The sequence below is a fragment of the Alteromonas halophila genome, from assembly GCF_014651815.1.
Taxonomy (GTDB): Bacteria; Pseudomonadota; Gammaproteobacteria; order Enterobacterales; family Alteromonadaceae; genus Alteromonas; species Alteromonas halophila.
Map to the genome: position 1 here is coordinate 57,672 of NZ_BMXP01000004.1, position 57,671 is coordinate 115,342.

At 51.1% G+C, this 57,671-nt stretch carries 54 protein-coding genes and 5 tRNA genes (2 of these 59 cut by a window edge); 22 read left to right on the forward strand and 37 right to left on the reverse strand.

Annotated elements, in window-relative coordinates; genetic code table 11:
- The 3 genes from IE054_RS09850 to rpoE all read right to left on the reverse strand — a co-directional run.
- On the reverse strand, positions 1–870 hold the 5' portion of the coding sequence (locus tag IE054_RS09850; protein ID WP_229805073.1) for a MucB/RseB C-terminal domain-containing protein. The gene continues 264 nt to the left of window position 1, outside the view; 870 of the gene's 1,134 nt are visible here — the first part of the coding sequence; its start codon is at positions 868–870; its stop codon lies off the left edge, out of view.
- Positions 871–877: 7 nt separating this feature from the next.
- Entirely contained in the window at positions 878–1,474 is a 597-nt protein-coding gene (locus tag IE054_RS09855; RefSeq protein WP_189405949.1) for a sigma-E factor negative regulatory protein, read from the reverse strand.
- 74 nt (positions 1,475–1,548) lie between these two features.
- The gene (rpoE, locus tag IE054_RS09860) at positions 1,549–2,127 is read right to left on the reverse strand and encodes an RNA polymerase sigma factor RpoE (RefSeq protein WP_189405951.1); all 579 of its coding nucleotides are present in this window, start codon (positions 2,125–2,127) and stop codon (positions 1,549–1,551) included.
- Between the two features lie 198 nt (positions 2,128–2,325).
- Between rpoE and nadB the strand changes: the two genes are divergently transcribed.
- Entirely contained in the window at positions 2,326–3,987 is a 1,662-nt protein-coding gene (gene nadB, locus IE054_RS09865) for an L-aspartate oxidase (protein WP_189406345.1), read from the forward strand.
- Positions 3,988–4,002: 15 nt separating this feature from the next.
- On the opposite strand, the gene IE054_RS09870 is transcribed toward nadB, so the two are convergent.
- The 3 genes from IE054_RS09870 to IE054_RS09880 are packed head-to-tail and all read right to left on the reverse strand — an operon-like array spanning position 4,003 to position 5,560.
- The gene (locus tag IE054_RS09870; RefSeq protein ID WP_189405953.1) at positions 4,003–4,860 is read right to left on the reverse strand and encodes a MaoC/PaaZ C-terminal domain-containing protein; all 858 of its coding nucleotides are present in this window, start codon (positions 4,858–4,860) and stop codon (positions 4,003–4,005) included.
- A gap of 21 nt (positions 4,861–4,881) precedes the next feature.
- Positions 4,882–5,322: a protein YgfX gene (locus IE054_RS09875; RefSeq protein ID WP_189405955.1), complete on the reverse strand. Its 441-nt coding sequence runs from the start codon at positions 5,320–5,322 to the stop codon at positions 4,882–4,884.
- On the reverse strand, positions 5,309–5,560 hold the full coding sequence (locus IE054_RS09880; RefSeq protein WP_189405957.1) for an FAD assembly factor SdhE: 252 nt from the start codon (positions 5,558–5,560) through the stop codon (positions 5,309–5,311). Before IE054_RS09880 ends, IE054_RS09875 begins: the two co-directional genes overlap by 14 nt.
- A 171-nt stretch (positions 5,561–5,731) precedes the next feature.
- Here IE054_RS09880 and ygfZ point away from each other — a divergent pair, with 171 nt between their 5' ends.
- Both ygfZ and IE054_RS09890 read left to right on the forward strand, forming a co-directional pair.
- Positions 5,732–6,739, forward strand: a complete 1,008-nt coding sequence (gene ygfZ, locus IE054_RS09885; RefSeq protein WP_189405959.1) for a CAF17-like 4Fe-4S cluster assembly/insertion protein YgfZ — start codon at positions 5,732–5,734, stop codon at positions 6,737–6,739.
- Between the two features lie 50 nt (positions 6,740–6,789).
- A complete protein-coding gene (locus tag IE054_RS09890; protein WP_189405961.1) occupies positions 6,790–7,278 on the forward strand; it encodes an FKBP-type peptidyl-prolyl cis-trans isomerase in 489 nt (162 codons plus the stop codon).
- A gap of 54 nt (positions 7,279–7,332) precedes the next feature.
- Here the strand turns inward: IE054_RS09890 and IE054_RS09895 are convergent, their stop codons facing one another.
- Positions 7,333–7,671 carry a P-II family nitrogen regulator gene (locus tag IE054_RS09895; RefSeq protein WP_189405963.1) on the reverse strand — a complete coding sequence of 113 codons (339 nt, stop codon included), beginning with the start codon at positions 7,669–7,671 and terminating at the stop codon, positions 7,333–7,335.
- Positions 7,668–8,510, reverse strand: coding sequence for an NAD(+) synthase (gene nadE, locus IE054_RS09900; protein WP_189405966.1), 843 nt, complete (start codon positions 8,508–8,510; stop codon positions 7,668–7,670). The genes IE054_RS09895 and nadE overlap by 4 nt, the downstream gene beginning before the upstream one ends.
- A 203-nt stretch (positions 8,511–8,713) precedes the next feature.
- Between nadE and IE054_RS09905 the strand changes: the two genes are divergently transcribed.
- From IE054_RS09905 to IE054_RS09925, 5 genes are all read left to right on the forward strand, one after another.
- On the forward strand, positions 8,714–9,262 hold the full coding sequence (locus IE054_RS09905; RefSeq protein WP_189405969.1) for a GspH/FimT family pseudopilin: 549 nt from the start codon (positions 8,714–8,716) through the stop codon (positions 9,260–9,262).
- Between the two features lie 106 nt (positions 9,263–9,368).
- Positions 9,369–9,899 (forward strand): GspH/FimT family pseudopilin, encoded by a 531-nt coding sequence (locus IE054_RS09910; protein WP_189405971.1) that lies wholly within the window; start codon positions 9,369–9,371, stop codon positions 9,897–9,899.
- A complete protein-coding gene (locus tag IE054_RS09915; protein ID WP_189405973.1) occupies positions 9,893–10,498 on the forward strand; it encodes a hypothetical protein in 606 nt (201 codons plus the stop codon). Before IE054_RS09910 ends, IE054_RS09915 begins: the two co-directional genes overlap by 7 nt.
- The gene (locus IE054_RS09920; RefSeq protein ID WP_189405975.1) at positions 10,491–11,525 is read left to right on the forward strand and encodes a hypothetical protein; all 1,035 of its coding nucleotides are present in this window, start codon (positions 10,491–10,493) and stop codon (positions 11,523–11,525) included. Before IE054_RS09915 ends, IE054_RS09920 begins: the two co-directional genes overlap by 8 nt.
- Positions 11,515–11,910, forward strand: a complete 396-nt coding sequence (locus IE054_RS09925) for a hypothetical protein (RefSeq protein ID WP_189405977.1) — start codon at positions 11,515–11,517, stop codon at positions 11,908–11,910. The genes IE054_RS09920 and IE054_RS09925 overlap by 11 nt, the downstream gene beginning before the upstream one ends.
- A gap of 88 nt (positions 11,911–11,998) precedes the next feature.
- Here the strand turns inward: IE054_RS09925 and IE054_RS09930 are convergent, their stop codons facing one another.
- The 11 genes from IE054_RS09930 to murJ all read right to left on the reverse strand — a co-directional run bounded on the left by IE054_RS09930 (position 11,999) and on the right by murJ (position 26,267).
- Complete coding sequence (locus IE054_RS09930) at positions 11,999–12,451, reverse strand: type IV pilin protein (protein WP_308428279.1); 453 nt, start codon at positions 12,449–12,451, stop codon at positions 11,999–12,001.
- 23 nt (positions 12,452–12,474) lie between these two features.
- Positions 12,475–16,551 (reverse strand): PilC/PilY family type IV pilus protein, encoded by a 4,077-nt coding sequence (locus IE054_RS09935; RefSeq protein ID WP_189405980.1) that lies wholly within the window; start codon positions 16,549–16,551, stop codon positions 12,475–12,477.
- A gap of 10 nt (positions 16,552–16,561) precedes the next feature.
- Complete coding sequence (locus tag IE054_RS09940; RefSeq protein ID WP_189405983.1) at positions 16,562–17,125, reverse strand: PilX N-terminal domain-containing pilus assembly protein; 564 nt, start codon at positions 17,123–17,125, stop codon at positions 16,562–16,564.
- Entirely contained in the window at positions 17,122–17,967 is an 846-nt protein-coding gene (locus tag IE054_RS09945; protein WP_189405985.1) for a PilW family protein, read from the reverse strand. Before IE054_RS09945 ends, IE054_RS09940 begins: the two co-directional genes overlap by 4 nt.
- Positions 17,964–18,608 carry a type IV pilus modification protein PilV gene (pilV, locus tag IE054_RS09950; RefSeq protein ID WP_229805075.1) on the reverse strand — a complete coding sequence of 215 codons (645 nt, stop codon included), beginning with the start codon at positions 18,606–18,608 and terminating at the stop codon, positions 17,964–17,966. Before pilV ends, IE054_RS09945 begins: the two co-directional genes overlap by 4 nt.
- A gap of 250 nt (positions 18,609–18,858) precedes the next feature.
- Entirely contained in the window at positions 18,859–19,806 is a 948-nt protein-coding gene (gene ispH / locus IE054_RS09955) for a 4-hydroxy-3-methylbut-2-enyl diphosphate reductase (RefSeq protein ID WP_189405989.1), read from the reverse strand.
- 1 nt (position 19,807) lies between these two features.
- Positions 19,808–20,272: an FKBP-type peptidyl-prolyl cis-trans isomerase gene (fkpB, locus tag IE054_RS09960; RefSeq protein ID WP_189405991.1), complete on the reverse strand. Its 465-nt coding sequence runs from the start codon at positions 20,270–20,272 to the stop codon at positions 19,808–19,810.
- Positions 20,273–20,285: 13 nt separating this feature from the next.
- Positions 20,286–20,798 (reverse strand): signal peptidase II, encoded by a 513-nt coding sequence (gene lspA, locus IE054_RS09965; RefSeq protein WP_189405993.1) that lies wholly within the window; start codon positions 20,796–20,798, stop codon positions 20,286–20,288.
- Positions 20,791–23,610 (reverse strand): isoleucine--tRNA ligase, encoded by a 2,820-nt coding sequence (gene ileS, locus IE054_RS09970; RefSeq protein WP_189405995.1) that lies wholly within the window; start codon positions 23,608–23,610, stop codon positions 20,791–20,793. The genes lspA and ileS overlap by 8 nt, the downstream gene beginning before the upstream one ends.
- A gap of 57 nt (positions 23,611–23,667) precedes the next feature.
- Complete coding sequence (gene ribF / locus IE054_RS09975) at positions 23,668–24,591, reverse strand: bifunctional riboflavin kinase/FAD synthetase (protein WP_189405997.1); 924 nt, start codon at positions 24,589–24,591, stop codon at positions 23,668–23,670.
- 92 nt (positions 24,592–24,683) lie between these two features.
- Positions 24,684–26,267 (reverse strand): murein biosynthesis integral membrane protein MurJ, encoded by a 1,584-nt coding sequence (gene murJ, locus IE054_RS09980; protein ID WP_189405999.1) that lies wholly within the window; start codon positions 26,265–26,267, stop codon positions 24,684–24,686.
- A gap of 210 nt (positions 26,268–26,477) precedes the next feature.
- On the opposite strand from murJ, the gene rpsT reads away from it, so the two are divergent.
- The 4 genes from rpsT to IE054_RS10000 all read left to right on the forward strand — a co-directional run bounded on the left by rpsT (position 26,478) and on the right by IE054_RS10000 (position 30,316).
- Positions 26,478–26,738: a 30S ribosomal protein S20 gene (gene rpsT, locus IE054_RS09985; RefSeq protein ID WP_189406001.1), complete on the forward strand. Its 261-nt coding sequence runs from the start codon at positions 26,478–26,480 to the stop codon at positions 26,736–26,738.
- A gap of 149 nt (positions 26,739–26,887) precedes the next feature.
- Positions 26,888–27,685 carry a UDP-2,3-diacylglucosamine diphosphatase gene (locus IE054_RS09990; protein WP_189406002.1) on the forward strand — a complete coding sequence of 266 codons (798 nt, stop codon included), beginning with the start codon at positions 26,888–26,890 and terminating at the stop codon, positions 27,683–27,685.
- Positions 27,686–27,776: 91 nt separating this feature from the next.
- Positions 27,777–29,501, forward strand: a complete 1,725-nt coding sequence (gene olsF, locus IE054_RS09995) for a bifunctional ornithine lipid synthase OlsF (protein WP_189406004.1) — start codon at positions 27,777–27,779, stop codon at positions 29,499–29,501.
- 137 nt (positions 29,502–29,638) lie between these two features.
- The gene (locus IE054_RS10000) at positions 29,639–30,316 is read left to right on the forward strand and encodes a phosphatase PAP2 family protein (RefSeq protein WP_189406006.1); all 678 of its coding nucleotides are present in this window, start codon (positions 29,639–29,641) and stop codon (positions 30,314–30,316) included.
- Between the two features lie 36 nt (positions 30,317–30,352).
- Here the strand turns inward: IE054_RS10000 and dapE are convergent, their stop codons facing one another.
- Positions 30,353–31,531, reverse strand: a complete 1,179-nt coding sequence (gene dapE / locus IE054_RS10005; protein WP_189406008.1) for a succinyl-diaminopimelate desuccinylase — start codon at positions 31,529–31,531, stop codon at positions 30,353–30,355.
- Positions 31,532–32,128: 597 nt separating this feature from the next.
- On the opposite strand from dapE, the gene IE054_RS10015 reads away from it, so the two are divergent.
- The 3 genes from IE054_RS10015 (at position 32,129) to IE054_RS10025 (ending at position 36,346) form a co-directional block, all read left to right on the forward strand.
- Complete coding sequence (locus tag IE054_RS10015; RefSeq protein WP_189406013.1) at positions 32,129–35,314, forward strand: S8 family serine peptidase; 3,186 nt, start codon at positions 32,129–32,131, stop codon at positions 35,312–35,314.
- Between the two features lie 66 nt (positions 35,315–35,380).
- The gene (locus IE054_RS10020) at positions 35,381–35,932 is read left to right on the forward strand and encodes an MYXO-CTERM sorting domain-containing protein (RefSeq protein ID WP_189406015.1); all 552 of its coding nucleotides are present in this window, start codon (positions 35,381–35,383) and stop codon (positions 35,930–35,932) included.
- A gap of 159 nt (positions 35,933–36,091) precedes the next feature.
- The gene (locus tag IE054_RS10025) at positions 36,092–36,346 is read left to right on the forward strand and encodes a hypothetical protein (protein ID WP_189406017.1); all 255 of its coding nucleotides are present in this window, start codon (positions 36,092–36,094) and stop codon (positions 36,344–36,346) included.
- Between the two features lie 61 nt (positions 36,347–36,407).
- Here the strand turns inward: IE054_RS10025 and IE054_RS10030 are convergent, their stop codons facing one another.
- A complete protein-coding gene (locus IE054_RS10030; protein ID WP_189406019.1) occupies positions 36,408–36,716 on the reverse strand; it encodes a hypothetical protein in 309 nt (102 codons plus the stop codon).
- Positions 36,717–36,954: 238 nt separating this feature from the next.
- On the opposite strand from IE054_RS10030, the gene IE054_RS10035 reads away from it, so the two are divergent.
- Positions 36,955–37,125 carry a hypothetical protein gene (locus tag IE054_RS10035; RefSeq protein WP_189406021.1) on the forward strand — a complete coding sequence of 57 codons (171 nt, stop codon included), beginning with the start codon at positions 36,955–36,957 and terminating at the stop codon, positions 37,123–37,125.
- A 114-nt stretch (positions 37,126–37,239) separates the two neighbouring features.
- On the opposite strand, the gene IE054_RS10040 is transcribed toward IE054_RS10035, so the two are convergent.
- From IE054_RS10040 to IE054_RS10090, 11 genes are all read right to left on the reverse strand, one after another.
- A complete protein-coding gene (locus IE054_RS10040; RefSeq protein WP_189406024.1) occupies positions 37,240–39,132 on the reverse strand; it encodes a SurA N-terminal domain-containing protein in 1,893 nt (630 codons plus the stop codon).
- Between the two features lie 271 nt (positions 39,133–39,403).
- Positions 39,404–39,676 (reverse strand): nucleoid-associated protein HU-beta, encoded by a 273-nt coding sequence (gene hupB / locus IE054_RS10045; RefSeq protein WP_189406026.1) that lies wholly within the window; start codon positions 39,674–39,676, stop codon positions 39,404–39,406.
- 315 nt (positions 39,677–39,991) lie between these two features.
- Positions 39,992–42,346 carry an endopeptidase La gene (gene lon / locus IE054_RS10050; protein ID WP_189406028.1) on the reverse strand — a complete coding sequence of 785 codons (2,355 nt, stop codon included), beginning with the start codon at positions 42,344–42,346 and terminating at the stop codon, positions 39,992–39,994.
- Between the two features lie 180 nt (positions 42,347–42,526).
- Positions 42,527–43,801: an ATP-dependent protease ATP-binding subunit ClpX gene (gene clpX, locus IE054_RS10055; RefSeq protein ID WP_189406031.1), complete on the reverse strand. Its 1,275-nt coding sequence runs from the start codon at positions 43,799–43,801 to the stop codon at positions 42,527–42,529.
- 80 nt (positions 43,802–43,881) lie between these two features.
- The gene (gene clpP / locus IE054_RS10060; protein WP_189406033.1) at positions 43,882–44,511 is read right to left on the reverse strand and encodes an ATP-dependent Clp endopeptidase proteolytic subunit ClpP; all 630 of its coding nucleotides are present in this window, start codon (positions 44,509–44,511) and stop codon (positions 43,882–43,884) included.
- A gap of 98 nt (positions 44,512–44,609) precedes the next feature.
- The gene (gene tig, locus IE054_RS10065) at positions 44,610–45,914 is read right to left on the reverse strand and encodes a trigger factor (protein WP_189406035.1); all 1,305 of its coding nucleotides are present in this window, start codon (positions 45,912–45,914) and stop codon (positions 44,610–44,612) included.
- Between the two features lie 323 nt (positions 45,915–46,237).
- Positions 46,238–46,314 (reverse strand) — tRNA-Pro (locus tag IE054_RS10070).
- Between the two features lie 24 nt (positions 46,315–46,338).
- A tRNA-Leu gene (locus IE054_RS10075) sits at positions 46,339–46,423 on the reverse strand.
- Between the two features lie 6 nt (positions 46,424–46,429).
- Positions 46,430–46,505, reverse strand: a tRNA-His gene (locus IE054_RS10080).
- Between the two features lie 95 nt (positions 46,506–46,600).
- A tRNA-Arg gene (locus IE054_RS10085) sits at positions 46,601–46,677 on the reverse strand.
- 25 nt (positions 46,678–46,702) lie between these two features.
- A tRNA-Pro gene (locus IE054_RS10090) sits at positions 46,703–46,779 on the reverse strand.
- 364 nt (positions 46,780–47,143) lie between these two features.
- On the opposite strand from IE054_RS10090, the gene folD reads away from it, so the two are divergent.
- Together folD and IE054_RS10100 are read left to right on the forward strand one after the other, a co-directional pair.
- A complete protein-coding gene (gene folD / locus IE054_RS10095; RefSeq protein ID WP_189406037.1) occupies positions 47,144–47,998 on the forward strand; it encodes a bifunctional methylenetetrahydrofolate dehydrogenase/methenyltetrahydrofolate cyclohydrolase FolD in 855 nt (284 codons plus the stop codon).
- Positions 47,995–48,543, forward strand: coding sequence for a DUF1415 domain-containing protein (locus tag IE054_RS10100; protein ID WP_189406039.1), 549 nt, complete (start codon positions 47,995–47,997; stop codon positions 48,541–48,543). Before folD ends, IE054_RS10100 begins: the two co-directional genes overlap by 4 nt.
- A gap of 33 nt (positions 48,544–48,576) precedes the next feature.
- Here IE054_RS10100 and IE054_RS10105 read toward each other — a convergent pair whose 3' ends face one another.
- The 5 genes from IE054_RS10105 to IE054_RS10125 all read right to left on the reverse strand — a co-directional run bounded on the left by IE054_RS10105 (position 48,577) and on the right by IE054_RS10125 (position 53,482).
- Complete coding sequence (locus tag IE054_RS10105; protein WP_189406041.1) at positions 48,577–48,834, reverse strand: hypothetical protein; 258 nt, start codon at positions 48,832–48,834, stop codon at positions 48,577–48,579.
- 143 nt (positions 48,835–48,977) lie between these two features.
- Entirely contained in the window at positions 48,978–49,979 is a 1,002-nt protein-coding gene (locus IE054_RS10110) for a DUF4340 domain-containing protein (RefSeq protein WP_189406043.1), read from the reverse strand.
- Positions 49,976–51,811 (reverse strand): GldG family protein, encoded by a 1,836-nt coding sequence (locus IE054_RS10115; RefSeq protein WP_189406045.1) that lies wholly within the window; start codon positions 51,809–51,811, stop codon positions 49,976–49,978. The genes IE054_RS10110 and IE054_RS10115 overlap by 4 nt, the downstream gene beginning before the upstream one ends.
- Before the next feature lies 1 nt (position 51,812).
- Positions 51,813–52,544, reverse strand: coding sequence for an ABC transporter permease subunit (locus tag IE054_RS10120; RefSeq protein ID WP_189406048.1), 732 nt, complete (start codon positions 52,542–52,544; stop codon positions 51,813–51,815).
- Complete coding sequence (locus tag IE054_RS10125; RefSeq protein WP_189406049.1) at positions 52,544–53,482, reverse strand: ABC transporter ATP-binding protein; 939 nt, start codon at positions 53,480–53,482, stop codon at positions 52,544–52,546. Before IE054_RS10125 ends, IE054_RS10120 begins: the two co-directional genes overlap by 1 nt.
- A 333-nt stretch (positions 53,483–53,815) precedes the next feature.
- Here IE054_RS10125 and tsaA point away from each other — a divergent pair, with 333 nt between their 5' ends.
- From tsaA to IE054_RS10145, 4 genes are all read left to right on the forward strand, one after another.
- A complete protein-coding gene (tsaA, locus tag IE054_RS10130; RefSeq protein ID WP_189406051.1) occupies positions 53,816–54,535 on the forward strand; it encodes a tRNA (N6-threonylcarbamoyladenosine(37)-N6)-methyltransferase TrmO in 720 nt (239 codons plus the stop codon).
- Between the two features lie 80 nt (positions 54,536–54,615).
- Entirely contained in the window at positions 54,616–56,310 is a 1,695-nt protein-coding gene (locus IE054_RS10135) for a proline--tRNA ligase (protein ID WP_189406053.1), read from the forward strand.
- Between the two features lie 53 nt (positions 56,311–56,363).
- Entirely contained in the window at positions 56,364–57,203 is an 840-nt protein-coding gene (locus IE054_RS10140; protein WP_189406055.1) for an MBL fold metallo-hydrolase, read from the forward strand.
- 24 nt (positions 57,204–57,227) lie between these two features.
- Positions 57,228–57,671: the 5' portion of a phospholipase A gene (locus tag IE054_RS10145; protein ID WP_189406057.1), read on the forward strand. The gene runs 477 nt beyond the window's last position; only the first 444 of its 921 coding nucleotides appear in the window; the start codon lies at positions 57,228–57,230; its stop codon lies beyond the right edge, outside the window.

Sequence of the window (57,671 nt, forward strand, 5' to 3'; positions counted from 1 at the left end):
ATCCATGCCATTTGGCAGGTAACTCACTTCCCAGCCATGCGCGCGCGGCTGCCTGGGTGACATAGCCATAGGTTTAGGTAGTGACGATGGGTTTATACGCGAAAAATACTCATGGGGCTTATCCATGATGGTCAGTGAAGTGACCTGAATTTGCTCAAGTAATTTGCCCTGCAAATCAAGCATATTGAGTTTGAGCAACATGCCTGTCTGCTCATCGAGCCACAACTGATAGCTAAACCGGCTGTTGTCGCGGCTGACAATACGGATTTGCTGGGCCGATCGCCCTGCCACCCTTGCTCTGCCGACGCTGACAAACTCGTACGCATCTTTAAGCTGCAGCGGCTGATAAAGAAGTTCACTGGGGATGGGCCCGCTGATATGACCCGCACGGAGACTGTAAGGCGGCACATCGGGTTCAAACACACTGACCACGTCACCGACCCGGATCAATTCGCGCCCGGGCCCGTTCTGCAAATTCAGTTGTTCCATCGTACTGCCATCGGCAAGGTGCGCATGACGCCACAGATAAGGAATTGCTTCTCCACTGGGTCGGCTTTGTACAAAGGAAACCTGAAAATTACGGGTCTGACTAACCGTCGCCAGCCGCGCCAGCCACTGCTGTGTACTTAGTGACTCGCGTGTGTCAGTTGTCTGTGAAGACGCCTCCGGTATGGCAGCCGGTTGATCATCAGTTGCAGTGTCACTGAAGGCTCGGTCAGGTTCTGCAGTCTGAGGTTGTTGCTCTGGTGTATCGCCTGTTACCACTTGCTGGGCAAACGCTGACGAACTCATCAATATGGCGCAACTAACAATCATTGCACGCCAGTTACTTCTCAGTACTGACGTACATACTTCTACATGTTTTACCATGAATTACTCAACGATTAGGTTTGCTACCCACTGGTTCCTGCACGTCGCTGTCGTCGCCACGTACATTTTCCTGCTTGAGTTTTACCTGCTGTTCATGGTCGGCAATAATCGCGTTGATTTTACGCTTCTTCTCTAACGCCTGACTCATATCATTGCGGGGCAGCGTACGTGATTTTTCAAGGCTAACAGGCGCCAGACCACCTTGCGGACCAACAACGGCCGGTGCGGTTACAAATGGCTCGGTAGGAGCAGGCTGATTAAACTGCTGCACCCCAAGGATCACTGCCACTGCGACGGATGCTGCAACGGCAAACTGACCGGACTGCTTCGCAAACGGTACAACATTGCCAAGTACCGGAATTGACTTCCAGCGAGATTTCTTAGGCGCAACAATCGCGGGCTCATCCTCGAGTGCAGCCGCAACCTGCGCAGTGATATCAAGATGCGCACCTACTGACGCCTCTTTTCGCAGACCGCTTCGGATCACATGATAGCGCCGCCACTTGTTCTGCAATTCCTCATTCGCGGAAATGTCATCAACTATGCTGCCACCATCAATTTCACCATCCATGAAAGCGGATAACTTTTCTTGCTGTTGCGTCATATTCTTATTTCCTGATCATATTCGATCATTAACTACCCTAACACAGGTGTTAGTCAGCTTCATTCTCGGAAAGTTCAATTTTCTAACAATGGCTGAATAACTTTATCAATTGCTTCGCGGGCACGGAAGATTCGGGAGCGCACTGTCCCTACCGGACAGTCCATCACGCCTGCGATCTCCTCGTAGCTCAACCCTTCTATTTCACGCAGTGTAATTGCCATACGAAGATCATCGGGAAGCTTTTCCACCGCTTTAAACAGCATCTCTTCGATTTCATCAGAGAGCAGGCTTCGCTCCGGGGTTGACTGCTCTTTGAGGGCATCACTGCCTTCGTAGTAGTCAGCTTCCTGAGCATCAACATCGTTCGCCGGGGGTTTTCGCCCCTGCGCGACCAGATAATTCTTCGCACTGTTAACCGCAATACGGTACAGCCAGGTATAAAACGCACTGTCACCGCGAAAGTTCGGTAACGCCCGGTATGCTTTAATAAACGCATCCTGAGTCACATCTGCAACATCGCCGGTATTCTTGACATACCGGGAGACCAGATGCATGACCTTGTGCTGATACCGGGTAACTAACAAATTGAAGGCGTTCTTATCCCCTCTTTGTACCCGTTCGACCAGTTGCTGGTCGCTAATTTGCTCGCTCATTCGAGCCATTACTCCTTTACTGCCACTACCCAATAGCTCTAAACAAGCACTGGTGTAGACGGTGCTGATCCAGAAAAGTTCGGTCAGCGAAGATAAAAAATTAAAAAAAATGCCGGATTGAGACACCCATCATTGAGTTTTATGGCTTATCCATTAGACTTGCCGGACTCATGCGCATTATCCTACGTTAAAAAATACATGAAATCAGTGTCGTCTTCACTATCTTCAACCGCTAATGCTATCGAGCACCAGTGTGATGTTCTTATCATCGGCAGTGGTGCTGCCGGTCTCAGCCTGGCATTAAAGCTTGCCGAGCACTGTCAGGTTATGGTGCTAAGTAAGAGTGACCGCAATGAAGGCTCGACCCGCTATGCGCAGGGTGGCATCGCCGCCGTATTCGATGAGCAGGATTCCGTAGAGGCACACGTCAGGGATACGCTGAAAGCCGGTGCTGGTCTTTGCGATGAGGCGGCAGTCCGGTTTACTGCCGAGCGCGCCAAAGAGGCGTTAAGCTGGCTCATCGGTTCAGGCGTTCCCTTCGATACAGAAACCAATGATAAAGGCGAGCAGCGCTTTCACCTGACCCGCGAAGGCGGGCACAGTCACCGCCGCATTTTGCATGCCGCTGACGCCACTGGTGAAGCGTTGCAAACAACGCTTAATGATGCGGTAACGGCTCATAGTAATATCAGGGTTATGGAACGCTATAACGCTATCGACTTAATTCCCTCGAAAGCCCATAAAGGCTATTGTAGCGGCGCGTATGTATGGAACCGACAGCGCGAGCACGTTGAAGTAATCCGCAGCCAGTTTGTTGCACTTGCTACTGGCGGCGGCAGTAAGGTATATCAATATACGTCCAACCCCGATGTCTCAAGTGGCGATGGCATTGCGATGGCCTGGCGCGCAGGCTGCCGTGTTGCCAACATGGAATTTAATCAGTTTCATCCAACCTGCCTGTTTCACCCACAGGCGGGCAACTTTCTGATCAGTGAAGCGCTGCGCGGCGAAGGCGCCAGGCTTTGTCATGCTGATGGTACAGCATTCATGCATAAGTTTGATGAACGCGGCGATCTGGCACCGCGGGATGTGGTTGCGCGGGCCATCGACTTTGAGATGAAGCGCCTTGGCGCAGACTGTATGTATCTGAATATCAGTCACAAACCGGCAGACTTTATCAACAAGCATTTCCCGAATATTTACCGAAAGTGCCGCTCACTGGGAATTGATATTACCCGCGAGCCAATCCCGGTTGTGCCTGCCGCGCATTATAGCTGTGGCGGCGTCATTACTGATTTTAATGCGAAAACAGACCTGGAAAATGTATATGCGATTGGCGAGGTTGCCTACACTGGCCTGCATGGTGCCAACCGCATGGCCTCGAATTCGTTGCTTGAATGTGTTGTTTTTGCCGCAGCGGCCGCCAGCGACATTATTCGCCGGTTACCGGTAGTGAAACTGGATGAAGCAATTCTGCCGTGGGATGAGAGTCAGGTCAGTAATTCTGACGAAGAGGTTATAATTCAGCATAACTGGCATGAACTGCGGCTGTTTATGTGGGACTACGTCGGTATTGTCCGCACGGATAAACGACTTGAGCGGGCACTACGGCGCATTAACCTGCTGGAGCAGGAAATTCAGGAATACTACGCACACTTTCGGGTCAGCAATAACCTGTTAGAGCTGCGCAACTTAGTCACCGTGGCCGAGCTTATTGTGCGCTGCGCCATGGACAGAAAAGAAAGTCGCGGCCTGCACTACAATATTGATCATCCACAGCAGGACGCCAATCCGGCCCCCACCATTCTGACGCCGGCTAAATCCAGACCACAGCCCGAACCCGGCACGCTGACCACATAGAATATGCGAATAAGCCTAGTCAGTCAGGCCGATTTTTCCTGAAATAAACAAGGTGTCGTCACGGGCAACCGTAAACCCATATGGGGTGGTTGCCTTGTCCATGCGCACCTCAGCGCTGCCGGGCAAAAGCAGTGGTTTATGGAAACTGCAGGATAGTGCCTCAATGACCCCTTTCGCACTGTGGTTATGCTGTTCATCGACAATATTTGAAGCCGCAGCGGCCAGCGACCACATGCCATGGGCCAGCGCCGACTTGAAACCGAACAGTCTGGCACTGACAGCGCTTAGATGGATTGGGTTGATATCACCCGCGACGCGCGCGTAGCGCCTGCCTATCCCCGCGTCGGCGTCCAGCTCTCCTGCCACATCCCCGGCGGGCAACGGGTGCTGCCCCCCGTTCTCAGGTTGTCGCAGACCTACATGAGCTGCGTGTACTCTGGCCAGATAGCCGCTGGTCGCTTCATGAATACATTTTTCATCCTGAAAAGCCTGCACCTCAAGGGTTAGCAACCAGCCGTGGCGGTGTTGTTTCACCGATTTAAAACGCACCCGTAAATCAATCGGCTGCGCCAGATCAGGCGTACGGTGAACTTCAATCGCATTCTCGATGTGGATCAGCCCCATAGCCGCAAACGGGCTTTTTTTGTCCAGCAGACATTTAAGCTGTAACCGCAACGCCAGGACCTGCAGGTAGCAGGGGTGCACCTGATCGCTGTCGTGCCAGCCCACGACATCACAATAGCGCCGGTAGTGCTCTTGCCTGGGCGCTACAGACTGACTATAGATCCGCTGAGGCAAAGAGGGAGGCCTGAACTGTGTAAGGGCGGGAAGATTAGCGCGCTTAAACAGCGCCTGACTATAAAGTGACAACATAGACAAGTTCCTTTTCAGGCGTCAATACTTTGCATTACTGCGATTGAGTACGCGGCACAAGCGCCGGTAGTTTTGCTCACTGACTTCCCCTTTTAACAACCAGCGACGATGTGCAGGTTTCGCATGCTGGTGGAGTACCAGATACAGACCCCACCAGGTAACACGTGAGTCTTCTGAGACACGCCAGACTGGGGGCGGTTGTTCATGCCGTGGCGAGAGTTGAAATTCGCCGTCTTCCGAAACATGCCAGTGACCAGGTGTGGTGTTTATGCCCTGACGCAACAGATATAACGCCAGGCCTGTTGCAACGCCTACCCACACTGCCAGCAAACTATACTCAGGCAGATAGCTGGTTGCTGCTTCAGGCATACAGGCGAAGCTCAGTCCCAGTGCGGCAAGGGGAATGACTGGCTGAAAGTGTCGCCAATGCGATGGTGTAATGACAACGCTATACTTTGACACGATTAACGATATGACTCACCATCGCAGCCAGCTGTGGATCCTCACACTTCTGATGCCCCATAAACCAGGCATACAAATCAGGATCGTCGCAGGTCAGCAACCGCTCAAAGGTTTCTTTTTGCTGTTCATCCAGGTTATTGAATGCCTCTTCAACAAAAGGCAACAGCAACACATCCAGCTCCAGCATGCCACGGCGGCACGCCCATTTTAGTCGTGCGTAACGTTTTTCTGAAAACATAAGTACTTCTGTAACATGATAATGCGCTTATCATAGCATGCACAATTACGAGTGATCACTGCCCTTTTTGGCAGATTCAGCGCATTTGCACAACGATAATCAGGAGCCGTATGGTTGTATTCAGTGTTTTTCCCCCCATGTTGAAACCGTAGCTTTGTAACAGGAGAATCCATGACGTCTCTCACATCATTATCGGCACTGCCAGACGACTTTGTTATGCAGCCAGACAACATCGGCTGTATTAAGGTAACCGGTGAAGACCGGGACAGTTATCTGCATGGTCAGCTTACTGTCAATATCAACGCCCTGACGAGCGACCAGGCGCGGTTTGCCGCCCATTGCGATAACAAGGGTAAGGTCTGGGCGGTACTGGAAGTGGTCCGCCATGAGGATGGTGTGTTGTTGTATGGTAACAGGGACGCTGTCGATGCCAGTTTTGCTCAGCTACAGAAGTATGGCGTGTTCTCGAAAGTAGAAATGACCGAGCAACATACCGCTTACAGACATATCGTGATAAGCCAGAATGTAGGTCGGGCCGCAGCCAAAACACTATTCTCTGATGTCCCTGACGCGAGCATGGCGGCACTTAGCAATGACTATGGCGTAGTCATCCAAACCCGTCTTGAAGGTTCGCCGCTACACTTTATTGTTACCGCAGAAGGCGAAGCTCAGCTCAATAAGTATTTATCCGAAAACCACGATGATATTGCGTCTTTCGGGGCGCCTGAATATGAGGCGCTGTGTGTAGTTTCTGGTATTCCTGCTGTGTCTGGCGACATGATTGGTCAGTATATTCCGCAAATGCTGAATGTGCAGGCCATTGATGGCATTGATTTCGATAAAGGCTGTTATATGGGTCAGGAAGTGGTCGCCAGAACCCGCTTTTTAGGACGCAACAAGCGTGCAGCCTTCAGTTTTTCTCTCCCCGTACCAACGTCAATGAACGCAGGTGATACGGTGGAGAAGCAATTAGGGGAGAACTGGCGCCGTGGCGGTAACGTCGTCCGGTATGCTACCCTAGCGGACGAGTCGTATTTCATGGCCGTACTGGCTAATGACACTGGCTCGGACGATGCACACCGCCTCGCTGAATTACCGGCGCATGAGGTTACGCCTCTTGCATTGCCGTACAGCATCGCACAGGAAAATCGCGATAAGCCCGGAAGGACCGGCGCATAAGTGGTGTTACATTCACTGCGGCATCAGGCCGCCAAACCATAGGATTTATTATGACAATTACCGCCGACAGTGTCGTCACGCTTCACTATAAAGTGAGTGCCGAAGACGGAACACAACTCGATTCATCTGAAGGCAAGGATCCGTTGACAGTGATGCACGGACGTCGCTTTCTGATCGAGGGACTTGAAGAGGCGTTGGAAGGCCGTGATACAGGCGACTCGTTCTCTGTGACTGTCGAACCTGAGAAAGCCTATGGACACCGTGCAGACGCCCTGGTTCAGACCGTACCTAAAACCATGTTTGAAGGCATGGACGTAGAGGTTGGCATGTCGTTCAGAGCAACGACACCACAGGGCGAGCAGTCTGTTATTGTCGTTGAAACGTCTGAAGAAGAAGTGGTGGTTGACGGCAATCACCCGCTTGCAGGTGTACCACTTACGTTTGAGGTAGACGTTGTCAATGTACGGGAAGCCACAGCCGAAGAGTTAGAGCATGGTCATGCTCACGGTGCGGACGGCAAAACGCCCGATCACGACTAACCATTATGGTCAGGGTAAAAAGCGGAGGCCTCGCCTCCGCTTTTTTTTGCCCGATTAAATTGCCTCGTCGTCCTGCTCGCCGGTACGGATCCGAATTGCCCGTTCGACCGGGTAAACAAAGATCTTTCCATCACCAATTTTGCCGGTTTTCGCCGATGACTCAATCGCCTCAACAGCCTGTTCAGCCCGTTCATCGTCAAGTACCAGCTCAAGCTTTATTTTAGGCAGGAAGTCCACCTGATATTCAGCCCCCCGATATAGCTCGGTATGGCCTTTCTGCCGACCAAAGCCCTTTACTTCGGTAACTGTCATGCCTGCTACCCCTACTTCAGCCAGGGCTTCTCTGACATCATCCATTTTAAAGGGTTTTACAATCGCTTCTATTTTTTTCATGCATCGTTCTCGTCATAGATGGTCGGAATAGGCACCCGTTTATGCTGAGTGCGGCTATAAATGTACATTAACTTTTCTTCGACTTCAGCGGATACCGTCTTGCCCTCGAGAAAGTCATCGATGTTGTCGTAACTTAAACCCAGCGCCTGCTCGTCGGCTTTCTGCGGCGTTAACGACTCCAGATCTGCCGTCGGTGGTTTGGTGATAATGTGCTTCGGCGCACCAAGGTGTTCAGCCAGTTTACGTACCTGGCGTTTATTTAGCCCGAACAGCGGGGCTAAATCGCAGGCACCATCACCGTACTTGGTATAAAAACCTGTAATATTTTCCGCCGAATGGTCAGTCCCCAGCACCAGACCATCTACCATACCGGCAATTTCATACTGAATGACCATGCGGGTACGGGCCTTTACATTACCTTTAACAAAATCCTGTTTACCGGCATCAAGGGGAAGTAAGCCTTCCTTGCTCAGCGCTTCACTGGTCTGCTGATCGATGGCATCTGCGCCGGGTTTTACATTCACCGTAACTGACTTATCTGGCTGAATAAAATTCACAGACTGCTGAGCATCCTCTTCGTCAGCCTGGGTGTCATACGGCAACCGCACAGCAATAAACTGGTAGCGCTCGTGATGTTCATCATTAAGTTCGTCAACCGCAAGCTGAGCAAGACGGCCCAGCGTACAGGAGTCAATCCCGCCGCTGATCCCCAGCACCAGTGCATTCAGTCCGGACTGTTTCAACTGCTTTTTTATAAAGGCGACGCGGCGAGCCACTTCAAAGTCCACGTCAATCTCAGGCAGCACCTTCATTTCGTCTATAACTGCTTGTTTATGCATCACTTAATCCACTTTCTTTAAATGGGGTGTCCTGAATAGTGAGTTTACGCTAATCTCATCACAGATGTCATTATTGCCTCAACACAGATCGCTTTTATCTTTTTGATGCCTGTGTATCTTACTTTATGCGTACTACCTGATTCATATACCCATCTGTGACAATTTTAGTTTATCCTGAAGAGTGTGTAATTGGGAGCGGAAACATGATTCATCACACGCGCGGACTAACCTTGCTGGAGATGCTTATCACCCTGGCAATCAGCGCTATTTTACTGACCGTAGTGGCGCCTAATGTCCAGTCGATCCTGGCCGCCAATCGTGTTACCTCCGACATCAATAACATTAGCGCGCTAACGCAACAGGCCAGGTTCAGTGCCATTAATGAACAACAGACAATTCTTCTTTGCCCGACTACGAATTACAGTAATTGCACGTCGAGCTGGGCGAATGCCAAAATGATTTTTGCCGACAGTAATGGCAATGGGTCCCGTGACAACAGCGAGCCTCTTATTGCGACCACCGATCCACTCAGTAAAACCAACCGTCTGAGCGGCATTTCCGGTTCATTGACGTTTGAAGAGAATGGCGGGATCAGCCGTGCCGCAACCATCACAATTTGTCCGAGTGGTGGTGAAGCAAAAGATGCCTCTGCCCTGTTGCTGTCATTGTATGGCCGGGTTGTAGTGGCCAATGACAGTAACAATGACGGTATAAAAGAAGACAGTGACGGTGACGACCTGAGTTGCAGTTAACAGGGAGCGCCCCGCTCCCCTAATGTAAACCCGGCTTGTGTACAGCTGTTTTTTTACAATTTGGCCACTACCCTATCACTAACATCTCAGGGATAGGAGAAAGGTTGTGATATGTGTCAGGACCCGTCATCAGGCTGGAGTGAGCCTGCCAGAAACGCTTATGGCTGTGGCACTTATTGTACTGCTGGGCAGCCAGGCCGCGCCGGCGTTTCACCATTATCTTGAGCGACTGACCATCACTGCGACCACCAAGAAAGTTGTGGCGCTGCTGCGTCACGCCCAGCAACTTGCCGCCGTACATCAGGTGCCTGTTAGTATCAATATCGTACCCGGCGACAACTGGTGTCTGGCCCTTTCTGACCAGGCTGTGTGTGACTGCGCATCAGAAGGTGACTGCACGGTCGCAGGTGGCAGCTATGTCCTGTCCCCCCCTTCGCTGCCTCTGGTTTTCTCGTCTAACCGATTTAGTGCGTCGCGACCTGCCGTGTTTGATAATCTTTCGGGGAGCGCCTTTAATTCAGCTGGCAGCTTTTATTTTGCAGGCTCATCGGCGACCGCCAGCGTTATTGTGAGTCCGCTTGGACGTATTCGGGCCTGCGCCCGATATGGTGCGCTCACCGGTTTACCAGCATGTTAGCGCGCGGTTACTCGCTCACTGAATTGCTCATTGCGCTGGGCGCTGGCGCAATGCTCATCAGTGCCTGCGCAACAGTGGGTGGCCGGTTTATCGGAAAAAACGTAGCGCTGGATCAAAAGCTTATTGTAGCCGAAGAAAGCCAGCTGTTGCGCCGTCATATCCAGCAACAGTTGCGCCGGGCAGGATACCAGCATGTTCCCGTCGCTGACCGTCTGACACACAGCAACCAGTCGTTTCAGGCAGCCTGGGCAATTGGCCAGCATGCTGACGAAACAAGCAACAGCTGTGTGTTGTTTGCGTATGATTTAAACAAAAATGGCATCCTGGACGAGCAGACGCCCAACGAACGGTTCGGTTTTCGCTGGCATGACCATGCACTTGAAGCACGTATCGACGGTCGCGGCTGCAATGAAAATGGCTGGCAGGATTTGACATCACCGGACATCAGGGTCAGCCTTTTTCAGCTCAGTTATGATCCCCTAACGCCTGCTATTATTGATGTCACGCTCGCCCTGCAATACCACCAGCAGGCAGACAGTATAAAAGTAAGTCGCTTTTCAGTGGCATTACCCAATTACCTGGGGCTGTGGCATGAATAGCTGTACCACTCAACGCGGCATGGTGATCCTGCTGCCTATCATACTTTTGCTTACTGCTGGTGCTATATTCAGCCACGCCAATGCGGAGCGCTTTATTCGCTTGTCACAGCATCATATGGCACTGCGTGCTGGCAGCCTGACGCATACCCGGGCGCTGGGTACCTTACAGTCAGTGCTGGCTGTTATACGAACCGCCTCTGCAGCGACGGCACTGACACAATTTTCAAATCAGTCACTACAGGTCGTGACGCATCCCGGCACAAACTCCCAGGATACGGCTTATGAACTCTACAGCATTCAATTTGAGGAGCCTGTACTGACAGGAGCCCGGCCTTTGCGCATCGCTTTTCAGGCGGCCCGCTACTCTGCTCTAGCTCAGCTGCCAGCGACGGCGTTTTGGTCGGTCGCTCCGTTACCTGCCGGAGTAAGCCTGTCTGTATGGCAGGACAGTGACGAGCAATTAATACAGGCAACCTTGTCTCAGCCTTCATCCTCGACCCGCATTTATCATTGTCAGGACACACATCAGTCACCTTGTGTACCGGTATTGTCCGATGCGTTGATGGTACCCGCACCGCACCCCATGCAAATATTATTTAACCGGCGTCAGCTCAAAATGAGTGATACGCCATTTGTTGACCCACTGGTAGCCGGACAGTGCGATACGCTCGAGCCTGAGCAAAGTCGGGTTATCTGGCGGCGCGGCGACTGTGTAATGCGCGTCGGTCAGCAACTCGGCAGTGCAGAGCATCCGGTACTGCTTATCATTGAGAACGGGGATCTTCGCATGGCGCAGGATGCCTATGTTACCGGTCTGGTTATTTTGCTGCGCGAGGACTCTGCCCTGAGTTCGGATATCGACATGGCAGGCGGTGCCCGGGTCACCGGCGCGCTGGTCGCTGACGCCCCCCTCGGTGGCAATAGTATTATTCAGCTACATTCACATTATCAGGTACTAAGAACGTTACAGCGCAGTCCGGCGCTGGCAAAAATCACACTAATCCCGGGGAGCTGGCATGACTTTTAAGCGGCAAGGCGGCTATGCATTTACTGAGCTTCTTATCGCCAGCGCACTTTTTTGCGCCGGACTACTCACTCAGGTAACGCTGAACCGTGCATCTGTGCGAAGCCTGTCTGATCTCACAGTAGCAGACCAGCGTGACAATCATATGCAATCGGTGATGCGGTTCGCAGCAATAGCACCGACGACACCACAGCAGGTACGCGACAACGCGCGAGCGTTGCAAGGCGTCAGCGTTACGGTTCGTTCAAGTAGCCTGCCCGCGCCGCTTACTCAGGCGGAGATTACGGCAGGCAGTGCCTCCGCTCAGGCGGGCGTATCTTATCCGATGGTAATGACCGGCCAGCATGCCGGACACTGGCAAGATGTCACCGCCCTGGTGAGTCTTTAAAACAGAACACCGTGTACGGCCATTGATCATGTTCACAACTGCGCACTTCTGAACTCGCTGCGTAGCGATTGGTGTTCTCGCAAATTTGTTAGCAGGTCCAGCAGTATTCACCTGAACTCAGGCTGCCGTCATCATTGCTGTCCCAGGCTTTTCGCCCGTCGCTGAAATAGTAAAGGGCACCGGTCCCTGCTTGTCCGGTGCCGGTCACAGGTGTCGCCTTAAGCTCATAGGCGGTCGCATTGGCCGATTCAATCGTTAAATCATAGCGCTTATTGCCCGCTGGCTCTGCCGAGGGTGAATAGGCGGCAAATACCGCTGGCGTCCCTGTGTCAGCTCCACTTTCAGCCGCACCTTCGTAGGTAAAGGAGCCACTGTGGTGGCGTTCCATGGCGGACGCCAGTGCCAGCAGGTCAGCCTGACCGTTGCCCCGGTAGCCATCGGCAATCACATTCTGGTACGACGGATATGCAATCGCAGAAATAATCCCGATGATCGCGACCACGATCATCAGTTCAATCAGTGAAAAACCCGTGTGTTTCATAGGGGTCCGCATTGTTTATTCTCCTACTGTCCTTCGCGCTCAGTTTCCGTTTCCCAGCTACCGCGCTGGACCCGTTCGAACTTACCATAAATATCTTCGGCAAGGCAGGCAAAGTCAGAGCCACAGTCCTCTTCATTGCCATCCTCATCAGTTTTGATGACAGCAGACACACACTCTGTTCCCAGACAGACCACCGGTGACACAATTTCCTCGATCAGGATTTTAGTTTCGGGAGCAATACCGGTCTGTTTAAGTTCAGCGTATCTGTCCTCACTGTCCAGTCTGTCATTATTGTTGTTGTCATCCACGCTGTTGCCATTGAACATATTGACTAAATAGGCACGGCTGTTGCCGGTTGGTGGTGCGCAGGCACTGGTACTGCTGGATGCCGGTATATAACTGGTAAAGAATATTTTGTAATCGATGATGAGCGGTGACGACAGGATCTTTTCGCCATCGGTCTCCATTTTCACAAGCCAGCCCTCTTTATTGGCCAGTGCGGCAGCCTCGACACCCCGCTCGGTTTCTGTGCCCTGCGTTAGCAGATGATTAGTAGCATCATACATGTCGCTTTCTGTAGTGCCCGTATTAAACGTGTAGTGGCCATTTTCATCTATGTTAAACACGCCTTTGTCTTTGAGCATGTAAAAGCGGTCATCCACCACAGTATCAAGCGGCGAAGCTCGCCAGCCACTACCAATAGCCACGCCGTAAAATACCTGATCTCCCAGCGCGACCTCAGTCACGTCCGCACCATAAAAGAAGCGGCGGTTTGATTCAGGTGTATCACCGCCAAAATCAGCCAGCCGCGCACCTTTAACAAAATCATCGCCTGACTCACCGTTGTAGATATCAAGACGGAACAACTGGCCACCCATATCCGCCACATACATGTGATCGGCGAAGCCATCATTGTTGCGATCTATAACTGAAATACGACCTGGGATACTGTACTGCATCTGGCTAAGGTTAAGATCCGCATCAGCATTACTGGCTTTCCACAGCAGCTCGCCGTTGTCAGCATCAAACATAAACACCGCATTGCCGACACTGTCCGGACTACGCTCAGTCTTAGTGTCCTGGTCGTCATCGTAGCCACCGCCAACAATCATGACATTTTTCACCGTGCCACCAATGCGCACTTTAGTCAGCGTTGGCCGCGACCAGGTCTGCCCCATTTCTTCCAGCCCGGTAGTTCCGCCATCGATGGTATACACCAGCTTTGGCGATGTCTTAGCGGTTACATCAAAAACGTAGTAGTTGTCACCCCCACGGCGCATTCCCAGATACAGGTAGATCTTGCCGTCAAACTGACGCAGCACCATGTCGCCATCCAGACCATAAATATGGTCAAAGCTGGAAATATCCTGATAAAAGTCGTGCAGGTTGCCCAACAGCGAGCGAGGCATTACTGCAAAGTTCTCTTCTCCGGTTTCGGCATCAAACGAATGCAACATGCCATGATTCGTAGCGACGAAAATTGCAGAGTCAGTATTGCTGTAGTTAACAATGACAGGCTGAGAATGGATTGGATCGCCCATCTGATAACGCACATCGTCAATATTGCCATCGCCATCCGCATCTTTGATGTCTACGCCCCGGGTCCACTTCAGCACGGCATCGCGGATCGCATCCGCATCCGGGTTTCCTTCCAGACCAAGATCGCCTGTGGTAATGGATGAATTACTCTCATGTAACTGATTCGAACTGGACGCAATGGTGCCGGGTGAGTCAAACACATAAAGGTTTCGGTTGGCATCCAGCTGACTTGCGGCGCCACCGTCACGAACCTGATTTCCGTCCGCAAGGACCGACCAGTAGCTGTGCGCGCCTTCGGCAAAGAAGCCGGTAATGTTATCCACTGCATCCAGGCCGTTCTGATCGCGCACCACATCACCATCAAGTTTGTACTTCTTGAGGTTTCCTGGCCAGATAGCGCCCTCAGCAGGCTTGAATAACGCAAAGTAAAGATCATCTTTATGCGTCAGCCGGTTAAGCTGGTTAACCGCAACCCCCGGTGATACAAACGTGGCATTGATATCCTTTACAGAGCGTAAAATAGTCTGGAAGGCTTCCAGCAGGTCGGTGCTGTTATCGGCCTGATAAAAACCACCTCCGCTTTGCACTGCCAGCTGATTAAGGAAATTATTAGCTGTGCTGTTGGCTGCAAACCCAATGGTATGGGTAATGAGCCGGCGATCGATCACGGACGTTTCTTTTTTACTCAGGTTTTTCACCAAATCCAGGCCACATTTTTCACCACCATTGCCCGTGCACTGTTTAGACAGCATACTTTCAATCTCATCGACACTGTGATTGTTGTTGGCCTCTCCATCAGACAGCAACACGATATGGTTATTGGTCTGACACTGCAGATCCGTAATCGGCGAAATATACCTTGCCCCTTCCGGAATATATTCATCGGTACAGTCACGGCTGGACAGATTATCTTCGGTACAGCCATAGGGGCGTACCGCATCGCTACCCGTATACGACGCGCGATGACTCACCCGCGTATTCCGTCTGACAGTATCAGATACATAGTAGTTACCCCGGGTCAGCCCGTAGTCCACCTCCAGTCCACCATAGTAATTCGTTGCCTCATACAGGGTATCAACAATCGGTGTGAGACCACTGGCATTAAGTTCATCGACTTTACTGATCAGGTGTTCGCGCACGGTCGCGGAGACGCCGGGCGTGGCATTACCCTGGAATTTTACCACCAGACGTGGCGCGCTTGACGGACGCCCGTTGTAGGAGTATGCGCCGCGCACACCGTCAAAATCACTGAGCACAAACGCCAGTGAATTGCCAGGCGACCAGCCCGGACGGTTAATGATCTGGCTGAGAATACTCGTCACATCCGGCGACTGGACATCATAATTGCGGTAAAACGCCGGCATGTTCCAGGTAAACCCGGACGTTTTGGGTAAGTTTCTGACGTCATAACGTCGGTGTGGATGGAAATCATCGGCATCATCGGTGGCCACGCCACGTATACGCATCGATGCGCTCCGCCAGCGATCGGTATCATAGGCTGTAAATTCCAGATAAGCCTCACTGATCACGGCGCCCTGCGGGATATTCACGTCATTAAAACGAAAGCCAATATAATCGTTGTAGTCGTCATTCAACGTTAGCTCAGAGCCGGTTGAATCATAGCCATTACCGCGCTCTTCTACGTTATCTTTGCTCGAGCCCACCTGATACACGGCTTCACCACTGATACAGCCGGTAGCGGTGGTCTCATCGTAGGTTACCACCAGTTGCGGCGAGCCACTGCGTCCGCGGTCATAACTTCTTGCCTCGCGGCCACTGGCACTGTCGCTGCTGTTCCCTTCCATCAGGATATTCAGATCCTGACCACCGCACCAGCCATCCTGATCAACCAGTTCCTGAACCACCGCGGAGATATCAGGCGTGGTCACCACCTCATCGGTACCAGGGAAACTGTTGTCACTGTCCCAGCGGACTTCATTCACGGTTGTATCACGCGACGACAAATCATTGCTGCCAGAAGAAAATGCTGAGGCGTCAGGGGTTAGTTCTCCTTTAATCGTGAGTTCAGTATTGGCAATGTTATAACGGCTTGCCGTTAACCGAATATACGCACTGGTGATGGTTGCGCCCTGAGGAATATTCATCTCGGTGAAGCGCATCCCGGATACCACCGTGCTGGTACCGCTACTTAATACCAGGTTATCAGAGCTGGTATTTACACTGCCATTAATCTCATAGGCATCGTCATCGCCGTCGGATGTCGAGGTAATTAACTCTGGGCTGATGGACTCATCAATCCCCCGCACCGGAAACAGCACAGGCCCGCCGTAATCAGAGAAGCGCATTAAGCCGGCATTGATATTGGTCGCAGAGCCTAATGCTTCTTTTAGGGCATTTTTTACCCGTAGCATCCGTGATTCGTCGGTACCGTCAGTACTGCCCATACTGCCGGATGTATCCATAATGAATAACACGTTGGGGTTATAGGTAACGGCCTGTGACGAGGTCCCCAGATAGATATCCAGATCATCACCAAAAGCGGACCAGCCAATACAGGAAAACAGCATAGTTGAAAAGAACCAGGCGGTGAGACGTTTCATTACTTCCCCCTTACTGCGATGCGGGTGCAAGCACGGCAGCCGAGAGTGTGTTTGCGACGACTGTTGGACTACTTTCGACACTGCCACACCCTCGAATAATAAATACATGGCAGTTTACGTTACTGCCGCCAATCACATTGCTTGAACCCCGACAGGCCTGCTCCCGGACAAATGCGGTCCGTGACCAGCTGTTTGTCGCGGGCTCACTTTGGTATTGCCCTGTACTGACGTGCCGGCTACCGGTTTCCAAAACATCACTGGTCATCTGACGATTGGTCCAGTTGGCATCTTCAAAACAACTCAGGGTGTCCGCTGCAGGATCGAACACGTTACCCTGCCTGGCTTCTGACAGCGGATCGGTTAACGTATCATCGGCCAGCAAGACTTCATCTTCAGACTCGAAAAACACCCCCGCTATTGCTGATTCAGCGGCGTCAAATGCCATGCCTGACTGCTGCATCGACACGGCCATTTTTGACTGTGACAAACTACTTGAAACCGCACTCACGCCTAAGATTGTGAGTGACAGTAAAATCAGTAGTGCCAGTACCATGACCAGACCTTGTTGTTTCATCGTGAACTCCTGACAAAATTCTTCATATTGCGAAGCGCCAGTGTTTTGGTAAACACCTGGTAGTAGTGGCGGTTATCCATAGTAACGGCGTCTTCATTAAGCACCGCAAAGCGCGGGGTGGCCGTTTGTACAACCTGGTTTTCATAGCTTCGTAACAAAAGCCCCCAGCGCAACGCAACGACCTGCTGATTATTCGCCCTGAGTCCCTCCAGATCGTTCGCCGTAACATAACTGATCGCCTGCCCGGTTGAATTCTCTGCTTCATCACTTATTCCATACTGCACCTGGAAACTGACCACATTATCCAGCAACGTTACCGTCTTCGCCGATACCGCGGAGGCTTTCAGGCCGCGCAACACGCGCCCGTCATATCCGGTGCATTTGAGTTTGCTGTCACTGACAAAATAGTGATTAACCACATGAAACTCTTCATCGTCCACATAGCCATGGTTGCTGCCGGTACAATCCTGAGAGTCCAGCATGCTTACTACCAGTGTGTCATGGCCGGTGCTGCCTTCCTGCGTACTGCCAAGGGTCGTGTCATTGGCCATGTCACCAATCAGGACTATGGGGTGGTTTTCAACATATGCCGCTTCAGAGACCACATCGACGCTGTTATCTATGGTGGCAGAAACCGTGTCATAGCGGCCTACCTCTACCAGTTCCCGGCTTAGACGGGTCATTATAAACCGGCCAGACTCCTGCACCTGCGCCACCGCCTGATTCAGAGAGTTGGTCACACGGCTGCTTACCAGCACCTGAATCACGGCGCCAGTGATAATGGTGCCGAGTAACAGCGATATCATCAGCTCAACTAACGAGAAACCCTGCTGCCTGCTCATAAAGTGATGTCCTTATACACACAGGCGAGAGGCTCATCACTGTCTTCATTGCAGCGTTCATTTAATGTGTACTTCTGATTCCCACTGGAATTGATTGGCCAGGTCAGCTTAATACTCAGCCTGGAACCTGCACTGCAGGTATCGGCATCACCGCCGATGGCATCAGTACAACCCACCGACAAGCGGGTATTGGGATTGGTTTGCACAGCAGAACAGGACAGCGCCCAGCCATCGTAGGCAGCGATTTGCGCTTCTGTACATTCACTGCCTTCACAGTTCGGTATGTCCGCCGGGCGACTTAAACAGTAACACTGATACGCGGTACCACCGCCAGTACAGCTCAGGTCCTCAAAATTGTAATTATCAGCTGTAAAATAACGGTTATTTGCGACCATGCCATCGCCGACCACAGGGGGGCGCGCTGCAGTGCGCAACCGCTCAGCCACCTGTGCAGCAACCAGTTCTGCCTGAGTACGGTTTATCGCATCTTTATTGGCAAAGGATCCCGTAAACTGCAGCGCAGCAACACCCAGTAAGCCGATCGACAGAATAAACAGGGTAACCAGGATTTCTATAAGGCCTACCCCTGCCTGTCGTCTCAGCGACACTGGATAGCTGATTGTGCGCGTTTGTGACACCACGTCTGACCGCCCTTTACGTATCATCCGACATATTTATCGGAGCGATTGAAAGTTATCTTAACTACTATAGTAAGCGAAAACTCTCTTGTTCAACGTATCCGTAGTGATTAAAACGTATGATTCGTTCATGAAATGGGTGTCGCTTATACGTGTGGGAGTAACGCATAAGCAACATTAAAGGAGGGGAGTTGTTTACGGAGCCTGACGTTTCATCCCGGACGACATCGTTCCGTAATGACGAATTTCAGCGTTACCGGGCAACCGTGGCGATGCGCAGCTCTTTTGGCACGGCAAACTCAATGTTTTCTTCCCGGCCTGGTCGCTCACTGGCTTTCACTGCGCCCCACTCAAGCAGCTTGTCGACCACCCCCTGTACGAGGATCTCAGGTGCCGATGCGCCTGCTGTTACACCAACATGTTCAGCATTATCAAACCACTGGCGCTGTATACAGTTTGCATCAGCGATCAAATACGCTTTGGCGCCAACTTTTTCAGCCAGCTCACGCAACCGATTGGAATTTGAACTGTTCTGAGCCCCTACCACCAACAGGACGTCGCAGTCCTCTGACAGCGCTCGCACGGCATCCTGACGATTTTGCGTGGCATAACAGATATCATCCTTGCGAGGTCCCTGGATCGCTGGAAAGCGCGCCCGCAGGGCATCAATGACCCCTGCCGTATCATCAACAGACAGGGTTGTCTGGCTGCAGTAATAGAGTTGTTCGGGGTTCTTCACCTCAAGTGTGTCGACATCATTTTCGGACTCCACCAGGTAAATGCCACCTTGCGGATTACTGTACTGGCCCATGGTACCTTCAACTTCGGGGTGACCGGCATGCCCAATCAAAATACACTCTGTGCCCATCTTACTGGCCCGGGTCACTTCCATATGAACTTTAGTAACCAGCGGGCAGGTTGCATCAAATACCTTCAGTCCTCGGGACTGTGCTTCTCGTCTGACAGCCTGAGAAACACCGTGAGCTGAAAATATAACAATGCTGTCATCCGGTACTTCATGCAGTTCATCCACAAACAGCGCGCCACGCTCTTTAAGTCCTTCAACCACAAAACGGTTGTGCACAACTTCGTGGCGCACATAAATAGGGGGATCGAACATCTCCAGAGCACGCTCGACGATAGTGATTGCGCGATCGACGCCCGCACAAAACCCGCGTGGATTCGCCAGATGAATTTGCATATTAGCCCCCTTGCTGTGTTTTGGCTGGCAGAACGTTGATAATTTCAACATCAAATATCACGGTTTGGCCAGCCAGCGGATGATTAAAATCCACTGTCACGGAGTCACCCGCGACGCTCCGTATAATGCCCGGAACCTCACTGCCATCCGGCTGAGAAAAGGCCAGGATCATGCCCTCTTCAATACTCAGTTCGCTGCTAAAGCGGCTGCGATCCATATAATGCACGTTATTCGGATCAGGACGTCCGAAAGCTTCTTCTGCTGCCAGCGTAAACGCCTTTTTGTCCCCTTTGGCAAGGCCCAGTAAACAGGCTTCAAAGTTTGGCGTAAGACTGCCGTCACCAATGACCAGTTTAGCCGGCCGGTTGTTGACCCGCGTACTGTCAGCCGCGGAGCCGTCCTCAAGTTTCAGATCAAAGTGCAGAATCACTTCGCAGTTTTCACCAATTTCGCGGCGTTCGGTCATACTACTGCCTCGTTTATTTATCTGGTTTTGATGCTTTAGCATCTTCTTCTGGCCTGACTATCATATCAATAATCAATAACGCGGCGCCGATGAAAATTGCACAGTCGGCGATATTGAATGCCGGCCAGTGCCACTGTCCAATATAAAAATCCAAAAAATCGATAACATAACCGTGCACTAACCGGTCATAGACATTACCGATTGCGCCGCCGAGAATACACGAAAACGCGACAGGCAATCTTACCTGATGCCGGGGCGTTTGCCTGAGCCACCACAGGATCATCACGCTCACCACCAGCGCGATGACGGTAAAGAACCAGCGCTGCCAGCCGCCTGCGCCATGCAAAAAGCTAAATGCAGCACCGTAGTTATGCACATAGGTCAGATTAAACGACGGCAGGACCTGGACCGACTGATACAAATCCATCGCGGCCACAACGGCATGCTTGCTCCACTGATCCAGTATGATAATGACCAGGCTAATCCATAAAAAACGAAGCCCGGTACGTTTCAGGATATCAGGCATAGTGGCGTGTTTCCCCATCACCCGCGACGTTAGTCACGCAGCGGCTGCACAGTTCAGGATGATGCTCATCGCTGCCCACATCTTCCCGATGGTGCCAGCAGCGCACGCACTTGGTACCCTTACTTTTATTAACAATGACAGACAATCCATCAAGGGCCGTGGATTTGGCGTCTGCCGGCGCATCTTCAGCTTTGCACAAGGTCACGCCCGATGTAATCAGTACAAACCGCAGTTCGTCTTCTAATTGTGCAAGGGTGTTATAAAGTGCATCAGAGGCATACAGCGTGATGTTGGCCTCCAGTGAACCCCCAAGCTTTCCATCCTTCCGGCTTTGTTCCATGGCCTGATTGACCGTATCTTTCACAGCCAGTACCTGATGCCAGAAGTCGTCACCAAAGGTGTTATCGTCAGTAAAGCCATCAAAGCCGGTATACCAGGCTTCGGTAAAGACAAATGCACTGCGCTTGCCTGGCAATGCCTCCCAGATTTCCTGCGCCGTAAAGCTGGTAATCGGCGCCATCCAGCGCACCAGCGCCTCAACAATATGGTAAAGCGCGGTCTGGCAGGAGCGTCGCGCAACACTGTCGGCTTTGGCGGTATACTGACGATCTTTAATGACGTCGAGGTAAAACGCGCCCAGCTCTATTGAGCAAAAGTGCATCAGCTTCTGGCTAACGACCAGTAAATCGTATTGCTCATAAGCTTCAACCAGCTCTTTTTGTAACGCTCTGGCGCGACCAACGATCCAGCGATCCAGCGCCACCATATCCTGCTCAGGCACGGCATCATCCAGCGTGAAGCCATTCAGATTAGCCAGCAGGAAGCGAGACGTATTGCGTAAGCGGCGATACGCATCGGCTGCGCGCTTAAGAATTTCATCCGACACCGCAATTTCACCGCGATAGTCTGTTGACGCTACCCACAGTCGCAGAATATCGGCGCCTAGCTTGTTGGTAACCTCCTGAGGAGCTACCACATTGCCCAGCGACTTGGACATTTTCTTGCCGTGCGCATCCACCGTAAAGCCGTGAGTGAGCACCTGTTTATAGGGTGCATGCCCATGCATGGCTGTCGATGTCATCAGTGACGACATAAACCAGCCACGGTGCTGATCCGAGCCTTCAAGGTATAAGTCTGCCGACGACGGAATATCATCACGACGGTCGACCACAAAATAGTGTGTCACGCCAGAGTCAAACCAGACATCCAGCGTATCCGTTACCTTGTCGTAATCCCCGGCGTTATCGCCCAGTAACTCGCTGTCATCAAGGTCCCACCAGGCCTGAATCCCTGATTGTTCAACGCAGGCTGCGACCTTCTCAATCAGTGCCGGCGTATCCGGATGCAGATCACCGGTCTGTTTGTGTACGTACAGCGGGATAGGCACACCCCAGGTTCGCTGCCGGGAAATACACCAGTCCGGACGTCCTTCGACCATTTTTTCAATGCGGTTTTCACCCCATTCCGGGATCCATTCGGTTTGCTTAATTTGTTCAAGCGACGCCTTGCGCAGTCCTTTGTTATCCATGCTGATAAACCACTGCGGCGTAGCGCGGAAGATGATTGGCGTTTTATGCCGCCAGCAATGCGGGTAGCTGTGCTCATACTTCACATTCAGCAGCAGGTTCCCCTTCTCTTTCACGGTCTCAACAATGGCGTCATTGGCTTTAAAGACAAACTGGCCGCCAAACAGCGGTACGTCATCCAGATAAACCCCGTTGTTGCCGACCGGATTGTACACCTCGATGCCATATTGTTTACCGATGTTAAAGTCATCCACACCATGTGCCGGCGCGGTATGCACACAGCCAGTACCAGAATCCACGGTGACATGATCGCCCATGATCAGCGGAACCTGAAGCTCCAGAAACGGATGATGAACTTTCAGGTTATCCAGCGATTCACCAACACAGGTCGCGACCTCACGGAAAGAGGTAACGCCGTAGCGCTCGATACAGCTTTCTACCAGGTCCTGTGCCATCACAATCCACTGCTTGTCTTCTCCCAGTTCAACCAGGGCATAGGTCAGTTCCGGGTGCAGGCTGATAGCCCGGTTCGCGGGCAGGGTCCAGGGGGTGGTTGTCCAGATTGCGACCCCGGCTTGATGATCACGTAATTGCTCTTCACTCACGCCAAATGCTGCAGCAATTGCCGCACTGTCGGCAACCGGAAACTTCACATCAATGGCAGGCGAGACTTTGTCTTTATATTCAACTTCGGCCTCTGCCAGGGCTGAGCCACAGTCGGTGCACCAGTGCACGGGCTTAAAGCCTTTTTCCAGATGGCCGGACTCGACGATTTTACCCAGCGCACGAATGATGTTTGCTTCGCTGTCAAAATCCATGGTTTTGTAGGGCTTGTCCCATTCGCCGAAGATGCCAAGACGCTTGAAATCATTCATCTGACCGTCGATTTGCTTTTGTGCATAATCGCGGCAGCGCTGACGGAACTCAGCCGCAGTAACCTTCTTACCGGGTTTCCCGACTTTTTTCTCCACCATCAGTTCAATCGGCAAACCATGACAGTCCCACCCCGGCACATAGGGGGCATCATAATCCGACAGGGTTTTAGACTTCACGATAATGTCTTTCAGAATTTTATTTACCGCGTGACCAATATGAATGTCCCCGTTCGCATAAGGAGGGCCATCGTGCAACACAAAAGGCGTTTTACCCGCTTTGGCCTCACGGATCTGACGGTACAAATCCTTTTCCTGCCAGGCCTTAAGCATCTGTGGCTCTCGCTTTGCCAGATTGCCTCGCATTGGAAAATCGGTTTCAGGGAGGTTCAGTGTTGCTTTGTAATCACTCATAAATCTTTTTTATCCATTTACCTGTTAGGTCTAAAGCGGCACAGTTGGCGGACAACCCTATGCTCCTAATAACGCTCGCGCTTCGCGGGCGTCGTCTTCAATTTGGTTTTTTAATACCTCAAAGGAGGCAAACTTTTTTTCGTCACGTAGTTTTGCTACTGGATAGACATCAATAGAACGCCCGTAAATGTCTTCACTAAAGTCGAAAAGGTGCACTTCCAACTGGCTTCGCTGACCGCCAACCGTGGGCCGTGAGCCGACATTGGCAACCCCTTTAAATGGCTGACCATCGATATCGACACGCACGGCAAACACGCCTTTTAATGGAGAACGACAGCGCTTGAGCAGCACATTGGCGGTCGGGAAGCCGATGGTACGCCCTTTCTTCTCGCCATGCACAACCCGTCCCCGGATAGAAAAAGGCCGGCCCAGCATTTCATGTGCATGCGCAAAATCACCACTGTCTAACGCGTCTCGCACGGCCGTGGAACTGATGCGATGATCATGCATACGATAGCTTTGTGTGCTGACCACACGAAACCCGTGTTCTCGTCCCGCGGCTTCGAGCATCTCGAAATCGCCTTCGCGGCCACGTCCAAAACGAAAATCATCACCGACTACCAGAAATTTCACACCCAGTTTGTCCACCAGTAATGATTTCACAAACGTGCCAGCGGACTGACTGGCAAAGGCCCGATTAAATTGCACCGCGACCAGCCTGTCAACGCCCTGACGCTTCAGGAGCAAATATTTTTCCCGTAATGGACTCAGCCTGGCAGGTGCAGTATCGGGGGTAAAAACCTCTTCCGGGTGTGGCTCGAAAACCATCACCGTGGCGGGTAATGACAGCGCTTCGGCCTGTGCCTTAACATTCGCCAATACCGCCTGATGCCCACGGTGCACCCCGTCAAATTTGCCGATAGTCAGCACGCAGCCGCGATGCTGGGGGCGCAGATTATGTAGTCCGCGGACTAACTCCACTGTCGATTCTGCCTTCTGTTAGAAATTACCTGTGATGAAGCCCGCGATTATAAACGACACGCGGCTGAATACCAATTCCTGTGCGCCTTTGATTATTCTGATCGCACCGAAGAACGTTCCGCTTGCGCGGGCGTTAATTGAGCAGGTCGTACGCCCAGTACCAGCGCAGTGCCAAAAAAGACCACCAGCGCCAGGCCAATCGACACGGCAACGTGCTGAATCTGCGCTACCAGTGCAAAATCATAGAATGCATCACCAATATCACGCCACACGATAATGACTGCCATTGCGGCACTGGCCAGCAGCACTTTTACAACAAACAGTAAAGTTGTGCGGGATACCACATAGACACCCTGCTGATGCAGCGTGTAATACAGTAAGCCGGCATTGAGCGTAGCCGATAAACTGGTTGCCGCCGCCAGGCCAATATAGCCAAAAGGGATGGCAAGAATGAGGTTGAATACCATATTTGCAGCCATGCACCAGATCCCGAATTTAACCGGTGTTTTGGTGTCCTGACGGGAATAAAAGCCGGGTGCCAGCACTTTCACCAACATAAAGCTGAGTAATCCGAATGCATAGGCAGTCAGCGAATACGAGGCCATGCGTGCCGTTTCGGCGCTGAACGCGCCGCGCTGGAAAATAACAGTGAGAATAGGTTCAGCCATGACGCCAAGCCCTGTGGCTGCCGGGATCCCCAGCAAGCACACCATACGGACGGCCCAGTCAATGTTATCGGAAAAGCCACGGGCATCTTTGCCCACATGATTGCGTGACAGCGCCGGCAGGATCACTGTCGCGATGGCAATGCCAAACAACCCTAACGGAAACTCCAGCAGACGGTCAGAGTAATAAAGCCAGCTGATAGACCCCGTCATCAGGAAGCTGGCAATAAAGGTATCGAACAGTAAGTTAATCTGCCCTACCGATACGCCAAAAAGCGCGGGGATCATCAGTGTCCGGACTTTCTTTACATGTGGATCATGCCAGCCCCACTTTGGCCGCACCAGCAAGCCAGCCCTAAACAAAAAAGGTAGCTGAAACGCCAGTTGTACAACACCACCGACAAATACGCCCCAGGCCAGACCATACGCTGGCTGTGCCAGCTCTGGCGAGACATACATCGCAAACAGGATAATACAAATATTTAGCAACACTGGCGTAAAGGCCGCCACCGCAAACTGATTGAGGGTATTGAGTATCGCCCCGGCCAGTCCGGTAAGCGAAATAAACGCCAGATACGGAAAGGTGATTTTCAGCATGGTACTGGCCAGCAGATATTTCTCCCCGTCTTTCCCGTCGCTGAGCCAGTCAATGAACCAGCCGGTGCCAAACAGGGCGGCCAGCACGGGTGACAACAATACTCCGAGCAGCGACACCACAAAAACAATCGCCCCAAGCGTTCCGGAGATGCGCGCCACAAACGCGCGCAAGTGCGCATCGTCGTGTTCTTCTTTGACTTCTGTGAGCACCGGAATGAAAGCCTGGGCAAATGCCCCTTCTGCAAACAGGCGCCGTAGAAAGTTAGGGATTTTATTGGCGAAGAAAAAGACGTCGGCAGCCGCGCCGTCACCCATGAGCCGGGCTACCACTACGTCACGGGCCAGCCCCAGTACGCGAGAAATGAGTGTCATTGCACTGACAATTAGGCCCGATCTAATTAGCTTCCCTGACACCTTCCGTTTCGCCCCGCTGATGATTTATAATGACGTGTATCATAACGGAAGCCTGATGAATGAGGAAACCGTAAAACGGCCAGTCAGAGCAGTAAAACGTTAGTGATACACGGATTTGCCGGCAGCCGACAAAATCGTTTGACATTTCATCGATAGCTAGGCACAATCCGCACCCTCGATTTTGACATGAATTTTTTTGGGAGTTACACCTTGGCTAACATTAAGTCTGCTAAGAAACGTGCAATCCAAGCCGAAAAGCGTCGTCAGCATAATGCCAGCCGCCGCTCCATGACTCGTACAAGCATCAAGAAAGTAACAGCGGCTATCGCTAAAGGCGACAAAGAAGGTGCACAGGCTGCATTCGCTGCTGCTCAACCTATGCTTGACAGAATGGCAACCAAAGGTTTGATTCACAAGAACAAAGCTGCACGTCATAAAAGCCGTTTGATGGCGCAAATTAAAGCGCTGTAATACGCATGACGTGAGTAAGATAAAAAGCGCCGGTTGGCGCTTTTTTTATGCCTGTCAATTGTCACAGGATCGTCAACTGCCCGTCACCTAACTGTCAACAAGCCGCCCTATCATGGCCTTCCAAAGTAGAAATACGTTGGAATGTCGTTATGCAAACGCCCCACTACCGCACGCTCTGGTTATCCGATCTGCACCTTGGCAGTCAGGACTGTAAAGCCGAATTTTTACTGCATTTTCTTGATTCCGTCACCGTCGATACCCTTTACCTGGTTGGGGATATTGTCGACATGTGGCAAATGAGCAAACAGTTCCGCTGGCCACAGCGTCATAACCAGGTACTGCACAAATTTATGCAAATGAGCCAGCAGGGTACCCGGGTTGTCTATCTTCCGGGTAACCATGACGAGCCATTGCAGTCTTACTCGGGCATGGCACTGGGGGACATAGACATTGAACGGGAGCTGATTCATACCACGGCGGCAGGAAAGCGGTACCTCGTATTGCATGGCGATCAGTTCGATGCCGACGTCACACTGGGCAGATTTCACGCCTGGCTGGGCGATAAAGCCTACGATCTATTGCTGTTTTTGAATCGCTGGTACAACCGGATTCAGACATTGCGCAAACGGGAATACTGGTCCCTGGCGGGTTACATAAAAAAACACATTAAAGGCGCTAATGAGGCCATCAGCCGTTACCGGCAGGCATGCTGCAAGCGCGCAGCCGAGCTCAGTCTGGATGGCGTTATCTGTGGTCATATTCATCATCCGGAAAGCACGGTCGAAAATGGTATTCACTACATCAACGACGGTGACTGGATTGAAAACTGCAGTGCGCTGGCAGAAGACGACACGGGCCAGCTCACCCTGATTTATTATCATCAAATGATGGGGGCAACCAGGATCAGACATCTGAAGCCGGACACAGCCGCGTCAAAGGCGGCCTGACGGATGCCCCGGTACTGCAAAGCGAATGACATAAACCTGCGCATCAACGCATGCCAGCGCCATACCTGTTTCATCATAAGCGAGAATATTTATGTTTACCGTTGATGAAGTACTAAATAAGCACTACCCCAGCGTTGCCAGCAAGCCCTGGCTGTTCAAGTCATTGTCTTTTGTATTGCGACACCTGCTCCACGAACGTGAGATAACCGAGTTTGGTGAAACCTATCCGCATTATCACGATATCGACTTTGTCGAGCAGGTCCTGGATTACTTTAATATCAGCTACTCTACCCGTGATGTTGAGCGTGAACGTATTCCAACCGAGGGACGCCTGGTCATTATTGCCAACCATCCAATCGGATCGCTGGACGCACTGGCCCTGATTAAACTGGTCAGTGAAGTCCGGCACGATCTGAAAGTCGTGGCAAACGAGATGCTGATGGCCATTGAGCCGCTGCACGATATGCTGTTACCGGTTAATAACATGCAGGGCGGCACACCAAAGCAACACCTTGAGGCCATTCACGGCCACCTGAGAGAGGAAGGCGCGGTACTGATATTTCCGGCGGGCGAAGTCTCGCGACTGCGCCCTCAGGGCGTCCGCGATACATTCTGGCACAGCGGCTTTCTGCGCATCGCCCGGCACACTAAATCACCGCTGTTGCCGGTTTTTATCGACGCGAAAAACTCGCCATTTTTCTATGGCGTATCGATGCTCTATAAACCGCTGGCCACGGCACTGCTGGTCAGAGAAATGTTTGGTCAGCGTAAAACACACCTGCCTATGCGCATTGGGGAACTGATCCCCAGCGAGTCATATCAGAAGCTCACCATTCCGTTAAAAGATCAGGTAAAGCTGTTTAAGCGGCACCTATACCGTATTGGCAACAATAAGAAGGGCGTTTTCGCAACCCAGGCACCGGTTGCGCTGCCGGAAGATCGCAAAGAGCTCACCCGGGCGATAAAAAAACAATGTGAGCACCTCGGCCACACCGCCGATGGTAAATCCATTTATTTGTATCAGCACCACACCAGTTCGCCGATAATGCGAGAAATAGGCCGGCTTCGTGAAATTGCGTTTCGCGCTGTGGGTGAAGGAACCAATAGCCGTCGGGACATCGACAAATACGACTCACACTATTATCACCTGGTGTTGTGGGACGATAATGATTTGGAAATTGTCGGGGCTTACCGGTTTGGCGATGCGCAGCAACTGACCGCCCCGACCCATCCCACAGGCCTGTATTCGGCCACGTTGTTTGACTACCCGCCGCAGGAAAACCAGGCGCTGTTCCGTGAGGGACTGGAACTGGGCCGGAGTTTTGTACAGCCCCGCTACTGGGGTAAACGCAGTCTGGATTATCTGTGGTTTGGCATTGGCGCGTTTTTACGCCGGTACCCGAAATACCGTTATCTGTTCGGGGCTGTCTCTTTGAGTGACAGCTACCCGCAGCCTGCCAAAGACTTATTGGTGCACTTTTATCGCAGCCATTTTCCGGCAAAGTTTGGCTGTGCCGTGTCCAGAAAGCCTTACCCTGTATCAGCCGATGTATTGCAGACCTTCAGCGGCAAGCATTACCGCGAAGAATTTACCGAGCTTAAAGCCCTGCTGGCCAATATGGGGGTGAACGTCCCTACCCTGTATAAGCAATATACCGAAGTGTGTGAGCCAGAAGGGGTAGCTTTTCTCGACTTTAATGTCGATCCCGACTTCAATGATTGTATTGATGGGCTGGTTGTTGTCGACTTAAGGGCGCTGACTGTTAAGAAGCGTAAGCGCTACCTGGGTGAACCGGCGCTGGACAAAAGTGCATAGGTCAACACTGACACTGCTACAGAAAAATGATCATGTGAGTATAAATACCCGCCACGCCGGTCTGGTGTCTGAGAAGTGATACAAAGTACCTGTTTATCCGAATAAACATGAAATACGACGGATAAACACGGGATTGTATGACACTTAGCAAACTGTTCCGGGGCAAAGCACTGGCCCTGTTACTCTGTTTTTCCGGCCTGAGCTGGTTTTTTATTGAAATGGCGATTGTTGTGCAGGCAGGCGACACGCTGCAGCTTGATAAACAACTGATCCTGGCATTACGTTCATCCAGTGATGTGACAGATCCGCTGGGCCCCACGTGGCTGGAAGAAATGATGCGGGATGGTACCGCGCTGGGCAGCAACTGGATTTTGCTGTCACTTTCTTTGTTCAGCGCCGCTTATCTCTATCTGCGTGATAAAAAGCACATGGCCGTATTTCTAACGATAACTATACTATCGGGACTGGCCATGGCCTTTCTCCTCAAACACGCAATTGATCGCCCACGGCCAGACCTGGTCAGCCACGCCACCAAGGTGTATACGGCATCCTTTCCGTCAGCGCATGCCATGATGTCTACACTCGTGTATATGTCACTGGCACTGCTGCTTGCCAGCGTGCAGACGCGAAGCGCAATCAGGGGACTTATTTACGTTGCCGCCGTGATAGTGGCGCTTTGGGTTGGGGTTAGCCGGGTCTATCTGGGCGTACACTGGCCGACCGACGTACTTGCCGGCTGGTGCGCTGGCGCATTCTGGGCGCTGGCCAGTTATAAAGTAGTACCTTATCTGTTTACAGACAACAAAAACGCTTAGCCAATCGCGACGAATCATGGAAGCGCACCATTATGCTTAACATTCACCATCACTAAACAGTGCCATCAGCATGTCTGTATACACATCTTCCAGTGTCAGAAGGTCAGAGAGATGAATATTTTCATTCACCTGATGTATTGAGGTATTCGGCACGCCCAGTTCCACCACCTGGGTTTGCTCTGAGGCAAAAAAGCGACCATCTGACGTACCCCCCGAGGTGCTGATAAGCGGATAACGCCCGGTCGCTTTCACAATTGCAGATTCTGCCGCCCGGATCAGGCATTTTCCGGTACGTGGCTGGCTAAGGAATGCCTCACATGGGCGTGACCAGGTAATTGCCGCAGTTGGATCGACCGCTTTAATAAGCTCGGTCAGCAGACGTGTCAGCGAGGCCTGATTATATTCACTGGAATAACGCACGTTAAATTCAATCCGCCCGCTGCCCGGAGCCAGATTATCGGTAAACGTTCCGCTATCCACATGCGTTACCTGCAAGGTCGTCCCCGGAAAATCTGCACTGCCTTCATCCCACGGATAGGCAAGCAGCGCCTGAATGATGGCAGCGGCCTTATGAATAGCATTATTGCAATGCTGAGGATACGCGACATGGCCTTGCTTACCAGTTATCTTGACGCTTGCTGATAACGAACCGCGACGCCCAACCTTGATCGTATCACCGGTATACTGCGATGCCGACGGTTCACCGACCAGACACATATCCAGTGTGACGCCTTGCTCATCAAGATACTGCTTGATCCACTTAGAGCCATCTTCGGCCTCTCCTTCCTCATCGCTGGTTATTAGCCACCAGAAACTGACATTCTCAGGGCTGACACTCGCCACCGTCCGCGCGGTGGCACTTAGCATGGCGGCAATACCAGTTTTCATATCCGCCGCCCCGCGACCATAAAGCCGACTTTCGCTTATCGTGGCTACGAACGGCTCAAACTGCCAGTGTTCAAGTGGACCGGGAGGAACGACATCCGTGTGACCACTAAAAGCAATATGACGGGAGCCCTGCCCCCAGCGGGCAACAAGATTGCTCACGTTGTTAATTTGATAATGCTCACAGGAAAATCCGAAGTGCGCCAGTTGCTCTGCTATAAACATCTGGCAACCGCCGTCATCAGGCGTGACGGAGGGCATGTGGATAAGCGTTCTTGCGTACTCAACTGACTGCGTTATGTGAGTAGCACCGAGTGACCTGGTTGTCATTTCTAAACCTTGACAAAAATGTGATTGCACGGCTAGTACACAATATGCAAATGACAGCCTCATAACGATATTGCGACAGTTTTTTTACACTCAAAAACTGTTCATAAAACAAGCACTAAAATAATATTGCTGAATCCTGTACGGGTCTCGCGCATTTCATAAAAACATTAAAAACTCCCACCTGTCAGTGCCTGACAGGTAAGTAAGAAAAACCTAATTAAAAAAATTAATGCGCCGATGCGCAAAACAACCCAGAAAATGGCGGAGAAATGATCACGTAGTCAGCAGCACAAAGTGTTGAATTTTTTTACACTCAAACCCTTACAGATGGTCAAATAACACCCTTTCTGTTTACTATTCAAACACTTGCCATTTATGGCTCAGTGATTGCTTCAGTTTTTTCAGAATAATAAATCCTTCGTACGCTACTAACGTCAATCATGATTTGTGAGCTGCTCACGCAACTGTGACGAATCTTCGTTGTTGGTTCTTCGTTTCTCGTAGCCCGAGTACCGCTTTGCTATCAGGCAGACCATTTCTGCCGGTGCAACAAACGGTGACCATTGAGTCATCAATAAAACCAAGAAGGGAGAGAAGATGAAGTATAATAAAATTCTCACTGGCATGGCCCTTTCAGGCGCCATGGTAAGCTGTGTTGTCGCAGCCCCCAGTAATATAGTCCAGACAGATCCTAGTAAGTTTTCTGAGGCGGGTTCGGCTCCTGTCGTCGCTCAGTCTCACAATGTATATATCGTTCAGCTTAAAGGTGCACCCGCGATTGCGAAAGCATCTGAGCTCGGCGAACTGGCTCCCAGTAACCCGGCAGCCGGCAATTTTGGCAATAAGTACGACCCTACTTCGCCCAAAGTTTCTGAGTACATCAATGCGGTGAAACAGCGTCAAAGCAAAGTCGCAACCGACATTGGTTCTATTAAAATCATCCATAGTTACTCGCATACTTACAACGGCTTCTCAGCACGTCTGACGGACAGCCAGGTTAATGCGCTTAAAAACCACCCTGATGTTGCCAATGTCTACCATGACGAACTGCATCAGCCAGAAACCGCCAATACGCCAGAGTTTCTGGGACTGACAGGTCCGGGTGGTCAGCATACGCTGGGAATTAAAGGCGAGGACGTCATTGTCGGTATTCTTGATTCAGGTATCTGGCCCGAGAACCCGTCTTTCAGCGAGGACTCTCAGGTGTCTGAGCTCGCTTATGGCGCACCACCGGAAGGATGGGAAGGCGCCTGTAACGAAGGTAGCGTCGGTGAGTTTGTAAACAGCTCTGGCGTTGTGGTGTACAACGATGACACTGCACCCGCAGACACGTTTACCTGTAACAACAAACTGATTGGTGCACGTTACTTCGGTGAAACATTCTCCAGCGTGTATGAAATTCAATTCGCACTGGGTGAGTTTGCCTCACCGCGCGATGCTGATGGTCACGGAAGTCATACCGCCTCAACCGCAGCGGGTAATGCTGGTGTTACTGCCACCATTCAGGGCGTAGACGTTGGTACGGTGTCTGGCATGGCACCTCGTGCCCGGATTGCGGCCTACAAAGTGTGCTGGAACGCCAACTACGTCAGCCCGGACGGAGTTAATGAGCGCGGCTGTTTCTTTGGTGACAGCATGGCCGCCATCGACCAGGCCGTCGTTGACGGTGTCGATATACTTAACTACTCCATCGGCAACAGCAACAGCATTAATTCACCGGTCTATAACGCAGCGTTGCGTGCGGCAGATGCAGGTGTATTCTTCTCTGCGTCGGCAGGTAACAGCGGTCCGACTGCTGGTAGTGTAGGCAACATTGCCCCTTGGGTAACCACTGTTGCGGCGTCCACCTATGACGGCGAGTCTGCTCTGATTGGTAGTGAACTTGAGATAAACTCCGGTGATCTGGAAGGTCAGGCAGTCTTCTCTATTTCATCAACCATCGGTACGGATATTCCTGAAGAAGGTTTCTCCGGTGATCTTGGCCTGGCCGAACCGCGCCTCGCTTGTGACCCGCTGTCCAGTGATCTCACCGGCCAGATTGCGCTGATTGAGCGTGGAACCTGTGCGTTTGATATCAAATTTCAAAACGCTGTAGACGCAGGTGCAGAAGGAATTGTTGTCTTTACCGATAACCGCACGCCTGTCGCAATGGGCGGCAACTTAAGCTTTGATATACCGGCTGTGATGGTCGAACGCCCAGTCGGGCTGGATTTAGTCGACAGTGTAAACAATGGCACGACAAACGTGACCATGACCACCTCACCGGCAGCGACCACAGCCACTGAAGTCGGCAATTTAATGGCAGACTTCTCGTCAAGGGGTCCAAACCCGCAAACGGCCGATATTCTTAAACCTGATATCACCGCTCCGGGTGTACGTATTCTTGCAGCGACCAGCTCAAACCAGTTTGAGTTCGGCGGAAATGTGGATGGCGAGTCATACGCATATTTGCAAGGTACGTCCATGTCCAGCCCACATATTGCTGGCCTGGCAGCCCTGTTTAGGGGTCAGTACCCAGAGTGGACACCTGCGCAAATCAAATCAGCCCTTATGACGGCCGCACGCCAGGATGTGTTGAAAGAAGACGCATTTACGCCTGCCGACCCATTTGACTTTGGTGCTGGTCATGCTGATCCGGTTCCGTCAATGAACCCAGGGCTCGTATACAGCGCCGATACCGGTGACTACCTGGCGTTTCTCTGTGGTCAGGGCGAATCAGGACTGGTCGCTACCTTAAGCGAACAGACCTGTGAAGGACTGGAAGAGTCGGGCTTCTCATTTGATGCCAGCCAGCTCAACTACCCCTCGATTGCCATTGAACAACTGGAAGGCAGTGAGACAATTTTCCGTACCGTTACCGACGTGACCGGTGCCGGCGGGACTTACTCGTTCAACATCGAAGCGCCTGCTGGCGTGGAAGTGTCAGCCACCGCCATCGACAGCGACGGTAACGCAATTGGCGACGGCATGCTGGAGGTATCTGCTGATGGTACTGCCAGTTATGCTCTGACCTTCACTACAACAGATGATGCCACCCCGGAAGAGTGGGTGTTTGGCTCACTGACGCTGGAAGGCAACAATGGCATTAATGTTCGCAGTCCAATTGCCGTGAAGCCAGCTCTGGAAGCCACTATTGATGTGCCAGAGTCACTGTCACTTCAGTTGCAACGCGGTCGCGCGGCCATTTACGTGCAGACCTTCTATTCTGGTCAGTTCAGCGTTGAACACCAGGGCTTGACACCTGCCGCCGGATTAGCAGGAACGGCTATTTCGCAACCGGGTGAGTTTAGCTTCAATGCGAACCTTGATACGGCAACATTCTTTACCGTTGGCGAAGGCACTTCATTGCTGCGGTTTGTTCTGACTGATGCTCTGGTTGATGCCGAAGGCGCTGACATTAACCTGTTGCTCTACCGCTGTGTTGATTTTAGCTGCTTGCCTGTAGCGACGTCGACTGGACCTGGCTCTAACGAAGACATTACTGTCGTTAACCCTGTTCCAAACGACCCCGCTGATCCTGGAGCGCTGTACATTTTGTTTGCCCATGGGGTAGATACAGCGGGTCAGGATTCCGTCGACTACACGTCACTGGTGTGGTTCGTAGATCAGGCAGAAAGTACCACCCGGGTCAGTGCGTCGCCTCGCGCCATCGCCAATCGTTTCCAGAATGTTTATCTCTTAAGCAGAGGACTGGATCCCAATCAGCTTTACATGGGAACCATGACATTCTTTGACAATGCCGGTGAGTCTCAGGGCACCACCGTACTGGAAGTACAACCTTAAAATAAAAAAAGGCGGGAGCGCAGTAGTGTGCTCCCGGTAGTTAAATAAAAAAGTAGGAAGTAAATTATGAAGTCTTTAACAACACCTTTTATCAGAGCGTTTGTGGGTCTGACAATATTGTTATCTACCTCGTTTGGTGCAAATGCGACCCTTATTACACAGGATGTTCTTGATCTTTTTACTGGTGACAGACTAGGTTCGATTACCGTAAAAATGAACGACAACCTGTACAATACCGGGTTCGCCAGCAGCGGGTTCGGCGATGACGTTCGCGTGGTCAACTTTGAGTTAGGCGACCTGTACTCGTGGGGCGATGAGCTGGATATTATTTTTGCAGATGTAGAAATTGATACCAACAACCTGTTTGCGGGGATCCAGTTTTTGAATCTGGACACCAATGATGTGGGTTTCGGTTCATTGACGTGGGCTTATCAGATGGACTACGACGCGTTCTTCGGCTCAGGTTTTCTGGATATATTCCAGGTTAGCAATGGTGGTTTTGTAGATTTCTACACCATCACGCTGGGTCAGGCTTCGGTGGTTTCAGCCCCCGCCACAATGGGCTTACTGGTACTGGCGCTTTCTGCAGTATTTGTGCGCCGCAGACGTCTGATCTAATATAAAAGACCACTACGAAAAAAGCCCGGTTCGCCGGGCTTTTTAATATCTGTTGCAGGACAATTTTTTATGTTAGGCACGTTACGAACTGTTTTACTGGCAACGCTGCTATGCACATCTCCACTCCTTCTCGCCTGCTCTAATAACGGAGACGCCGACATGCTGTCATTCACTGCCGAAGTCAGACCACACACCATTGACAATGCCGTATACGTGTTAGTTGATAATGACGGGACGCGCTACGAGCCGATAAACCTGCCAATCGCATACAGGGTGGACGGAACCAGACTTGAGGTCACAGCGACAAAAGTGACCGACCGCGCCAGCACCAGTCAGGCCGGCATGCTGATCAAGCTGGATAATATAAACCTGCTAAGCGAAGGGCAGGGAAAAAAGGAGGGGAACGTTTACTAATCAGCGATCATTGTCATTTCGCGTCCCACTCGCTGGCGATGATATTGAGTACGGCCGCCTGCTAAAGCTGACTGGTGACCTTTATAACGTGCTTATCCTGCTTACGTACATGCACCAGCACCTCGGCAAGGCGCAGTGTCACAATGCGTTGTTCTGTATCCTGGTACACAAGCTCGGCACGTTCGAATAGCAGTTGCTCCATCGGTTTGCCAATCACCAGCATCGTACGCCAGTTTTCAGGTAACTCCCCTGCCACTTCCTGTTGCGCCCAGCTTGCCTGGTGCCCTCGTTCTGCAAAACTCAACGCTGTCGACGGTACGCCTAAAAATGCTACCAGTAGTACTGCAAGAAGACCTTTCTTGCTGTTCATAATCCCGCTCCAACAATAAGGTGATTGTGACGTCGCTGACATCAGGTAAAAACGTTGTTGTGCAAGTCCCGTACCTTGATAACATTAAAAAGTTAACCTACTGTTTTAATGACAATTCGTTAATCTTTGCGATAATGCAGTGCGTAGGTATGGCAGGTAAAAGTGTCAGACTGTTGTCATTTATACACACTTCGGTAAGCGTGCTGTAACTGGCACCGAAATTGAACAAGGGCATCGTGTGATTAAAATTATCGTTCTTATTCCTTTAATACTGAGTTTACTGTGGTTCGGTTACCTCAAGCTTCAGGGATACAGTATCGCGCAGGGTAAGCAAGGCTTCGCTTATATTCTGGTCTTGTCATTGGTGATCGCAGCGTTTTACTCGCTCATGCTGTTTGTCACGCATTGACGGGGACACTGCCCCTTAAGGTCCACGATGGTGCCAATGCGCTACGCGCCAGCCCGGCGCGGGCAAATAAAAAAGCCCGCATCATTGCGGGCTTTAATGAAATCAGTCGTATATTTACAGGTTTTCGCTTACCGTAATTTCCGCTTGCTCACGCAGAGCTTCAACATACTGCTGATACATCTGTTGCCCTGTCATCGTGGTCAAACGCTGACGAAATGCGGTGGCCTGCTCCCCTTCAAGTGCTGGCGCTGCATTGATTGCCAGCAACTCAACAACAGCTGCATCGCCTGACACTGTCTTGGTGACGTCAACATTCTGTCCTTGCTCGCTAGACAACACAAAGAGCGTGTCGACCATATTACGCGGCAGGCTGCCACCATTACGGGTTACCTGCTCTGCAGTTTGCCATTCAAGCCCTTTTTCCTCGAGCCTGGCTTCAACTGACTCTCCATTTGTCATGTCTGCAACCAGTTGTTGCGCCCAATCCAGGGCCGCATTTTGCGCTTTCTGTGCTTTCAGCATTGTGCTGATATCACTTTTCACTTCATCAAGCTGCTTCGTGCGCTGAGGCTCATGCCTGGCAACACGCATCACAACAACCGACTCATCACCCAGCTCGATCACATCACTGTTCAGTCTGTCCTGGATCAGCTCATCAGAAAACGCAACATCAACGGCTGCCTGCGTATCTAATGGTGCAGGCGCACTCTCGCGGGTGAACAGCTCAGTACTGTTTACTTCTGCGCCAATTGCAGATGCAACATCGTCCAGTGTATCCGGCACCTCAAAGGCCAGCTCAGCCATGGTGTTCTGCATTTCGTAGAATGTATCCAGTGCCTTGTCTTTGGCCAGGGTCTCGCGGATATCACCTCGCACATCGTCAAGGCTGGTAACCTGTTCGGGTTTGATATCGGTTAGCTTGATGATGTGGAAACCAAATTCTGTTTCGACAACCTCTGATACATCGCCCACGTTTTCAAGCGCAAACGCCGCTTCATCAAAAGCCGGATCCATCATATCGCGGGTGATAAATTCTAAATCACCGCCGTTTTCAGCAGAAAATGTATCATCTGATGAGGTTTCAGCCAGTTCGGCGAAGTCTGCACCACCTTTAATCTCTTCAAGCAGTGCTTGCGCCTCATCCTGCGCCGCTGCTTCATCGTCACCAGCTTCTATCAGGATATGTGACACCCGACGCTCTTCGTCGGTCCGGTAGGCATTTTGGTTATTCTGATAATAAGTCTCTATTTCCTCATCAGTAACCGAAACATCATCGGTGAGGTCATTGGCATCAAGCAAGACAAATTCAACCTGCACTTTTTCCTGGGTATCGAATGAGGCTATATTCGCGTCATAGTACGACTGAATTTCGTCATCGCTTAACGATACGTTATCGGTAAACGGCTGCGCTTCCACCGTAAGATAACGGGCATCGCGGCTTTGCTGCTGCAAGGCGTTGGCGCGTTTTAGTTCCGAAGGCAGGGTAAATTCTGAGTTACTCAGCGCAGCTGCAAGCTGACTCTGAGTCATCTGTGTTCTCAGGTAATCACGGAAATCAGTAACCTGAAACCCGTTCTGACGCAAAATTGTTTTAAAGCGCTCGTTATCGAATTCACCGTTATACTGAAATTCCTGCATATTAACGATAGCATCGCGGATTTGCTCATCGCTGACCCGCAGACCCAGTTCTTCAGCTTTTTGCTGGACCAGCTTCTCGCCTATTAACCGATCAAGCACATTACGGCGAAAATCGCGCATATATTCTTCGCTGGCAAACAATTGCGAAATGCTCTCGCCGTACTGCGATTCCATTCTGCCACGCTGGTTTTGATAAGCCCGCTCAAGCTCCTGAGCACTGATTTCTTCTCCGTTTACCGTTGCTGCTGCGGTAGATCCTGAAGATGTCAGATAACTTCCTACACCGGCGAATACGAAACTCAGGACAATCAGCGCGATGATCGCCATTGCCCATGGGCCCTGAGAACCTTCTCTGATTCTTTCTAGCATGATTACAATTAAACTCCGTTGCTTACTACCTGTTCCCGGCTGCTGTTCACCTGAAGGTATGGCGAGACAAGCCCGTGGAAAATACCGCGAGATTATAGCGTAAGCGCATTAGAATGTGTGAATTTTTAACCCGACTATCGGTGCCAGATCAGACGTTCAGTGTCGGATGTCAGGCACTGTTGTGCGCATATTCATAGCGAAACTTATCGTCGCTGGCACAAATAAAAAAGGCGATGGCACTGCCATCGCCTTTTTCACTAAAAGGTGCTGCTTAGTTACAAGCGTCTTTCAGGGCTTTACCAGCTTTGAAAGAAGGTACTTTAGCCGCAGAAATTTGAATAGTCTCACCAGTTTGCGGATTGCGACCGCTGCGTGCTGAACGTTCACGAACTGCGAAAGTGCCGAAACCAACCAGAGCAACTTGGTCGCCGTCTTTCAGCGCGTTAGTTACTGAGTCGGTGAAAGCGTCTAGCGCTCGGCCAGCAGCCGCTTTAGAAATGTCTGCACCAGCAGCGATTTGGTCGATGAGTTGAGACTTGTTCACGATTATGATCCCCTTCGATTGTTATTATACTGTCTGTCCAAGACAATAATGTCCGAACGTTATAACAAGCTTGGTGTTGAACATCAAGCTGAGTTTACAATTAATTAACTTTTAATGAATCGCTGCTATCCCTTTTGTGACAAGGCTTCAAGCGAGTACTCAATAAAGGTAACACAAGTTCTGAGACTTGAAAGCCCTATTTTAAAAAAAAGAGGCGGATTGCAGCATTAGCGGCTACTTTTTAATCAACTTTGACAAAAAAAAAGCTACACCCCTTGTAAATCAGGCGGTGTAGCCTTTTTCCAGATCGATTATTCAGGCCCGTTGTTCAACTTTGAACTTTTCTACGGGTTCCTGTAGTGCAATATCTAACACTTCGTCAATCCATTTAACCGGATGTATATCGAGATCTTTTTTCACGTTATCCGGAATTTCTTCCAGATCACGCTCATTTTCACTGGGTATCACCACGGTAGTAATACCACCGCGATGCGCAGCCAGCAGTTTTTCCTTCAATCCACCAATGGCCAGTACCTCACCACGCAGTGTAATTTCACCGGTCATGGCAACTTCACAACGAACCGGATTTCCTGTCAGCGACGAAACCAGAGCCGTGCACATGGCAATACCTGCACTTGGGCCATCTTTTGGTGTTGCTCCTTCAGGCACATGGACGTGAATATCACGTTTTTCGTAAAAATCATCGTTGATGCGCAGCTTATCAGCGCGGCTTCTGACCACCGTCATAGCCGCCTTAATCGACTCCTGCATCACATCGCCGAGCGAACCGGTCGAGGTCATTTTACCTTTACCGGGTACGGCTGTCGTTTCGATGGTCAGTAGGTCTCCGCCGACCTGGGTCCATGCCAGTCCGGTTACCTGCCCAATCTGATTATCCTTATCGGCCTTGCCGTAATCATGACGCTGCACACCTAAATAGTCTTTCAGGTTGTCCTGCGTCACCACCACTTTATCTTTACTCTTACTCAGCAGAATATCTTTCACAGCTTTACGGCACACTTTAGAGATTTCACGCTCTAAGTTACGCACACCGGCCTCACGGGTGTAGTACCGAATAATGCCAATAATGGCAGACTCAGTGATTTCCAACTCTTTGGATTTAAGGCCGTTTCGCTCCATTTGCTTGCTGATCAAGTGTTTGGTAGCAATGTTGAGCTTTTCGTCTTCGGTATAACCTGACAACCGAATGACTTCCATGCGATCAAGCAATGGACCTGGGATGTTCATGCTGTTGGATGTGGCTACAAACATCACATCGGAAAGGTCATAATCGACCTCCAGATAGTGATCACTAAAGCTGTTGTTTTGCTCTGGGTCGAGCACTTCAAGCAGTGCCGACGCCGGGTCACCACGCATATCTGCGGACATCTTATCGATTTCATCCAGCAGGAATAACGGGTTTTTGACTTCAACTTTGGCCATTTTCTGAATAAGCTTGCCTGGCAAGGAGCCAATATAGGTGCGACGATGCCCGCGAATCTCGGCTTCATCGCGTACGCCACCTAACGCCATGCGAACATATTTTCGGCCAGTTGCTTTCGCGACAGACTGCCCAAGCGATGTTTTACCCACACCGGGCGGCCCCACCAGACACAAAATGGGCCCTTTTAATTTTTTCACGCGCTGTTGAACTGCCAGGTACTCCAGAATGCGCTCTTTAACTTTTTCCAGTCCGTAGTGGTCTTCATTGAGCACACGCTCTGCCCGAGCCAGATCTTTCTTTACCGGTGAACGCTTTTTCCACGGCACACTGGTCAGCCACTCAATGTAACTGCGCAGCACGGTAGCTTCAGCCGACATAGGTGACATCATTTTAAGCTTCTGTAGTTCAGCGTTAGCTTTATCCTCTGCCTCTTTCGGCATTTTGGCATCGCTGATTTTCTTGGCCAGCGCTTCAAATTCATCCGGCGCGTCGTCCATCTCGCCAAGCTCTTTCTGAATCGCCTTCATCTGCTCGTTGAGATAATATTCACGCTGGCTTTTTTCCATCTGCTTTTTCACGCGGGTGCGGATTTTCTTTTCCACCTGCAGCAGATCAATTTCCCCTTCCATTAGCGCCATCAGATACTCAAGGCGTTCGTTAACGCCTTCCATTTCCAGCACTTTTTGCTTTTCAGTCAGCTTTAACGGCATATGTGCGGCCATGGTATCTGCCAGACGCGCGGCATCCTCAATACCATTTAATGACGTCAGCACTTCCGGTGGAATTTTTTTGTTTAGCTTTACGTACCCCTCGAATTGCGACACCGCCGAACGAATGAGCACTTCCTGTTCACTTTCAGGTAACGACTCATCTTCAACCCGACCAATATCAGCAGTGAAATAGGGTTCAGACTGGGTATAACGGTCAATCTCGCCACGGACATTACCTTCCACCAGCACTTTGACAGTGCCGTCCGGTAGTTTAAGTAACTGCAATATTGTTGCAATGGTACCGACACTATAGATGTCATCGGCCTCAGGTTCGTCCACACCTGCATCTTTCTGCGCGACCAGAAATATCTGCTTGTCGTTTTCCATCGCGGCCTCAAGGCAACGAATAGACTTCTCTCGTCCGACAAACAGCGGTATGACCATATGCGGGTACACTACAACGTCCCGTAACGCGAGGACGGGAATTTCTATGCGATTTTCACGCTCAACTGTCATACGTGTTCTCTATTGTTATTTGCAATGCTGTTTTATATGGGGATGCGAAGTCAAAGTTCAAATCACTCACGACCAGAATGCATGGGAAAATGTACTTTATATTACGATGTTAGATTTTACAGCGAATGGCAACTGTTAATTGAGGCACAAAAAAAGGCCCGAAGGCCTTTTTAAAATCATTTACTCCGATGCCGCTTTTTTCTCATCGTTATGGTAGATGAGAATGGGCTTGGATTCGCCCCGGATCACCGTTTCATCAATCACGACTTTGCTGACATTGTCCATCGAGGGCAAGTCATACATGGTGTCGAGCAGCACTTCTTCTACGATAGACCGCAGACCACGGGCACCGGTTTTGCGCTGCTGCGCCTTGCGGGCAATCGCCTGCAGGGCATCGTCACGAAACTCAAGCTCTGCATCTTCTAAAGCAAACAGCGCCGCATATTGCTTGGTGATAGCATTTTTCGGTTCCCGCAGGATTTGAATCAGTGCGTCATCATCGAGTTCTTCAAGGCTCGTGACGACCGGCAGACGACCGATAAATTCCGGGATTAGCCCGTATTTGACCAGGTCTTCCGGTTCAACCTTGCGGAACAGCTCACTGGCCGCCAGGGTGTTTTCTGTTGACTTCACTTTGGCACCGAAGCCAATACCACTGCCGGTTTGCGCGCGCTGTTCAATCACCTTCTCAAGACCTGCAAACGCACCACCGCAGATAAACAGAATCTTAGAGGTATCAACCTGCAAAAATTCCTGCTGAGGATGCTTACGTCCGCCCTGTGGTGGTACGGATGCGACAGTCCCTTCGATAAGTTTCAAGAGCGCCTGCTGAACACCTTCTCCGCTCACGTCGCGGGTAATGGACGGATTATCTGACTTGCGCGAAATTTTATCGATTTCGTCAATATAAACAATACCGCGCTGCGCCTTTTCAACGTCGTAGTCGCATTTTTGCAGCAGCTTCTGAATGATGTTTTCTACATCCTCGCCCACATAACCGGCCTCGGTCAGCGTGGTGGCATCGGCCATGGTAAACGGAACATCAAGGAAGCGTGCCAGGGTTTCCGCGAGCAACGTCTTACCACTACCTGTGGGGCCGATAAGCAGGATATTACTTTTGCCTAACTCCACGCCTTCATGCGTGTCGCCATTACGAAGACGTTTGTAGTGGTTATAAACCGCTACAGACAATACGCGCTTTGCATGATCCTGACCAATGACGTAATCATCCAGGTGCTCGTGGATCTCTACAGGCTTAGGAAGTGCGTCCTTTTTCTGTTTGGGCGCAATTTCCTTAATTTCTTCTCGAATAATGTCGTTACAAAGTTCGACACATTCATCGCAGATAAATACTGACGGACCCGCTATCAGCTTTCTGACTTCATGCTGGCTCTTACCACAAAAAGAACAGTAAAGCAGCTTATTGTCTCCGTCACCGCTGTGTTTATCACTCATTTCAATTGCCTCTGCATCGCCCGGAGTTCTGCCGAATGAAGCGTTTCACCCGGCCCGGCTGTCTCTCTCGTCTCACTATACTACTTTGTCGTAGCTGCGTCAGAGCGATTTGTCAAAACCTCATCGATCAGACCGTATTCCTTCGCATCAGTTGCGGTTAAGAAATTATCACGATCTGTATCGCGCGCCACTGTCTCGTAGTCCTGCCCGGTATGTTGAGCCAGCAAACGGTTCAGCTTCTCTTTAACAGACAGGATTTCTTTAGCATGAATTTCAAAATCTGAGGCCTGGCCCTGAAAACCACCGAGAGGCTGATGAATCATCACTCGGGAGTTTGGCAGACAGAAACGCTTACCTTTGGTACCACCTGACAGCAAAAATGCGCCCATACTGGCAGCCTGACCTACACACACCGTGCTCACATCAGGCTTGATAAAGTTCATGGTGTCATAAATGGCCATACCCGCCGACACGGAACCACCTGGCGAGTTAATATACAGGAAAATATCCTTTTCCGGATTCTCAGCTTCCAAAAATAACAGCTGTGCCACAATCAGGTTTGCCATGTGGTCTTCCACCGGCCCTACCAGGAAAATCACGTTTTCTTTTAACAAACGTGAATATATATCGTAAGAGCGCTCACCCTTCGATGTTTGTTCAACAACCATCGGGACCAGGGCATTCATTGGATCGATCGGGGTATTAGTCATAGCTACCTTGATTACTTTTAGCTTAAAACAAAAATGCTCGGAAGGCTCCGAGCATTTAAGCGTAAGGTGACAGGTTAAGTCAATCAGACAGTAAAAATTTACGCCTGTTTGTTCATAACCTCATCAAAACCTTTATTGACTTCTTTAACCTTCGCCTGGTCAAGAACCCATTCAATTGCCTGCTCTTCCAGTGCAACGTTTTGCATCTGCTGCATCAGCTCCTGATTGGTCTTGTAATAGTCAATGACTTCCTGAGGATCTTCGTACGCTGACGCTTGCGTTTCGATCATTTCCTGAACTTTCTTCTCATCTGCTTCCAGTTCATTCTGCTTGATGATTTCACCTAACAGCAAGCCGATCGTCACGCGACGCTTGGCGTTGTCCTGGAACAGGTCAGCCGGCAGTTCTGGCAAGTTGTCACCACCCCCCTGCTGGGCAAAACGTTGCTTAGCCTGTTCACGCAGCGCATTGATTTCCTGATCGATCAGCGACTGAGGCAGATCGATTTCGTTTTTCTCAACCAGCTCAGAAATCACATTCTCTTTAACCTGCGATTTCAGAGTCTGATCCAGCTCACGCTGCATGTTTTTGCGTACTTCATCACGCAGTGCGTCAACACCGCCTTCCTGTACACCAAACAGTGTTGCAAACTCGTCATCGACTTTTGGCAGTTGCTGACCTTCCACTTTCTTAACGTGTACCTGGAAGACCGCATCTTTCCCTTTCAGGGCTTCTGCGTGATAATCTTCAGGGAACGTCACTTCTACTGTCACATCCTCACCAGCTTTGGCGCCCACTAATGGCTTTTCAAAGCCTGGGATCATGCGACCCTGGCCAAGCTCAAGGGTAAAGTCTTCTGCCTTACCGCCGTCGAACTCTTCTCCATCGATGCTGCCAACAAAGTCAATCACCATACGGTCATCTTTCTTTGCTTTGCGCTTCACTTCTTTCCACGTGGCATGCTGCTTTTGCAGGGTTTCCATCATGCTGTCCAGATCTTCGTCTTTGATCTCAACAACCGGCTTTTCAATTTCCATCTCGTCAACGCCTTTCACTTCTACCTCTGGGTAGACTTCAAAAGACGCAACGAACTGCAGATCTTCGCCATCCTGATCTTTGGTCAGTTCAAATTTCGGCATACCAGCAGGCTGAATTTTTTCCTGCATCACCGCCTGATAGAAGTTTTGTTGCATCACGTCGCCCGCCACTTCCTGACGAACGGCCTGACCAAAGCGCTTTTTAATAACGCTGACTGGTACCTTGCCTGGGCGGAAACCATTAATACGCTGGGTTTTGGCCAGCTGTTGCAGACGTGATTTAACGGCTGTATCCACTGAATCAGCGGGCACAGTGATAGTAAGACGGCGTTCTAAACCCTGGGTCGTCTCGACTGAAACTTGCATTATTCTACCTCAACTTTGCGTCTATCTGGACGCGTTGTTCTCAATCCCCCGCCCTTCGCCAATGCTGGCTATTGATGTCAGGATCAGGGTCGTTATCTCAACGCGGCAATACAGTATTACCGACCGATAAAATCATGGTTAAGTACGGCGTTATCCATGTTCTGGTGACCGTGACTTAATCACTTCATGTTAAAAAAGACGCGGTAGTATACAGCCCAGCCCGGTCTGAGTCGAGAGGTAAAACGAAGATAGCAGGGAATGTCCCGTATAGTCGCACTACAACTGCAAATACGTGAGATTAGAGAAAGTAAAAAAGTAAGAAATGGTCGGTGAGACAGGATTTGAACCTGCGACCCCTTGGACCCAAACCAAGTGCGCTACCAAACTGCGCCACTCACCGATGTCTACGATTTTTTGGAAACGATGGTGCGGAAGGAGAGACTTGAACTCTCACGCCGTGAAGCACTGGAACCTAAATCCAGCGTGTCTACCAATTCCACCACTTCCGCAGAAAATGGGGTGGACGATGGGACTTGAACCCACGACAACCGGAATCACAATCCGGGGCTCTACCAACTGAGCTACGCCCACCATAGAGGTGCTGTGTCGGGATAACATCGCTAAGTTTACCACTTCGATGCTACCATGACGACGTTTACTTTTTGCAGTGTGACCGAACCACCGACTGGCGCGTCCGGCAGGATTCGAACCTGCGACCCACGGCTTAGAAGGCCGTTGCTCTATCCAGCTGAGCTACGGACGCCCGGCGAATCGATGCCTGCAAAAAGTGGTCGGTGAGACAGGATTTGAACCTGCGACCCCTTGGACCCAAACCAAGTGCGCTACCAAACTGCGCCACTCACCGACTTTTTACTTGCTGTAACCGCGAATTTCCTCGCCGTTACGGGGTGCGCATAGTACCCACATCCCCCTACCTCGTCAAACACTTTTTTAAGCCAAATGACTGACCGCTCATAAAGCATGCAACTGAATTAAATTTTAGACAATCTGGCGAATCCGGACACATATACGCGCAGGCCTTTTTTGACTTAACCCGTTAGGCCCGCAAAAGACAACCTTGACCAGGCACTTAGCTGTGTGCCTTTGCGGCGACAGACTCATTCGAACCTTCCATAATGGGCAAACTGCGTTTATCAAATGCTGGTAGCCCTGACACCTTTTATGAAACAATATTGCGTAATTTCATACAGCCAAAAAGACGTGAGACCATGACAGCCCACCTTATTGACGGAAAACTGATTGCGCGCCAGGTTAGACAACATGTCGCCTCCTATGTTGATTCACTTAAAGCCTCCGGTAAACGCCCGCCCGGTCTGGCCGTGGTACTGGTCGGCAGTGACGCCGCATCGCAAGTGTATGTCTCCAACAAGCGCAAAGCGTGCGAAGAAGTTGGGTTTGTTTCCCGTTCATTTGACTTATCCGCAGATACCTCGCAGGACACTCTGCTGTCACTGATTGACGATCTGAATAATGACAGTGAGATAGACGGCATACTGGTACAACTACCACTGCCTGCCGGTCTTAACGCCGAGAAGGTACTCGAACGCATTGATCCGCACAAAGATGTTGATGGCTTCCACCCTTATAATATAGGCCGACTGGCACAACGTATTCCGGCGCTGCGTCCCTGCACCCCAAAAGGCATCATGACCATGATTGAGTCAACCAAGCGCCCTGTTAAAGGACTGGATGCAGTGATTGTGGGCGCCTCGAATATCGTTGGCCGCCCAATGAACCTCGAATTGCTGCTGGCGGGCTGTACAGTGACCACCTGCCACAAATTCACACACGACCTGCGTACCCATGTCGGACGGGCTGACTTACTGGTCGTTGCGGTTGGCAAGGATAACTTTATTCCCGGCGACTGGATCAAACCCGGCGCTATCGTCATTGATGTGGGCATTAACCGCCAGGCTGACGGCTCTCTGGTGGGCGATGTTGAATTTGAATCAGCCAAAGCGCGCGCCGGCTGGATCACGCCGGTTCCCGGAGGCGTCGGCCCTATGACCGTAGCCAGTCTTATCGAAAATACCCTTGAAGCCTACGTAAAGTATCACTCGTGACTGAAGACAACCCCATTATTACTGCCACACAGCAATGGCTGGACGAGATTGTAATAGGTCACAACTTCTGCCCGTTCGCGCGATTCGTGCGCGACCCCGGGCAAATCCGCTACCGCGTGTGTAACGGCGATGCAGAAGCGGTGCTTACTACTCTTGCCGGTGAGTGCCTGTATCTCAATGATAATCCTGACACGGCCACCACGTTGCTGATGCTGTCGCACAATGATTTTGCCAGCTTCGATGTCTTTCTGGATATACTGGATGCGGCCAACGGACTGTTGCAACACCTTGAACTGGAAGGCGTGTACCAGCTGGCCAGTTTTCATCCCGAGTATCAGTTTGAAGACACCCAACCTGATGATGCTGAAAACTACACTAATCGCGCGCCCTATCCCACGCTGCATTTACTGCGTGAAGCCGATATTGAACGTGCGCTGGCTGACTATGGCGAGCCGCACACCATATTTGAAGCCAACATCGCCACCGCCAACCGGCTCGGCAAAGCCCATTTTGACAAACAGTTGAAGCAAATCCGTAAGCAGTAACGCTAAGCAAGATGCGAATACGTCTATCGCCGCTCAGGGGGGTGTCTCTGGCCTGCGTAAATACAGATAAAGCGGAATAAGGACCAGCAGATAAAACAGCGTTAGCATACTGGCCCGCCCGAATGTCATTGGAAAGACCTGTTCAAAGTGATGCATTGCCACTAAATAGCAGGGCAGAAAAGTCAGGGCTGCAGCATGAAATGAAATGGGGGTGCGTTTAGGGTGCATAAATGTGCCTCGACAGTCTTGATTTAACGGGCGAATACCGTAGCCGCCCGTTAAGCTTGTCATGTCGCGCAGCGTTTACACGATCTATCGATCAGGTTTTAAAAAACACCACCTGTGTACAGCTCTGTTCCGGTGCATAGCTGTTCGATGTTGAGCGGTCGCTATGAAAAATACAACTTTATTCGCTTTGTACTCACCGACACGACTTAACCATCGGTCGCTTCAGGCTCAGCGGGCACAGACTTAAGCAGTGTGTCCGCATGGGGGGTGAGTGCTTCAGCCTGGTAAGGCGCCAGCGTAAAGACCCAGTTGCTCAGCCACGAAGCATTGTCTGCAAGCAGTCTTAACTGATGATTACCATTGTCATCAGCACCCGAAAGCCAGGCTTCAATCTGCCTGCCGTCAGAAAGCATAAAGGTGATAGTGGTAAGATCGGATTTATTTTTGAAGTGGTCAGGCCGAAATACCATTACCGATTCAAAATTAATGGCGACCATATTAAGTACGGTATCGGTCAGCACTGAAGGATAACGCAGTTCGCGTTCTTCAGGCCGCTGGGCCCAGATCCACTGTTGGTCATCAGCACGATTCAGGAGCATGACGTTCTCCTCGCCGTTATCAATGCTGATTTGAGTGATCTCATCGGCTGTAAACGGCACAATGTCCTGACGAAGCCAGTCGGTAGTGGTTCTCGGCAGCGGGATTACTGTATCGGTCAGCAGCACCTGCGGTGCCCCTCGTTCGCGAACAAACTGACCCTGACCATGCTCAGATGCCTTGCCCACAATCAACGAATAGCGCGTGGTGGCTGTCATCAGTGTCACCCTGACACTGGCACTTTCTGCATTGTCAATGTCACCAACACCAAGCCGGTCATAATAGGCCTGATTGCTGGTTTTACGTTCTGCTATCCGTGCCTGAGTCAGCTTCTCGACCAGATCTCGCAGTCGCGTCTGGTTAACCGGAAAGGTCGCATCACTGTCAAGGTGCGTGGCCTGCCATTGGTCTTTGACGAGCCGGGCACTAAAACGGATCCCTTGAGCGTCAGAAACCCTGACTTCTGAGATTGTTGCGGCATCCTCAGTCAGCCCACGTAACACTGGTGCTGACTGTGGCTGGTCCAGTTGCGGCCTGGAGGACAATAAATAGTAGGCAGCACTGGCGCTGGCCACGGTCAGCAATGCAAGAATAAAAATGCGCCAGTTCATGCCTGATCCCCCCGGTATGCTTTACCTGCCCGCTTTCTTAACAACCGGGACATCAGGAACAATACAAATACCAGTACCAGCGGGGCCAGCACAATATTAATAAGCTTAAGCCAGTAGCCTAACGCATCAATATCACGGTCCAGCTGATAACGTATGTCCCGTAAGGACTGTCTTACATTTGCACGTTTATCAATGAAGCTGTCGAGAATTTTTTGCTGCTCGGCTGTACGGGCCAGCGCCGTGCTCTGCCCCTGCTGGTGCTGTAACTGGCTAAGCCGGGCTTCAATCTCTTCCAGCTCCTGTTGCAGCTGCGCTTCGCGTTCTCTGAACGTAGCCTGCGCTTTCGCTTCCAGTGCCTGAACCCGGGTAAATGGCCGTGAAAACTCGCCCCGGCTTCGAATACGTGTCAGGGCGCGGCTACCGGCCAGGCTTTCTATCGCATTAATAATGAGATCACCGTTATTCGCGAAAGGCGTATAGACTGACTCGCCAAAAAAGTTACTTTGCTGTACCCATAGATGGTCGGCAAGCATATCGGCATCACTCACTACCATAATACGGGCGTCATCGCCGCTGGCCTGATGGCGCGGCCCTTCCACTGGCGCCTCAGAAAAAGCAGAGGTCACCGGCCCACTGAGGCTGGCCATCAATGTATAAGACTGGACATCCTCGGTAAGAAACTGAGACAGATCCTGTACCGAGGCTGTTGCCGCTACCTCTTGTGCATCAGCGAGCGACGCATTGGCGGAGGAGCGCGCCAGAGATTGCATTGTCAGCGGGCTGTCAGAAGATAAAGAGATAGCGCCCAGAGACGCACCATTTATCACTTCCAGATTCGCAGTGACGATCTCGTCACTGTTAAGCTCTTGTTGACCAAGCCCCAGGATCCCAAGGTGTTTAACAACCCCCGCACTCTGGTCCCGCACATCCAGTCCCAGAGCCGGATCCAGTACTACGCCCTGTATCTCTATTCCAAGCTGGCGAAATAGCGCAGGGAATGCCGATGCCTGGGGCTGGCCGGATGGCATCATGCCCGACGACTCATAGTAAGGGTCAAGAAACGCCAGGATCCGGCCCTGGCTCATGGCAAACTGGTCAATGGCATAGTCCATCCCTTCGCTGAGTTCTTTAGGATGTATGAGGACCAGCACATCTGTGTTATCCGGTATCATATCGGCCTGAGGTGATATGACTTGTACATCGAAAAGCTGTGACAGTTGCTCAAAAAATACCATGCCTGACGCATAAGGTCCGGTCGCCGGCGCCCGACCACCCGCAACAGGGAGATCGGTCACCACTGCCACTGACACCGGCTCGGGACTGCTCAGTTGGTAAATCAGTTTACTGATATCGTATTCAAGGAACTGTTCTTTTTGCGGATCGAAGAAGGCAATACTTGCCTGATCGTCCAGCGTATTGGTCCCTGCCAGACCAAAGTAGACTGCTTCCCCCATTTTGCCCATGCTGGCCGCAGTGAGTCCAAACTCTGCGGCTTTGTCCTCTGCTTCTGAAAAGGCGACGGGGTCAACCTTGTGCAGTCGTATTTTGCCTCTGGCCCGTTTTTCGTATTCCTCCAACAGACTTTCTACCCTTGACGCATAATGGCGAAGCCCTGGCATTCCTTTCGTGGCCGTTTCGGAAAAGAAATAGTACAGGTTAACAGGCTCGTTGATGTCACTGAGCACTTCTTGTGTGCCCTCAGACAGCGAATACACCTTGCGCTCTGTTAAATCCACACGGAACCGGTTCAGGGTTTCATTGTTGATAAGTACCGTACTCACGAACAGCACGGCCAGTAGCAGAATACTTAGTAATGATAAGGCTTTACGCATGTTACTCAGCCTTCTTCTGTTCAATGATCACCAGACTGGCATACAGCCCCGTCGCGATCACCAGGATAAAAAAGACAACATCATTAAGCGCCAGCACACCTTTGGCCATAGCTGAAAAATGCGTTAAAAAACTTAGCGAGGCGATGGTATCGATTATCAGGCTATTGGCCCAGGGCTCAAACGCATCCAGCACCATCGCCGTGCCGCTTACGACAAACAGAAAGCTCACCAGAATAGCCAGAATAAACGCTACCACCTGGTTTTTTGTCAGTGCGGACATACACATGCCTATCGCCAGAAAGGCACCGCCCATCAGCCAGCTACCAATGTACGCAGCGACGATGATGCCATGGTCTGGATTGCCCAGATACGCAGCGGTCAGCCACAGCGGGAACGTAAGCATGAGTGTAAGCCCCAGTACCGACCAGGCTGCCAGAAATTTAGCCAGTACCACCTGTCCCAGACTAACGGGCAATGTCATCAGTAACTCAACAGTACCGGTTTTACGCTCTTCAGCCCAGCTGCGCATGGCAATAGCAGGTACCAGAAACAGATATAACCAGGGGTTTACATTAAAAAAGGGCAACAGATCTGCTTGTCCCCGCTCGTAAAAGTCACCAAAAAAGAAGGTCAGGATGCCGCTCAGTACCAGAAAAACAGCCACGAAGACATATGCCACCGGCGTTGAAAAGAAGCTTGCAAACTCGCGTTTGCCGATTACCCATACTGACATTACGCCGCTTCTCCTTCGCCGTCTTCATCACACGTTATCTGACGGAACACGTCATCCAGCCGGCCGGTTTCCACATGCAGCTCATCTACCGGCAGGCGCCGTAGCTGAATGTGTTCGGCGACGGCGTTCAGGATGAGATGCCCTGGTTCCGGAAACAGTGTCACATTCCCCGTCGCCTTATCAATCTCCATTTCAGCGACACCGTCTAGTTCAGCAAGGCCGGATATATCGGCGGCATAACTCAGGCTAAGTGTCACTGCCTGATAATACCGCGACTGCTGCTGGAAGGCTTTGGGCGTGCCATTGAACCGGATTTTGCCCTTCGCAATCACCATCACTCGGTTACACACCGCCGTCACCTCTTCAAGAATATGGGTAGAGATAATGACAATCTTATCTTTTGCCAGGGCCTTGATAAGGTTTCTGACCTGATGTTTCTGGTTAGGATCCAGCCCGTCTGTAGGCTCATCAAGAATGAGAATTTTTGGATCATGCACCAGAGCCTGAGCAAGCCCTACACGACGTTTAAAGCCCTTCGACAGATTATCAATATGACGGTTTAGAACTGACTCCAGCGACAAATCGCCAATCACGGCTTTGAGTCTTTCTTTTTTATACGCGCCCTTGAGTTTTCGGGCACTGGCAATAAAGTCGAGGAACTGAAACACAGTCATATCCCCATAGGCAGGGGCACCTTCGGGTAAATAGCCAATCTTGCTTTTTATTGCCAGTGACTCGTCACCTATTGTGTGTTCATCAATGACGATTGAGCCAGATGTCGGTGTCAGAAAACCGGTCAGCATTTTCATGGTCGTTGATTTGCCGGCCCCATTCGGACCGAGAAACCCCACGACGTCGCCGGGATGAATATCAAAACTGACAGCATCGACAGCGGTAAGGTGACCAAACTGCCGGGTGAGATTTTTAACTGCAATCATTTGAATCCTGCTACAACTGTATTCCCTGATGAGCCTTTGCTGACCCAGTGTTCTGTTTGTATAAGCGTACTGTTGATAGTTTGACACAGTGTCAAAAATCTAGCACCCGTAATCTTCACTCAATTTTTTAACCGGTAAAATGCCGGCAACGGATCGTCACATCTTCTCCGGTAGCAATTCATACCCACTGTGACTGGTATAAGCGTTACGCATCATTCGCAGACGTTGATCACGGGTTAGACAACACGGTGGCGCTGTGGGTGTCTTGAGTCGGCATCATCACTGGGGTATAAGGGACGCACAATGTTGTAACCCAGCCAAGAGAAAGTAAACATGCGCCAGGCGTCCGTCTCCTTTGACCCTATCGGAACCATTACCACGCCTTACCGGCAAAAATTTGCGATACCGCGACAGCCAAATCTGGTCGATGCCCGGGGACAAATTACGCTTCGCGAAGACATTCATGCACCAGCAGTCTTCAAAGGACTGGATAACTTCAGCCACCTGTGGCTGCTGTTTGTTTTTCATCAGACCCAGGCGCGCGGCTGGAAGCCTGCGGTTAAAATGCCCAGGCTGGGAGGCAATGCCACACTCGGTGTGTTTGCCAGTCGCAGTACTCACCGCCCTAACCCCGTCGGCATGTCTGTGGTCCGTAATCTGGGCTGGAAACAGTCCGGCGGTACTCTGACACTGAACGTGGGTGGCGTGGATTTACTCTGTGACACGCCCATTCTGGATATTAAGCCTTATATTCCCTACGCCGATGCGCAATCAGAAGCGACGGATACGCTGACGCCTGCGCATCCCTCTCACCAGCGCGACGTCTCGTTTTGCGATGCGGTGTGGCTGCAACTAAAAGACGTACAAGCCAGATACCCTGACTTTATTGCATTGCTGACCGGTGTGCTGGCACAGGATCCACGGCCTGCCTACCGTCAGAAGCTGGACGATGATGAGCGTCTGTATCATGTGGCCCTGTACGATATTGATGTGCACTGGCAGGTAAGCAGCAAAAAAGTCTGTGTCCAGTCCATCAGTCCCTTTAAGGAATAAGCGACTTTTCGCTTTTTATGGTCACGGACAAACTGCTAGAATACCGCGTCTAACGACAACGAAAAGGAAGAAGTGTTCTGATGCGAACCAGTCAGTACCTGTTATCGACACAAAAAGAAACCCCGGCCGAAGCAGAAATCGTCAGTCACCAGCTGATGCTGCGCGCAGGCATGATCCGTAAACTGGCATCAGGCCTTTACACCTGGCTGCCGACCGGGCTGAAAGTACTCAATAAGGTCGCCGCCATCGTTCGTGAAGAAATGGATCGTGCCGGTGGTGTCGAAGTGTTGATGCCGGTAGTGCAACCTGCCGACTTGTGGGAAGAGTCGGGTCGCTGGGACGAGTACGGTCCGGAATTGCTCCGGGTAAAAGATCGTCACAAGCGCGACTTCGTTCTGGGTCCGACCCACGAAGAGGTAATCACCTCGCTGGTTCGCAATGAAATCAACAGCTATAAACAGCTGCCTGTCAACCTGTATCAGGTGCAAACCAAATTCAGAGACGAAGTCAGACCTCGTTTTGGTGTCATGCGCGGACGTGAGTTCACCATGAAAGATGCCTACAGCTTTCATTTGACCGACGATTGTCTGGGTAGCACTTATCAGAAAATGTATGACGCCTACACCCGTATGTTTGAACGCATGGGCCTTGAGTTTCGTGCCGTTATCGCCGACTCCGGCGCTATCGGTGGCAGCGTATCTCACGAGTTTCACGTGCTGGCAGATTCAGGTGAAGACGCTATCGCTTTTTCCAGTGGCGGCAATTTTGCAGCGAATGTGGAAATGGCTGCGGTGCCAGCACCAGCGCCACAGCAGCCATCAGGCACAGCCTCTTCTTTTGTGAGTAACGCGGGCGGTGTCGAGGCGGTTTGCGAAAGCGAAGGTATTGCCCATGACCGTGCGGTGAAACTCGTTGTGGTCAGCACCGAAGACGATCAGGGTGAAAAAGGCCACGCTGTGCTGGTATTACGCCGTGATCATACCCTTAACCAGGTCAAGGCTGAAAAGCTGGACAACGTCGCGCTACCGCTGCAGATTGCCAGTGATGACGCCGCAGCGGAAATACTTGGCATGCCCCTTAACTTTGTCAATCCGCTGGATTGTCCGTTACCGGTCATTGTAGATCACAGTGCGGCAGCACTCGCAGACTTTGTCTGTGGCGGTGGTGAAGTCAATTCGGTTCAAATCAACGCTAACTGGCCTCAGGCAATTACCTCGGTTGATATCCGCAATGCGCAGGCTGGCGATCCGTCGCCAGACGGCGATGGTGAACTGACCATAAAACGCGGCATTGAAGTTGGCCATATTTTCCAGCTGGGTGATAAGTATTCCAAAGCCATGAATTGCGGCGTACTGAATGAGTCGGGCAAGCACGAAACCCTGACCATGGGCTGCTATGGCATCGGCGTCTCACGTATCGTAGCCGCAGCGATTGAACAGAACCACGATAAATTTGGTGTGATCTGGCCAGATCCTATTGCGCCTTTCAAAGTCGCACTTATTCCTATGAACATGCATAAGTCGCAGCGCATCAAAGATGCGGCCGAGGCAATCTATGCACAGCTCACAGAGCTTGGCATTGAAGTGCTGTTCGATGATCGTAAAGAGCGCCCGGGTGTGATGTTTAATGACATGGAATTAATTGGCATACCTCACAGTATTGTGGTGGGAGAGCGAAATCTGGACAATCAGCAGGTAGAGTATAAGAATCGTCGTAGTGGCGAAAAACAACTACTGGATGTAGAGGCCGTCGCGGCATTCGTCCAGCAAGTGTAATCGGGCAGGCGCCAGCAGGGATTCGCTGGCGCCTTTAAACACGGAGGCAAGGCATGCAGGTCACCTTTTACGGCGTAAGAGGCTCAATTCCGACACCCGGCGAGGCGTTTGTGCGCTATGGCGGCAATACTGCCTGTGTACATGTGAAGTTAAACGACGGTACCGATATTATTCTGGACGCAGGCACTGGTATCCGGTTGCTGGGGAACAAACTGCGTCATACCGACACGCCCATTCACCTGTTGCTGACCCACAATCACTGGGATCATATTCAGGGCTTCCCGTTTTTTGCTCCGATATACCAGCAAGGCCGCCCTATTACCATCTATCCCGGGCAAACCAATTTGCCGGAATACGATCAGATATTAAAACAAATGCAGGGGTCGGTATTCCCGGTGCCATCGGATGCGCTGGTCTCTGAGATAAACCTCGACATCAAGCCGCCTGACGTTAATACCTGGACTATCAATAGCGCTACTATTCGACGACTGCCTATGAATCATCCGGGTAGAGGCAGTGCCTATGTGATTGAAGAGAACGGCGTAAAACTGGCTTATGTTACCGATAATGAGCTCTACCCACCCTATCAAAAAGAAACTGATTTTCAGACTTTTGCTAATTTCGTGGGCAATGCAGACCTGCTTATACACGATGCTCAGTACATGACTTCGGATATGCCGGCCAAATCTGGCTGGGGACACTCTGTCGCTGAAGAAGCCGTAAAACTGGCCATGGCCGGCAATACACAACGTCTGGCCTTGTACAGCCACGATCCTGAGCGCACCGATACCGACATCGATAACGTGGTCACGCATTGCAATCAGTACATTCATGCCGTCGAGTCGTCGGTTTCATTGTTTGCCGCGGCAGAAGGTCAGACTGTCGCGCTTTAACCTTTATCAGCGAAGGAGTGTAAGGTGCCTTTTTTACGTTGTTTGCTTGTTGTACTGCTAAGTGTTGCTGTAAGTCAGAATGCCTTAGCTGGGCAGCAGACTGAGAAAAAAGAAGTGGAAGGGAAAGAAGAAGAGCGTGAAGGAATCATTGACTACCGGTTGCGTTCAGATCGCGATGCTATTAAAAACCCGTTTGCCATCACTCAGCATCATCAAAATTACTTATTACCCGTCACCTACGTGACAAACCCAAATTCACTGGGTAATGAAAACCTGACACCGGATAATGTCGATAACACCGAAGCCAAATTTCAGATCAGTGTCAAAACCCCGCTTTATCTTAACGATCAGAAAGCTGGCGGGCTGTACTTTGGGTTTACGCTCACGTCTTTCTGGCAATTATACAACGATGAAGTTTCGAAACCATTTCGCGAAACAAACTATGAACCCGAGCTGTTCTGGCAGCAA

Excerpts from the sequence above, each read along its gene's own strand:
- IE054_RS09925 (WP_189405977.1), top strand. The coding sequence starts at position 11,515 with ATGACTTTTAAGCGGCAAGGCGGCTATGCATTTACTGAGCTTCTTATC.
- folD (WP_189406037.1), top strand. The coding sequence starts at position 47,144 with ATGACAGCCCACCTTATTGACGGAAAACTGATTGCGCGCCAGGTTAGA.
- clpX (WP_189406031.1), bottom strand. The coding sequence starts at position 43,801 with ATGAGTGATAAACACAGCGGTGACGGAGACAATAAGCTGCTTTACTGT.
- IE054_RS09920 (WP_189405975.1), top strand. The coding sequence starts at position 10,491 with ATGAATAGCTGTACCACTCAACGCGGCATGGTGATCCTGCTGCCTATC.
- rpoE (WP_189405951.1), bottom strand. The coding sequence starts at position 2,127 with ATGAGCGAGCAAATTAGCGACCAGCAACTGGTCGAACGGGTACAAAGA.
- IE054_RS09940 (WP_189405983.1), bottom strand. The coding sequence starts at position 17,125 with ATGAAACAACAAGGTCTGGTCATGGTACTGGCACTACTGATTTTACTG.
- IE054_RS10110 (WP_189406043.1), bottom strand. The coding sequence starts at position 49,979 with ATGAACTGGCGCATTTTTATTCTTGCATTGCTGACCGTGGCCAGCGCC.
- nadE (WP_189405966.1), bottom strand. The coding sequence starts at position 8,510 with ATGCATAAACAAGCAGTTATAGACGAAATGAAGGTGCTGCCTGAGATT.
- lon (WP_189406028.1), bottom strand. The coding sequence starts at position 42,346 with ATGACAGTTGAGCGTGAAAATCGCATAGAAATTCCCGTCCTCGCGTTA.
- IE054_RS09895 (WP_189405963.1), bottom strand. The coding sequence starts at position 7,671 with ATGAAAAAAATAGAAGCGATTGTAAAACCCTTTAAAATGGATGATGTC.
- nadB (WP_189406345.1), top strand. The coding sequence starts at position 2,326 with ATGAAATCAGTGTCGTCTTCACTATCTTCAACCGCTAATGCTATCGAG.
- IE054_RS10025 (WP_189406017.1), top strand. The coding sequence starts at position 36,092 with ATGCTGTCATTCACTGCCGAAGTCAGACCACACACCATTGACAATGCC.
- IE054_RS10020 (WP_189406015.1), top strand. The coding sequence starts at position 35,381 with ATGAAGTCTTTAACAACACCTTTTATCAGAGCGTTTGTGGGTCTGACA.
- IE054_RS10140 (WP_189406055.1), top strand. The coding sequence starts at position 56,364 with ATGCAGGTCACCTTTTACGGCGTAAGAGGCTCAATTCCGACACCCGGC.
- IE054_RS09890 (WP_189405961.1), top strand. The coding sequence starts at position 6,790 with ATGACAATTACCGCCGACAGTGTCGTCACGCTTCACTATAAAGTGAGT.
- ispH (WP_189405989.1), bottom strand. The coding sequence starts at position 19,806 with ATGCAAATTCATCTGGCGAATCCACGCGGGTTTTGTGCGGGCGTCGAT.
- tig (WP_189406035.1), bottom strand. The coding sequence starts at position 45,914 with ATGCAAGTTTCAGTCGAGACGACCCAGGGTTTAGAACGCCGTCTTACT.
- ileS (WP_189405995.1), bottom strand. The coding sequence starts at position 23,610 with ATGAGTGATTACAAAGCAACACTGAACCTCCCTGAAACCGATTTTCCA.
- dapE (WP_189406008.1), bottom strand. The coding sequence starts at position 31,531 with ATGACAACCAGGTCACTCGGTGCTACTCACATAACGCAGTCAGTTGAG.
- olsF (WP_189406004.1), top strand. The coding sequence starts at position 27,777 with ATGTTTACCGTTGATGAAGTACTAAATAAGCACTACCCCAGCGTTGCC.
- lspA (WP_189405993.1), bottom strand. The coding sequence starts at position 20,798 with ATGCCTGATATCCTGAAACGTACCGGGCTTCGTTTTTTATGGATTAGC.
- IE054_RS09870 (WP_189405953.1), bottom strand. The coding sequence starts at position 4,860 with ATGTTGTCACTTTATAGTCAGGCGCTGTTTAAGCGCGCTAATCTTCCC.
- clpP (WP_189406033.1), bottom strand. The coding sequence starts at position 44,511 with ATGACTAATACCCCGATCGATCCAATGAATGCCCTGGTCCCGATGGTT.
- IE054_RS10030 (WP_189406019.1), bottom strand. The coding sequence starts at position 36,716 with ATGAACAGCAAGAAAGGTCTTCTTGCAGTACTACTGGTAGCATTTTTA.
- IE054_RS09935 (WP_189405980.1), bottom strand. The coding sequence starts at position 16,551 with ATGAAACGTCTCACCGCCTGGTTCTTTTCAACTATGCTGTTTTCCTGT.
- fkpB (WP_189405991.1), bottom strand. The coding sequence starts at position 20,272 with ATGACCGAACGCCGCGAAATTGGTGAAAACTGCGAAGTGATTCTGCAC.
- IE054_RS10105 (WP_189406041.1), bottom strand. The coding sequence starts at position 48,834 with ATGACAAGCTTAACGGGCGGCTACGGTATTCGCCCGTTAAATCAAGAC.
- IE054_RS10000 (WP_189406006.1), top strand. The coding sequence starts at position 29,639 with ATGACACTTAGCAAACTGTTCCGGGGCAAAGCACTGGCCCTGTTACTC.
- IE054_RS10040 (WP_189406024.1), bottom strand. The coding sequence starts at position 39,132 with ATGCTAGAAAGAATCAGAGAAGGTTCTCAGGGCCCATGGGCAATGGCG.
- IE054_RS09880 (WP_189405957.1), bottom strand. The coding sequence starts at position 5,560 with ATGTTTTCAGAAAAACGTTACGCACGACTAAAATGGGCGTGCCGCCGT.
- IE054_RS10125 (WP_189406049.1), bottom strand. The coding sequence starts at position 53,482 with ATGATTGCAGTTAAAAATCTCACCCGGCAGTTTGGTCACCTTACCGCT.
- IE054_RS10115 (WP_189406045.1), bottom strand. The coding sequence starts at position 51,811 with ATGCGTAAAGCCTTATCATTACTAAGTATTCTGCTACTGGCCGTGCTG.
- IE054_RS09930 (WP_308428279.1), bottom strand. The coding sequence starts at position 12,451 with ATGAAACACACGGGTTTTTCACTGATTGAACTGATGATCGTGGTCGCG.
- IE054_RS09945 (WP_189405985.1), bottom strand. The coding sequence starts at position 17,967 with ATGAGCAGGCAGCAGGGTTTCTCGTTAGTTGAGCTGATGATATCGCTG.
- IE054_RS10120 (WP_189406048.1), bottom strand. The coding sequence starts at position 52,544 with ATGTCAGTATGGGTAATCGGCAAACGCGAGTTTGCAAGCTTCTTTTCA.
- IE054_RS09905 (WP_189405969.1), top strand. The coding sequence starts at position 8,714 with ATGATTCATCACACGCGCGGACTAACCTTGCTGGAGATGCTTATCACC.
- IE054_RS09915 (WP_189405973.1), top strand. The coding sequence starts at position 9,893 with ATGTTAGCGCGCGGTTACTCGCTCACTGAATTGCTCATTGCGCTGGGC.
- tsaA (WP_189406051.1), top strand. The coding sequence starts at position 53,816 with ATGCGCCAGGCGTCCGTCTCCTTTGACCCTATCGGAACCATTACCACG.
- IE054_RS09855 (WP_189405949.1), bottom strand. The coding sequence starts at position 1,474 with ATGACGCAACAGCAAGAAAAGTTATCCGCTTTCATGGATGGTGAAATT.
- IE054_RS10015 (WP_189406013.1), top strand. The coding sequence starts at position 32,129 with ATGAAGTATAATAAAATTCTCACTGGCATGGCCCTTTCAGGCGCCATG.
- ygfZ (WP_189405959.1), top strand. The coding sequence starts at position 5,732 with ATGACGTCTCTCACATCATTATCGGCACTGCCAGACGACTTTGTTATG.
- IE054_RS10135 (WP_189406053.1), top strand. The coding sequence starts at position 54,616 with ATGCGAACCAGTCAGTACCTGTTATCGACACAAAAAGAAACCCCGGCC.
- IE054_RS09990 (WP_189406002.1), top strand. The coding sequence starts at position 26,888 with ATGCAAACGCCCCACTACCGCACGCTCTGGTTATCCGATCTGCACCTT.